Annotated in this window: 60 protein-coding genes and 1 other RNA gene (1 of these 61 only partly in view); 28 read left to right on the plus strand and 33 right to left on the minus strand. The window is 68.4% G+C overall.

Annotated elements, in window-relative coordinates; genetic code table 11:
- The 3 genes in view from IM787_RS01080 to IM787_RS01090 are tightly spaced (at most 46 nt apart) and all read left to right on the plus strand, a layout consistent with a single transcriptional unit that may run on beyond the window.
- Positions 1–1,099 carry the 3' portion of an MBL fold metallo-hydrolase gene (locus IM787_RS01080; RefSeq protein WP_193674782.1) on the plus strand. It extends 536 nt beyond the left edge of the window, so 1,099 of the gene's 1,635 nt are visible here — the last part of the coding sequence; its start codon lies beyond the left edge, outside the window; it ends in the stop codon at positions 1,097–1,099.
- Positions 1,100–1,145: 46 nt separating this feature from the next.
- On the plus strand, positions 1,146–2,336 hold the full coding sequence (locus tag IM787_RS01085) for a YjgN family protein (protein ID WP_193674783.1): 1,191 nt from the start codon (positions 1,146–1,148) through the stop codon (positions 2,334–2,336).
- Positions 2,336–3,424, plus strand: coding sequence for a M48 family metallopeptidase (locus IM787_RS01090; RefSeq protein WP_193674784.1), 1,089 nt, complete (start codon positions 2,336–2,338; stop codon positions 3,422–3,424). The genes IM787_RS01085 and IM787_RS01090 overlap by 1 nt, the downstream gene beginning before the upstream one ends.
- Positions 3,425–3,430: 6 nt before the next feature.
- Here the strand turns inward: IM787_RS01090 and IM787_RS01095 are convergent, their stop codons facing one another.
- From IM787_RS01095 to IM787_RS01155, 13 genes are all read right to left on the minus strand, one after another.
- Positions 3,431–3,637 (minus strand): hypothetical protein, encoded by a 207-nt coding sequence (locus IM787_RS01095; RefSeq protein WP_193674785.1) that lies wholly within the window; start codon positions 3,635–3,637, stop codon positions 3,431–3,433.
- 205 nt (positions 3,638–3,842) lie between these two features.
- Positions 3,843–4,202: RNase P RNA component class A (rnpB, locus tag IM787_RS01100), an RNA gene on the minus strand.
- A gap of 67 nt (positions 4,203–4,269) precedes the next feature.
- Positions 4,270–5,139, minus strand: a complete 870-nt coding sequence (gene htpX, locus IM787_RS01105; protein WP_193674786.1) for a protease HtpX — start codon at positions 5,137–5,139, stop codon at positions 4,270–4,272.
- A 104-nt stretch (positions 5,140–5,243) separates the two neighbouring features.
- Positions 5,244–5,984, minus strand: a complete 741-nt coding sequence (locus IM787_RS01110; protein WP_193675486.1) for a DUF3025 domain-containing protein — start codon at positions 5,982–5,984, stop codon at positions 5,244–5,246.
- A gap of 3 nt (positions 5,985–5,987) precedes the next feature.
- Positions 5,988–6,737, minus strand: a complete 750-nt coding sequence (locus IM787_RS01115) for an NYN domain-containing protein (protein ID WP_193674787.1) — start codon at positions 6,735–6,737, stop codon at positions 5,988–5,990.
- Positions 6,734–7,768, minus strand: coding sequence for a dihydroorotase (pyrC, locus tag IM787_RS01120; RefSeq protein ID WP_193674788.1), 1,035 nt, complete (start codon positions 7,766–7,768; stop codon positions 6,734–6,736). The genes IM787_RS01115 and pyrC overlap by 4 nt, the downstream gene beginning before the upstream one ends.
- A gap of 128 nt (positions 7,769–7,896) precedes the next feature.
- On the minus strand, positions 7,897–8,634 hold the full coding sequence (locus IM787_RS01125; RefSeq protein WP_193675487.1) for an amino acid ABC transporter ATP-binding protein: 738 nt from the start codon (positions 8,632–8,634) through the stop codon (positions 7,897–7,899).
- Between the two features lie 158 nt (positions 8,635–8,792).
- Positions 8,793–9,455: an amino acid ABC transporter permease gene (locus tag IM787_RS01130; RefSeq protein ID WP_193674789.1), complete on the minus strand. Its 663-nt coding sequence runs from the start codon at positions 9,453–9,455 to the stop codon at positions 8,793–8,795.
- A gap of 1 nt (position 9,456) precedes the next feature.
- Positions 9,457–10,221, minus strand: coding sequence for an amino acid ABC transporter permease (locus tag IM787_RS01135; protein ID WP_193674790.1), 765 nt, complete (start codon positions 10,219–10,221; stop codon positions 9,457–9,459).
- Between the two features lie 68 nt (positions 10,222–10,289).
- Positions 10,290–11,177, minus strand: coding sequence for an amino acid ABC transporter substrate-binding protein (locus IM787_RS01140; RefSeq protein WP_193674791.1), 888 nt, complete (start codon positions 11,175–11,177; stop codon positions 10,290–10,292).
- Between the two features lie 167 nt (positions 11,178–11,344).
- Positions 11,345–12,289 carry a LysR substrate-binding domain-containing protein gene (locus IM787_RS01145; RefSeq protein ID WP_193674792.1) on the minus strand — a complete coding sequence of 315 codons (945 nt, stop codon included), beginning with the start codon at positions 12,287–12,289 and terminating at the stop codon, positions 11,345–11,347.
- Positions 12,290–12,313: 24 nt separating this feature from the next.
- Complete coding sequence (locus IM787_RS01150; protein WP_193674793.1) at positions 12,314–12,760, minus strand: metallophosphoesterase family protein; 447 nt, start codon at positions 12,758–12,760, stop codon at positions 12,314–12,316.
- Between the two features lie 7 nt (positions 12,761–12,767).
- Complete coding sequence (locus IM787_RS01155; RefSeq protein ID WP_193674794.1) at positions 12,768–13,055, minus strand: hypothetical protein; 288 nt, start codon at positions 13,053–13,055, stop codon at positions 12,768–12,770.
- Between the two features lie 77 nt (positions 13,056–13,132).
- Here IM787_RS01155 and IM787_RS01160 point away from each other — a divergent pair, with 77 nt between their 5' ends.
- Positions 13,133–14,362, plus strand: a complete 1,230-nt coding sequence (locus IM787_RS01160; protein ID WP_193674795.1) for an MFS transporter — start codon at positions 13,133–13,135, stop codon at positions 14,360–14,362.
- On the opposite strand, the gene IM787_RS01165 is transcribed toward IM787_RS01160, so the two are convergent.
- Entirely contained in the window at positions 14,325–14,669 is a 345-nt protein-coding gene (locus IM787_RS01165; RefSeq protein ID WP_193674796.1) for a hypothetical protein, read from the minus strand. The two genes, IM787_RS01160 and IM787_RS01165, sit on opposite strands and share 38 nt — an antisense overlap.
- The gene (locus IM787_RS01170; RefSeq protein ID WP_193675488.1) at positions 14,669–16,570 is read right to left on the minus strand and encodes an ABCB family ABC transporter ATP-binding protein/permease; all 1,902 of its coding nucleotides are present in this window, start codon (positions 16,568–16,570) and stop codon (positions 14,669–14,671) included. The genes IM787_RS01165 and IM787_RS01170 overlap by 1 nt, the downstream gene beginning before the upstream one ends.
- Before the next feature lie 39 nt (positions 16,571–16,609).
- Here IM787_RS01170 and IM787_RS01175 point away from each other — a divergent pair, with 39 nt between their 5' ends.
- On the plus strand, positions 16,610–17,044 hold the full coding sequence (locus IM787_RS01175; RefSeq protein WP_193674797.1) for an acyl-CoA thioesterase: 435 nt from the start codon (positions 16,610–16,612) through the stop codon (positions 17,042–17,044).
- On the opposite strand, the gene IM787_RS01180 is transcribed toward IM787_RS01175, so the two are convergent.
- Complete coding sequence (locus IM787_RS01180) at positions 17,041–17,844, minus strand: crotonase/enoyl-CoA hydratase family protein (RefSeq protein WP_193674798.1); 804 nt, start codon at positions 17,842–17,844, stop codon at positions 17,041–17,043. The two genes, IM787_RS01175 and IM787_RS01180, sit on opposite strands and share 4 nt — an antisense overlap.
- Positions 17,845–17,965: 121 nt before the next feature.
- Here IM787_RS01180 and IM787_RS01185 point away from each other — a divergent pair, with 121 nt between their 5' ends.
- From IM787_RS01185 to IM787_RS01280, 20 genes are all read left to right on the plus strand, one after another.
- On the plus strand, positions 17,966–18,841 hold the full coding sequence (locus IM787_RS01185; RefSeq protein WP_193674799.1) for a branched-chain amino acid ABC transporter permease: 876 nt from the start codon (positions 17,966–17,968) through the stop codon (positions 18,839–18,841).
- 4 nt (positions 18,842–18,845) lie between these two features.
- Positions 18,846–19,922 carry a branched-chain amino acid ABC transporter permease gene (locus tag IM787_RS01190; RefSeq protein WP_193674800.1) on the plus strand — a complete coding sequence of 359 codons (1,077 nt, stop codon included), beginning with the start codon at positions 18,846–18,848 and terminating at the stop codon, positions 19,920–19,922.
- Positions 19,919–20,758 carry an ABC transporter ATP-binding protein gene (locus tag IM787_RS01195; protein WP_193674801.1) on the plus strand — a complete coding sequence of 280 codons (840 nt, stop codon included), beginning with the start codon at positions 19,919–19,921 and terminating at the stop codon, positions 20,756–20,758. Before IM787_RS01190 ends, IM787_RS01195 begins: the two co-directional genes overlap by 4 nt.
- On the plus strand, positions 20,755–21,552 hold the full coding sequence (locus IM787_RS01200) for an ABC transporter ATP-binding protein (RefSeq protein WP_193674802.1): 798 nt from the start codon (positions 20,755–20,757) through the stop codon (positions 21,550–21,552). Before IM787_RS01195 ends, IM787_RS01200 begins: the two co-directional genes overlap by 4 nt.
- 88 nt (positions 21,553–21,640) lie before the next feature.
- Complete coding sequence (locus tag IM787_RS01205; protein ID WP_193674803.1) at positions 21,641–23,497, plus strand: AMP-dependent synthetase/ligase; 1,857 nt, start codon at positions 21,641–21,643, stop codon at positions 23,495–23,497.
- Positions 23,498–23,523: 26 nt separating this feature from the next.
- Entirely contained in the window at positions 23,524–24,684 is a 1,161-nt protein-coding gene (locus IM787_RS01210; RefSeq protein ID WP_193674804.1) for an ABC transporter substrate-binding protein, read from the plus strand.
- A 140-nt stretch (positions 24,685–24,824) separates the two neighbouring features.
- Complete coding sequence (locus IM787_RS01215) at positions 24,825–25,994, plus strand: ABC transporter substrate-binding protein (protein WP_193674805.1); 1,170 nt, start codon at positions 24,825–24,827, stop codon at positions 25,992–25,994.
- A 66-nt stretch (positions 25,995–26,060) separates the two neighbouring features.
- Complete coding sequence (locus tag IM787_RS01220) at positions 26,061–27,152, plus strand: AI-2E family transporter (protein WP_193674806.1); 1,092 nt, start codon at positions 26,061–26,063, stop codon at positions 27,150–27,152.
- Between the two features lie 52 nt (positions 27,153–27,204).
- Entirely contained in the window at positions 27,205–27,792 is a 588-nt protein-coding gene (locus IM787_RS01225) for an NAD(P)H-dependent oxidoreductase (RefSeq protein WP_193674807.1), read from the plus strand.
- A 10-nt stretch (positions 27,793–27,802) separates the two neighbouring features.
- The gene (locus IM787_RS01230) at positions 27,803–28,660 is read left to right on the plus strand and encodes a creatininase family protein (protein WP_193674808.1); all 858 of its coding nucleotides are present in this window, start codon (positions 27,803–27,805) and stop codon (positions 28,658–28,660) included.
- Between the two features lie 62 nt (positions 28,661–28,722).
- Positions 28,723–29,703, plus strand: coding sequence for an ABC transporter substrate-binding protein (locus IM787_RS01235; protein ID WP_193674809.1), 981 nt, complete (start codon positions 28,723–28,725; stop codon positions 29,701–29,703).
- Positions 29,703–30,521 (plus strand): ABC transporter ATP-binding protein, encoded by an 819-nt coding sequence (locus tag IM787_RS01240; RefSeq protein WP_193674810.1) that lies wholly within the window; start codon positions 29,703–29,705, stop codon positions 30,519–30,521. Before IM787_RS01235 ends, IM787_RS01240 begins: the two co-directional genes overlap by 1 nt.
- Positions 30,521–31,309: an ABC transporter permease gene (locus tag IM787_RS01245; RefSeq protein ID WP_193674811.1), complete on the plus strand. Its 789-nt coding sequence runs from the start codon at positions 30,521–30,523 to the stop codon at positions 31,307–31,309. Before IM787_RS01240 ends, IM787_RS01245 begins: the two co-directional genes overlap by 1 nt.
- Before the next feature lie 23 nt (positions 31,310–31,332).
- Positions 31,333–32,700: an FAD-binding oxidoreductase gene (locus IM787_RS01250; protein ID WP_193674812.1), complete on the plus strand. Its 1,368-nt coding sequence runs from the start codon at positions 31,333–31,335 to the stop codon at positions 32,698–32,700.
- Positions 32,697–33,149, plus strand: coding sequence for a RidA family protein (locus tag IM787_RS01255; RefSeq protein WP_354004335.1), 453 nt, complete (start codon positions 32,697–32,699; stop codon positions 33,147–33,149). The genes IM787_RS01250 and IM787_RS01255 overlap by 4 nt, the downstream gene beginning before the upstream one ends.
- A 154-nt stretch (positions 33,150–33,303) precedes the next feature.
- On the plus strand, positions 33,304–34,266 hold the full coding sequence (locus IM787_RS01260) for an ABC transporter substrate-binding protein (RefSeq protein WP_193674814.1): 963 nt from the start codon (positions 33,304–33,306) through the stop codon (positions 34,264–34,266).
- Positions 34,267–34,287: 21 nt separating this feature from the next.
- A complete protein-coding gene (locus tag IM787_RS01265; protein WP_193674815.1) occupies positions 34,288–35,337 on the plus strand; it encodes an aromatic ring-hydroxylating dioxygenase subunit alpha in 1,050 nt (349 codons plus the stop codon).
- Positions 35,331–36,383 carry an aromatic ring-hydroxylating dioxygenase subunit alpha gene (locus IM787_RS01270; protein ID WP_193674816.1) on the plus strand — a complete coding sequence of 351 codons (1,053 nt, stop codon included), beginning with the start codon at positions 35,331–35,333 and terminating at the stop codon, positions 36,381–36,383. The genes IM787_RS01265 and IM787_RS01270 overlap by 7 nt, the downstream gene beginning before the upstream one ends.
- Positions 36,380–37,804 (plus strand): amidohydrolase family protein, encoded by a 1,425-nt coding sequence (locus IM787_RS01275; protein WP_193674817.1) that lies wholly within the window; start codon positions 36,380–36,382, stop codon positions 37,802–37,804. The genes IM787_RS01270 and IM787_RS01275 overlap by 4 nt, the downstream gene beginning before the upstream one ends.
- Complete coding sequence (locus tag IM787_RS01280; RefSeq protein WP_193674818.1) at positions 37,801–39,216, plus strand: FAD-binding oxidoreductase; 1,416 nt, start codon at positions 37,801–37,803, stop codon at positions 39,214–39,216. The genes IM787_RS01275 and IM787_RS01280 overlap by 4 nt, the downstream gene beginning before the upstream one ends.
- Here IM787_RS01280 and IM787_RS01285 read toward each other — a convergent pair.
- Positions 39,193–40,095, minus strand: coding sequence for a glycine reductase (locus IM787_RS01285; protein WP_193674819.1), 903 nt, complete (start codon positions 40,093–40,095; stop codon positions 39,193–39,195). The genes IM787_RS01280 and IM787_RS01285 overlap by 24 nt on opposite strands.
- Positions 40,096–40,184: 89 nt before the next feature.
- Here IM787_RS01285 and IM787_RS01290 point away from each other — a divergent pair, with 89 nt between their 5' ends.
- The gene (locus tag IM787_RS01290; protein ID WP_193674820.1) at positions 40,185–41,378 is read left to right on the plus strand and encodes a TerC family protein; all 1,194 of its coding nucleotides are present in this window, start codon (positions 40,185–40,187) and stop codon (positions 41,376–41,378) included.
- Positions 41,375–43,399: an ATP-dependent zinc metalloprotease FtsH gene (gene ftsH / locus IM787_RS01295; RefSeq protein WP_354004336.1), complete on the plus strand. Its 2,025-nt coding sequence runs from the start codon at positions 41,375–41,377 to the stop codon at positions 43,397–43,399. Before IM787_RS01290 ends, ftsH begins: the two co-directional genes overlap by 4 nt.
- Here the strand turns inward: ftsH and IM787_RS01300 are convergent.
- Positions 43,396–44,001 carry a class I SAM-dependent methyltransferase gene (locus IM787_RS01300; protein WP_193674821.1) on the minus strand — a complete coding sequence of 202 codons (606 nt, stop codon included), beginning with the start codon at positions 43,999–44,001 and terminating at the stop codon, positions 43,396–43,398. The genes ftsH and IM787_RS01300 overlap by 4 nt on opposite strands.
- A 92-nt stretch (positions 44,002–44,093) precedes the next feature.
- A complete protein-coding gene (locus tag IM787_RS01305; protein ID WP_193674822.1) occupies positions 44,094–44,936 on the minus strand; it encodes an aldo/keto reductase in 843 nt (280 codons plus the stop codon).
- A 95-nt stretch (positions 44,937–45,031) separates the two neighbouring features.
- On the opposite strand from IM787_RS01305, the gene IM787_RS01310 reads away from it, so the two are divergent.
- A complete protein-coding gene (locus IM787_RS01310; protein WP_227494033.1) occupies positions 45,032–46,195 on the plus strand; it encodes an MFS transporter in 1,164 nt (387 codons plus the stop codon).
- Positions 46,196–46,222: 27 nt separating this feature from the next.
- On the opposite strand, the gene IM787_RS01315 is transcribed toward IM787_RS01310, so the two are convergent.
- The 14 genes from IM787_RS01315 to IM787_RS01380 form a co-directional block, all read right to left on the minus strand.
- Positions 46,223–46,414 (minus strand): hypothetical protein, encoded by a 192-nt coding sequence (locus IM787_RS01315; protein WP_193675530.1) that lies wholly within the window; start codon positions 46,412–46,414, stop codon positions 46,223–46,225.
- A gap of 73 nt (positions 46,415–46,487) precedes the next feature.
- Positions 46,488–47,708, minus strand: coding sequence for a serine hydrolase domain-containing protein (locus IM787_RS01320; RefSeq protein WP_193674824.1), 1,221 nt, complete (start codon positions 47,706–47,708; stop codon positions 46,488–46,490).
- Between the two features lie 33 nt (positions 47,709–47,741).
- Positions 47,742–47,960: a DUF7661 family protein gene (locus IM787_RS01325; protein WP_193674825.1), complete on the minus strand. Its 219-nt coding sequence runs from the start codon at positions 47,958–47,960 to the stop codon at positions 47,742–47,744.
- Positions 47,961–47,991: 31 nt separating this feature from the next.
- Positions 47,992–48,408, minus strand: a complete 417-nt coding sequence (locus IM787_RS01330) for a VOC family protein (RefSeq protein ID WP_193674826.1) — start codon at positions 48,406–48,408, stop codon at positions 47,992–47,994.
- 44 nt (positions 48,409–48,452) lie between these two features.
- On the minus strand, positions 48,453–48,848 hold the full coding sequence (locus IM787_RS01335; RefSeq protein ID WP_193674827.1) for a VOC family protein: 396 nt from the start codon (positions 48,846–48,848) through the stop codon (positions 48,453–48,455).
- 450 nt (positions 48,849–49,298) lie between these two features.
- The gene (locus tag IM787_RS01340) at positions 49,299–49,736 is read right to left on the minus strand and encodes a hypothetical protein (RefSeq protein ID WP_193674828.1); all 438 of its coding nucleotides are present in this window, start codon (positions 49,734–49,736) and stop codon (positions 49,299–49,301) included.
- Positions 49,733–50,194: a YybH family protein gene (locus tag IM787_RS01345; RefSeq protein WP_193674829.1), complete on the minus strand. Its 462-nt coding sequence runs from the start codon at positions 50,192–50,194 to the stop codon at positions 49,733–49,735. Before IM787_RS01345 ends, IM787_RS01340 begins: the two co-directional genes overlap by 4 nt.
- A 94-nt stretch (positions 50,195–50,288) precedes the next feature.
- Positions 50,289–50,747 (minus strand): hypothetical protein, encoded by a 459-nt coding sequence (locus tag IM787_RS01350; RefSeq protein WP_193674830.1) that lies wholly within the window; start codon positions 50,745–50,747, stop codon positions 50,289–50,291.
- A 39-nt stretch (positions 50,748–50,786) separates the two neighbouring features.
- Positions 50,787–51,083, minus strand: coding sequence for a hypothetical protein (locus IM787_RS01355; RefSeq protein ID WP_193674831.1), 297 nt, complete (start codon positions 51,081–51,083; stop codon positions 50,787–50,789).
- The gene (locus tag IM787_RS01360) at positions 51,080–51,424 is read right to left on the minus strand and encodes a hypothetical protein (RefSeq protein WP_193674832.1); all 345 of its coding nucleotides are present in this window, start codon (positions 51,422–51,424) and stop codon (positions 51,080–51,082) included. Before IM787_RS01360 ends, IM787_RS01355 begins: the two co-directional genes overlap by 4 nt.
- Before the next feature lie 31 nt (positions 51,425–51,455).
- Positions 51,456–51,755 carry an antibiotic biosynthesis monooxygenase family protein gene (locus IM787_RS01365; protein WP_193674833.1) on the minus strand — a complete coding sequence of 100 codons (300 nt, stop codon included), beginning with the start codon at positions 51,753–51,755 and terminating at the stop codon, positions 51,456–51,458.
- Between the two features lie 25 nt (positions 51,756–51,780).
- Positions 51,781–52,200 (minus strand): GNAT family N-acetyltransferase, encoded by a 420-nt coding sequence (locus tag IM787_RS01370; protein WP_193674834.1) that lies wholly within the window; start codon positions 52,198–52,200, stop codon positions 51,781–51,783.
- Between the two features lie 578 nt (positions 52,201–52,778).
- Complete coding sequence (locus IM787_RS01375) at positions 52,779–53,486, minus strand: hypothetical protein (RefSeq protein WP_193674835.1); 708 nt, start codon at positions 53,484–53,486, stop codon at positions 52,779–52,781.
- An 853-nt stretch (positions 53,487–54,339) separates the two neighbouring features.
- The gene (locus tag IM787_RS01380) at positions 54,340–55,230 is read right to left on the minus strand and encodes a hypothetical protein (protein ID WP_193674836.1); all 891 of its coding nucleotides are present in this window, start codon (positions 55,228–55,230) and stop codon (positions 54,340–54,342) included.
- Positions 55,231–55,283: the final 53 nt, after the last annotated feature.

Genomic DNA, 55,283 nt, shown 5'->3' on the forward strand with positions numbered 1-55,283 from the left:
GTGGGTCCGCCCCGCCGACGCGCTGGCGCGGCACAAGGCCGGCCAGTTCTTCATGATCTTCCCGACCATCCGCACCCTGGAGCGGCTGGAGAAGTTCGCCTCGGTCGACGCCGTGCTGGCCGCCTGCGCCGGCGAGCAGCCGCTCTGGACCAGTTGCCCGCGCGCCGGCTTCGTCCAGGGCGCGGAAGCGCGGTACATGGAGCACGAGATGCCGTTCGGCGAGCTGGCGCTGGTCTGCCCCGACGGCCAGCTGCTGCACCACCTGGACTGGCGCACCGACGCACCGGTGCCGCTGCTGAGGAACGTCGTGCGCGTCACCGCGCCGAACCCCGGCGTCATGACCGGTCCCGGCACCAACGGCTACATCGTCGGCACGCCGGACAGCGGCTACATCGTCATCGACCCCGGCCCGCAGGACGCGGAGCACCAGGAACGCATCTGGCGCGCCACCGGCGGCGACATCCGCATGATCGTCTGCACGCACTCGCACGCGGACCACTCGCCGGGGGCCCAGCCCCTGCAGGCGCTTTGCAGGACGAAGCCGCCGATCCTCGGGCTGGCATCGCTGCCGACCGCGCGGCCCGCGAGCGAGTTCACGCCCGACCGCGCCCTCGCCGACGGCGAGCTGCTGCAGGTCGGGGGTGGCGGCGCCATGCACACGTTGAAGGTGATGCACACCCCGGGGCATGCGGCCAACCACCTGTGCCTCGTGCTGCTCGAGGACGGGCTGCTGTTCTCGGGCGACCACATCCTGAACGGCAGCACCACCGTCGTCGATCCGCCGGACGGCGACATGACGGCGTACCTCGACTCGCTGGACCGCCTGGCCGCCGCCTGCGACGCGCACGGCATCGACTTCATCCTGCCGGCGCACGGCCACGTGCTGGGGTTCGCCAGGCAGGCGATCCAGCTGCTCAAGTCGCACCGGTTGCAGCGCGAGGCGAAGGTCGTGGCGGCCATGCGCGCGAAGCCGCAGGGCTCGCTCGAGGACTGGGTGGAGATCGCCTACGCCGACGTGCCGCCCCGCATGTGGCCGGTGGCCAAGCGCTCCCTGTTGGCGCATGTGCAACGGATCGAGACGCTGAACCTCGCCGCCTGAAGACCCGGCCACTACACTCCCCCCACACCCTGGAGGGGGAACGGAGATGGACCTGGAAACGAGCCCGGCGGCGCCGGTGGTCGCGTCGCACCGCTTGCGCTTCACCGGCGACGGCGGCGTGTACTTCGGCGTCTGGATGGTCAACGTGGTGCTGATGGTGGTGACGCTCGGCCTCTTCACGCCCTTCGCGCGCCGCCGCACCATCCGCTACTTCTACCAGCACACCGACATCGCGGGCAGCCCGCTGGAGTTCACCGGCGGCATCAAGCGCATGGTGTTCGGCTTCCTGCTGTTCTTCGGCCTGTACGCGGCCTACAGCATCGCTTCGCACACGGAGCAGACGTTCGCCGTGGCGGCGCTCGGCACGCTGTGGGTCGTGCTGAGCCCCTGGCTGTGGGCGAGCGCGGTGCGCTTCCGCACGGTGTCCACGCGCTGGCGCGGCATCCGGGGGGAGTTCCATGCGGGCTGGCGCGAAACCTACGCGGCCAGCGCCCCCATCCTCCTGTTCTTCCTGCTCGCGGCGGCCATCGGCTTCGGCGGCAGCGCCATCGCGAAGCTCAAGCCGTCGCCGTGGTGGATCCTGGCGGGGGCCATCGCGGCCGTCGTGGCCACGCTGTGCCTGCTGGTGCGCCAGGAATACAACTATGCGCGGCTGCGCGTGCTGCGCACCAGCTTCGGCGGGCTGCAGGGCCGCTGGGACGTGGAGTTCGGCCAGCTGCTGAAGATCACCGTGCTGGCCTTCGGCCTGTTCGTGGCGGTGATCGCCGCCCTGCTCGCGCTGCTGTTCCTGGCCGTGGTGGCCACCGGCGCAGGCCTGGCCCTCTTCGGGGGCGGCAGGAAGGAAGGAGCGGCGCTGGCCCTGCTGATCACGGTGGCCATCTTCGGCAGCCTGCTGGTCTTCTACCTCGCCTCCGGGCCGGCGCTGGCCTGGCGCGAGGCCCGCAAGTTCGCACTGGTGTGGAACCACACCGCCCTGGGCGACGCGGCGCGGTTCACCAGCGACCTGCAGGCGGGCGCCTTCGTCAGGCTGCGCCTCAAGAACATGGCGCTCTCGGTGCTCACCGGCGGCTTCTGGCGCCCCTTCGCCATCACCAGCGAATACGCGATGAAGCTGCAGTCGGTGACGCTGCACGTCGAAGGCGGGCTGGACCAGCTGGTCGGGCGCCTGGCGCAACGCCAGCCGGGTGGCCTGGGCGATGCGATCGCCGACGGCGTCGGCTTCGACGTGGTGGGTTGATGCCGCTGGAGTCGCCGTGGCTCCGGGCCACCTGGTTCGACGGGCGCAGCAGCCGGGCCCGCCCGGTGCGCGTGCGCCTCGTGCCCGCGGCGGGCGGGCCCGGCCTGCAATGGCAACCGGAGGACGATCCGGATGGGCCGGCGCTGCAGCGCACGCACGCGGAGGTCGCGTGGCCCGAGCGCTTCAGCCTGAAGCGGCCGCCCCGCCAGGTGACCATCGACCTGCACGAGCAGGGCAGCCTGGCCCTGGACGACCCGGCGGCATGGCAGCAGGCCTTCGAGAGCGCGGGGGCCAGGCTCCCGTTCGCCGAGCGCATGCAGACGCGCTGGCCGGTGTTCGCGGGGATGTTCGTCGCCGCATTCGTGCTGGTCGCGATCTTCTACCGCTGGGGCACCCCATGGGCGGCGTCGCGGATCGCCCGCCACGTCCCCCTCGCCTGGGAGCAGCAGCTTTCACGCAAGGCGCTGGAGGACATGGACCGCGCCGTGTTCGAGCCCAGCGCACTGCCGCCCTCTCGCCAGGACGCGCTGCGCGCGCAGTTCGCCTCGCTGGCGGCGCAGCTCGCTCCGGAACTGCGCCGCTACCCCGACTACGCACCCGCGGTGCAGCTGCACTTCCGCAAGGGCCTGGGAGCCAACGCCTTCGCGCTGCCGGGCGGCACGGTGGTCGTCACGGACGGCCTCGTCGAAGCCGCGGACGCGGAGAAGCTCCCCGACGACGCGGTGCTCGGCGTGCTCGCGCACGAGATCGGCCATGTCGTGCACCGCCACACCACGCGCATGGTCGTGGAACAGGGCGTCCTCAACATCGGCCTGGGACTGGCCCTCGGGGACACGTCGTGGGCGTTCTCGAACGCCAGTTCGCTGCTGACGACGCTGGCCTACCAGCGAAGCCACGAGGCGGAAGCGGATTGCTTCGCGAGCCGCCTGATGCGGCGGGCCGGCCGGCCGCTGCAGCCGATGGGACGGCTGCTGCTGCACCTGGACCCGCACACCGACGGGGCCGCCGAATTCATCAGCAGCCACCCGGCGACGCCGGAGCGCGCCCGCCGGCTCGCCGAGGGCGGCAGCGGGTGCGAGGGCGACTAGGCGGTCCTAGCGCGCGCCCGTTCCCGCGCCGGTGCCGGAACCCGAGCCGGCGCCCGGTCCGGGGCTGGTGGCCGCGTTGTTGCCCGACTTGTTGGCGTCGGTGCTGTTCTGGGTGGCGCCCGAATTCGGCGCGGTGTTCGACGGGCCCGGCGACATGGAGGAGCAGGCGCTCAGGACGGCGGCGGTGAAGGCGATGGCAAGAAGCTTGTGCATGATGGGATCCTCGACCGCCACGACTCCGGCGGTTTGGAGGCAGGGGTGCTGCCTCCCCATTAGCCCGCCACCGGATGCTCCCGCTCGTGCGCGAACCCGTCGGCGTAAAGCAGGCGGCCACCGCCATCGCCCGTGCACGGCGTCCTACTTTCCGCAAGGCCGCTGCCGGGGGGCCACCCGCGCGGGATGTCGGGTGGCGGAAGATGTGTGAAGCGCGCCGATACGCCGGATTTTGTGCGCGGGGTCGCCCCCGCGTGACCGTCATTCCTCTGGGCCGGGGGTCGCCCCACCGGCTCGGTGCTACCTACCCGCCAGCGTCTCGCGGGACCACGGTGAAGGGGGCAGGTTGCCCTGCCCCCGTGCTGGCCTATTTGGTATTGCTGCGCGTAGAGATTGCCCGTTTCACCCCTTCATCTCGCTTGCGCTCGAATCCGGACTCGTCTCTGTTGCTCTGATCCTCGCCTCACGGCGGACAGGTGTTACCTGCTACGCTGCCCTCTGCAGTCCGGACGTTCCTCCAGTGCGGCCTTTCGGCGCTTGCACCAGCGACGGCCTGGCGTGCTTCACGGGAGGGATTATCGCCGCCCACGAAAAAGGCCGCCCGGAGGCGGCCTTCGAACGGCAGGTGGCGCTTACTGCGCCGTCTGCAGCGCGGCGATGCGCTCCTCGATCGGCGGATGCGTGGAGAACAGCTTGCCCACGCCCGAAGTGATGCCGGCGGCCTGCAGGCCCTTGGGCAGCTCGCCGGGCACCATGCCGCCCAGGCGGGCCAGCGCGTTGATCATCGGCTGCTTGCGGCCCATCAGTTCGGCGGCGCCGCGGTCGGCGCGGAACTCGCGCTGGCGCGAGAACCAGGCCACGATGATGGCGGCCAGGAAACCGAACAGGATGTCCAGCACGATCGTGCTCACCATGTAGCCGATGCCGGGGCCGGAGCGCTGCTCGCCGCGGCTCAGCCAGCTGTCGATCAGGTAGCCGACCACGCGCGAGAGGAACACCACGAACGTGTTCATCACGCCCTGGATCAGGGTCATGGTGACCATGTCGCCGTTGGCGATGTGCGCGACCTCGTGGCCGATCACGGCCTCGACCTCCTCGCGCGTCATGCCCTGCAGCAGGCCGGTGGAGACGGCCACCAGCGCGTTGTTCTTGTTGGCGCCCGTGGCGAACGCATTGGGCTCGCCTTCGAAGATGCCGACTTCCGGCATGCCGATGCCGGCCTTGTCGGCGAAGCGGCGGACCGTTTCGACGATCCAGGCTTCGTCGGCGTTGCGCGGGGTTTCGATGACCTGGACGCCCGAGCTCCACTTCGCGATGGTCTTGGACATCAGCAGCGAGATGATCGCGCCGCCGAAGCCGATGACGAGGGCGTACCCGAGCAGCAGGCCGAGGTTGAGCCCGTTCGCGGTGAGGTACCGGTTGACGCCCAGCAGGCTGGCGACGATGCCCAGCACCACCACGACGGCCAGGTTGGTCGCGACGAACAGGAAGATGCGTTTCATTGCAGGAAGGCTCCGAAGGGTGGAAGACATGCACCCCCGCGGCGCAGATGAGGTGTCACGGAACGGAATTCAAGTGGCGCGGGGGCCCGCCGGCGCGGTGGTTGTTATGGGTTCTGCGTCCTGCGCGGGCGGAATACGAGGGAGTCATCATAGAAGGAAAAGTTCTCGTTCGCGCCCCACCAGCCGGGCACGCCGAGCACCGGCAGCGGCGTGAACGGCTTGCCGGCCAGGGCCTCCTCGGTGCACCGCCCGGCCAACCAGGCGTCCGCAGTCGCTACGGAATCGAGAGCAGCCTCTTCACGCCAGACGTGGGCGGTGAGCGGTTTTCGCGGGGCGACGGCCAGCTGCTCCAGCAAGGCATGGCCGAACACCACGAGCCGCGCCTGGGCCCAGAGCGGCCGCAGGTCCACGAACAGCCGCCGCCACTGGCGGGCACACAGCGCATCCCAGAGCGGGGGCGGTGCCGACAGCAGGGCACCGTTCTCGTCGAACACGGTGATCGCATCGCGCACCGGGCCCCGCCGCGCCCCGACGCCGCTGCGCGCGATCTCCTGCGCCTGCAGGCGGTTGAGCGCCGCCTTCGCTCGCGGGAACCGCAGCCAGGCCAGGCCGTTGAAGAAGTCATGCAGGCCGGGGCGCACCGGGCACCGGCCCGTGGAGAAGATGAACTGCTCGTAGGCAGTGCCCGCCGGCAGGGCGTCCTGCGGGACGAAGCGGACCGGCGCGGGGCCGGCGCGGTTCAGCGCCTCGTGCAGCGGCTCGCCGGTCGCGACCGCCGCGGCGACCGCCTCACCCGGCGTGCGCCAGGGCGCGTTCCAGGCCGGCGTCCAGTCGATCGCCGGCAGCAATCAGGACTTCCCGCGGCGCACCGGCTTCTCGCGCACGGACACGTGCGACGTTCCTTCGTCGATCAGCTCGAACAGGTCGGTGGCGGCCAGCAGCTTGGTCAGCGTCGCATAGCCGTAGTTGCGCTGGTCGAAGGAAGCCTGGTTGCCGATCTGCTGGCGCACCTCGTTGACCCGGGCCCAGCCCTCGTCGTCCTCGGCGGCCTGCACGGCGTTGCGCAGCAGCGTGACCAGCTTCTTGTCCTGCCGCAGTTCGGCGCCCGTGCGGCGCAGGCGCTGCGCGCGCTCGGGCGCGTCCTGGTCGACGTCGCCGTGCGTCTGCAGTTCGTCGAGGAACAGGAAGCGCGAGCACGCGTTGACGAAGGGCTCCGGCGTCTTGCGGGAGCCGAAACCGTAGACCGCCGCGCCCTTGGCCCGCAGGTGCATCACCAGCGGGGTGAAGTCCGCATCCGAGGACACGATGCCGAAGGCGTCCGGCCGGTCGGTGTAGAGCAGGTCGAGCGCGTCGATGATCATCGCCATGTCGCTGGCGTTCTTGCCCTTGGTGTAGTCGAACTGCTGCATGGGGCGGATCGCGTGCTCGTGCAACTGCTCCTCCCACCCCTTCAGCTCGTTCTTCTTCCAGTTGCCGTAGGCCCGGCGGATGTTGGTCTCGCCGATGGTGGAGAGCTCGTTGAGGATGAGGGCGAGCTTGCTGGCCGGCGAGTTGTCCGCGTCGATCAGGAGCGCGACGCGGGGTTTGCCATTGGTCATGCGACCACCTTCCATTGCAGGGTTTCGCCGCCACGCAGCGGCTTGAGTTCCGCCTCGCCGAACGGCACCTTTTCCGGCAGCGTCCACGTTTCCTTCTTCAGCGTCAGCGTCCCGGCGTTGCGCGGCAGGCCGTAGAAGTCCGCGCCGTGGAAGCTGGCGAAGCCTTCCAGCTTGTCGATCGCGCCGACGCTGTCGAAGGCCTCGGCGTACAGCTCCATCGCCGACAGCGCCGTGTAGCAGCCGGCGCAACCCAGGGCATGCTCCTTCAGGATGGCGGGATGCGGCGCGCTGTCGGTGCCGAGGAAGAATTTCGGGCTGCCGCTGGTGGCCGCCTGCAGCAGCGCCTGGCGGTGCACTTCCCGCTTGAGGACCGGCAGGCAGTAGTAGTGCGGCCGGATGCCGCCGGTGAAGATCGCGTTGCGGTTGTACAGCAGGTGGTGCGCGGTGATGGTGCCGGCGAGGAAGGGATCGGCCTGGCCGACGTACTGCACCGCTTCCTTCGTCGTCATGTGCTCCATCACGACCTTCAGCTCGGGGAAGTCGCGGCGCAGCGGGATGAGCTGCCGGTCGATGAACGCGGCTTCGCGGTCGAAGATGTCGACGGCGGGATCGGTCACCTCGCCGTGCACCAGCAGCAGCACGCCGGCACGCTGCATCGCTTCCAGCGTCTTGTAGGTCTTGCGGAGGTCGGTCACCCCGGCATCGCTGTTGGTCGTGGCGCCGGCGGGATAGAGCTTGACCGCGACAACGCCGGCACGCTTGGCAAGGATGATCTCCTCCGGCGCCAGCTTGTCGGTGAGGTACAGCGACATCAGCGGCCCGAAGTCGATGCCCTGCGGCGTGGCGGCCAGGATGCGCTCGCGGTACGCCGCCGCCAGCGCCGCCGTGGTCACCGGCGGCTTCAGGTTGGGCATGATCAGCGCGCGCGCGAACTGCGCGGCCGAATGCGGCACGACGCTGGCCATGGCCGCGCCGTCGCGCACATGCAGGTGCCAGTCGTCGGGACGGGTGATGGTGAGGGTCTGGGACATGGGGGGATTGTCCCCCACCCCGTCGTCCCCGCGAAGGCGGGGACCCAGGGCTCCCAGGAAGAAAGCGGCCCGAGGGCCGCCATGCTGTCAATGCCCTGGATCCCGCCTGCGCGGGGATGACGGACTGCTCAGTGCGACAGGATCTTGTTCAGGAAGTCCTTGGTCCGCGGCTGGCGGGCCTCGGCGTTGCCGAAGAACTCTTCCTTGCTGCAGTCTTCCAGGATGCGGCCGCCGACGTCGATGAAGATCACGCGGTTGGCGACCTTGCGCGCGAAGCCCATCTCGTGCGTCACGACCATCATGGTCATGCCTTCCTTGGCCAGCCCGACCATCACGTCCAGCACCTCGCCCACCATCTCGGGGTCGAGCGCGGAGGTCGGCTCGTCGAACAGCATCACCACGGGGTCCATCGACAGTGCACGGGCGATGGCCACACGCTGCTGCTGGCCGCCGGAGAGCTGGCCGGGGTACTTGTCCTTGTGCGCCATCAGGCCCACGCGGTCCAGCATCTTCAGGCCGCGGGTCTTGGCCTCGTCCGCGCTGCGCCCGAGCACCTTCACCTGCGCGATGGTCAGGTTCTCGGTGACCGACAGGTGCGGGAAGAGTTCGAAGTGCTGGAACACCATGCCCACGCGGCTGCGCAGCTTGGGCAGGTTGGTTTCCTTGGCGTTGACCTGCACGCCGTCGACGAAGATCTCGCCCTTCTGGATCGGCTCCAGCCCGTTGACGGTCTTGATCAGCGTGGACTTGCCCGAGCCCGAAGGCCCGCACACCACCACCACGTCGCCCTTGTTGATCTGCACGTTGCAGTCCTGCAGCACCTGCACCGGGCCGTACCACTTGGACACGTTGCGGATGTCGATCATCGGTTTGTCGGTCATGGCGGACTCCTTGTCTTTCACTTTCCTGGACCGCGCGGAATAACATGCAGCGCGGTCCCTCTTGTGCGGAGGATCCGGCTTCGCCGGTCCTCCGCACACTGTTCAACCACTTGAAAAAGTCGCGTGCGACTTTTTCAAGTGAACTATCTGATGATCGCGATCTTCTTGTTCAGGCGCTTGACGAGCGCCGAGAGCGAGAAACAGATCACGAAGTAGAAGACGGCGGCCAGGATGTAGGACTCGCGGGTGCGGCTCAGGTTGCTGCCGGCGACGGTGAAGCCGTGCAGCATGTCGTGCGCCGTGATGATGTAGACCAGCGAGGTGTCCTGGAACAGGATGATGGTCTGCGTCAGCAGGATCGGCAGCATGTTGCGGAAGGCCTGCGGCAGGATCACCAGCTTCATGTTCTGGCCGTAGGTCATGCCCATCGCCTGCCCGGCGTACACCTGCCCGCGCGGGATCGACTGGATGCCTGCGCGCATGATCTCCGAGAAGTACGCGGCCTCGAAGGCGATGAAGGTCACCACCGCCGACATCTCGGCGCCGATCGGCCGCCCGATCAGGATGGGCACCAGCAGGAAGAACCACAGCAGCACCATCAGCAGCGGGATGGAGCGCATGCCGTTGACGTAGACCGTGGCCGGCCACGCCAGGAACGGGATGCCGGACAGCCGCATCATCGCGAGGAGGGTGCCGAAGAAGATGCCGCCCAGCGTGGCGACGGCGGTCAGCGCGAAGCTGAAGTACATCCCGTTGAGGACGTAGCCGCGGAACACTTCCCAGGTGAAGAAGGAGAAGTCGAGCATGTCAGTGGCCTCCAGCGCCGACGTTGGCGACGAAGCCCGGAACGCGGACCTTCTTCTCGATGAAGGCCATGATGCGGTTGATGGCGAAGGCCGAGACGATGTAGAGCGCCGTCACGGCCATGTACACCTCGATGCCGCGCGAGGTCTCCTCGCCGACCTGCTGCGCATAGAACGTCAGTTCGGTGATCGAGACCGCGAAGGCCACCGAGGAGTTCTTGAAGATGTTCATGCTCTCGCTGGTGAGCGGCGGGATGATGATGCGGTACGCCATGGGCAGCAGCACGTAGCGGTAGTACTGCGGCGTGGTGAAGCCCAGCGCCATGCCCGCGTAGCGCTGCCCGCGGGGCAGCGCCTGGACGCCCGCCCGCACCTGTTCGGCGATGCGCGCGGACGTGAAGAATCCGAGGCCGAAGACGACCAGCAGCAGCTTGGGCGTGTCGGCGAACACCGGGATGAGCACCGGCATCACGTGGTACCAGAGGAAGATCTGGACCAGCAGGGGAATGTTGCGGAACAGCTCCACCCAGGCATTGGCGAAGCGCGACAGCCAGGGGCTGTCGGGAAGCGTGCGGAAGATGCCGATGATCGAGCCGACCACGAGGGCCACCACCAGCGACAGTCCCGCGACCAGCACCGTCTGGCCCCACGCGGAGATCAGCCAGTCCAGGTAGGTCTGCGTGCCCTGGGCCCCGCCCGTGCCGAAGCAGCCGGCCACCGGGGTCCGGTCGATGATGTCCTGGCAAAAGATCTGCCACTCGAACGCCATGCGCCCTCCTCTGTTGTTGTTCTTGTCGCGGAAGCCGGCCGCGCGGGTGCGCGGCCGGTCCGTTCAACTTACTTGTTGTACTCTTCCGCCGGCGCGTCGGACGGGTTCTTCAGCAGGCCCGTGAGGATGGTGCCCATCTTCAGGTTGACGCTGGTGTTCTTCGGCGGGATCGGCTGCATGAACCACTTGGTGTACAGCAGCTGCAGTTCGCCGGCCTTGATGGCGCCGCGGATGTAGTCGTCCACCGCCTTCTTGAACTTCGGGTCGTCCTTGCGGACCATGATGGCGATCGGCTCGACGTTCAGCGTTTCGCCCACGATCTTGTAGCCCTTGGGGTTCTGCGACGAGGCGATCAGGCCGGCCAGGATGTTGTCGTCCATCACGAAGGCGTCGGCGCGGCCGGACTCCAGCAGCAGGAAGCTGTCGGCGTGGTCCTTGCCGTAGACCTCCTTGAACTGGATGTTGGAGGCGCGCTTGTTCTTGCGCAGCAGGGCGACGGAGGTCGTGCCGGTGGTGGTGGCGACGGTCTTGTTGTTCAGGTCGGCCACCGAGTTGATCTTGGCATCGGCCTTGACCGCGGTGCGCACTTCCGTCACGTACGTCGTCAGCGCGAAGGAGACGTCCTTCTGGCGCGTGGCGTTGTTGGTGGTGGAGCCGCACTCGATGTCCACGGTGCCGTTCTGGACCAGCGGGATGCGGTTGGCGGAGGTGACCGGCACGTACTCGACCGACACGCCGGGCAGCACCGACTTCAGGATGCGCTGGCACAGCTCGACGTGGTAGCCGGTGAACTGGCCGCCACCGGTGGTGTACGACAGCGGGGCGGAGGATTCACGAACGCCCATCACGACCTTGCCGGCGGCCTTGGCCTTGGCCAGCGTGTCGTTCGCCTGCGCGAAGGCGCCGGTGGCGGCGAACGCGGCCACGGCGAAGGCCAGCAAATACTTCTTCTTCATCGAAATCTCCTGTGGTGAAGCGCGTTAAAGCAAACTTGCGAAAAGCGAAATTCTAGGCGGGCTGCGCTCCGGGACGCCGCGCCCATGGCGTGCGGAAGCTTAGGGCCTGGAAATGGGAGAGGTAAGCAGGGTTTATGCCCGGTGGCATGCCACCGCGTCAGGAAGCTTCAGCTTTCCAGCAGTCCGGCCGCGCCCGCGCCGGCCAGGAAGGCCCAGAGCGCCTGCGCCGTGCCCTTGGGCGCATGCCGGGCCGATGGCCGCTCGCGGTAGGCGCGCACCTCCATGGTGATCGTCAGGGTCGGCCCGTCGGCGGCCACCGGCGACACCAGCTTGCCGGCGCGCAGCTCCTTGCGCACGGCGCTGTGCGGCAGGAAGGCGATGCCGTGGCCTTCCATCGCCATGGCCTTCAGCCCTTCCGCCATGTCGGTCTCGTAGACGCGGTCGAGGTGGATGGCGGTGCCGGCCTGCTTGATCAGGAGGTCGGTGACCCGCCCCAGGTAGGCGTCCGGCGCATAACCGAGGTACGGCAGCGGATGGGTCGGGCGCCCGGGCAGCCGGTACAGGGGCTCGCCTGCGGCGTCGGGCTTGCAGTAGGGCGCGAGCGTCTCCTCGCCCAGCGCCACCATCTCGTACCGGTCGGCATCCAGCTGCAGGGGCTGCGCGGCGTGGTGGTAGGCGATCAGCACGTCGCAGCTGCCTTCCACCAGCCGCATGGCGGCGTCGTGCACGTTCAGCGCGATCAGGCGGCTCTTGATCGGGCCGAACTTGTCGCGCAGGCTCGAGACCCACGCCGGGAAGAAGGTGAAGGCCAGCGTGTGCGGCACCGCGAACTCGATCACGTCCTGGCCGGCGGACGCGTGGCCGCGCAGCATCGCCCGGGTGCTTTGCAGCGCCTGCAGCATCTCGAGCGACTGGGCGTAGAGCGTCTCGCCGGCGGGGGTGAGCCGCGTCGGGTAGGAACTGCGGTCCACGAGGTCGGTGCCGGCCCAGGCTTCCAGCGCCTGGATGCGGCGGGAGAAGGCCGGCTGCGTCACGTGGCGCAGTTGCGCGGACCGGCTGAAGCTGCGCGTCTCCGCCAGGCTGACGAAATCTTCCAGCCACTTGGTTTCCATGCGGCGGATTATGGAGCGCCGGGTTCAGAACGCCACGAGATGCGCGCGGGCGCGGCCGCCTTCGATGCGCAGTTCGCCCGCCGAGATCGGCAGCTTGAAGCGACGCGCGCCGGCGCTCCCGGGGTTCACGAAGAGGATGCCGCCGCGCTCCTCCACCAGCGGCTTGTGCGAATGTCCGCTGACCACCACGTGCACCGGCTCCCGGCCGGCGAACTGCTTCAGGTCATGCAGCACGTGCACGCGCACGCCCTCGAACGTGAGCGTCTCCGTTTCGCGCAGCGCCAGGGCCCAGTCGCCACGGTCGTTGTTCCCCCGCACCGCGGTCACCGGCCCGACGCGGGCGAGCCGCTCCAGCACCTCCGGCCCGCAGATGTCGCCGGCGTGCAGGATGTGGTCGCTGCCTGCCAGGAAGGCGAGCACTTCGGGGCGCAGCAATCCGTGGGTGTCGGAAACCAGGCCGATGCGCAGCATCCCGCGCTCAGGCCTGGGGTTCGCCGTCAGGGGCGAAGGGCAAGTCGCTGCGGGGGGCCTGCGGCAGCTGCCGGTCGAGCGACTGCCGGTAGCGGATGCAGCCCTGCATGAACTGCGGCCACGCCGGCACCACCGGTTGCGGGTCGCTACGCTCCGGCAGCAGCCCCCACAGCGCGGGATGGTGCCAGCACAGTTCGTGGCCGGTGCTGTCGCGGTGTTCGCGGATGCCCGCGCGCAGCTTGCGCACTTCGTCCAGCAGCTGGTCGCGGGAGAGGGAAAGCAGGTCTTCGTCCATGGTCCCCGCCTTGTACGCCCACCGCCGGCGCAGGGCAAGCCGGGCCGCAGCCCGGCCGCACGGACTATGCTCGCGCGATGTCCGCCGTTCCGCGCCGCATCCTGCCGGTGATCGTGCTGTCGCAGTTCGCGGGCACCTCCCTGTGGTTCGCCGTCAACGCCGTCATGACCGACCTGCAGCAGGCCTGGGGCCTCCAGGCCTCCGCGGTGGGCACGCTCACCTCCGCGGTGCAACTGGGGTTCGTCGCGGGCACGCTGGTGTTCTCGCTGCTGATGCTGGCCGACCGGTTCGCCCCGTCGCGCGTGTTCCTGGCCTGTTCACTGCTCGGCGCCGCCTGCAACGCGGCAACGCTGCTCGCCGACGGCAGCCTCGGCGTGCTGCTGGCGCTGCGCTTCGCCGTCGGCTTCCTGCTGGCCGGCATCTATCCGGTCGGCATGAAGATCGCGGCCAGCTGGTACCGCGAAGGGCTGGGCGCGGCGATGGGCATCCTGATCGGCGCGCTGGTGCTCGGCACCGCCCTGCCCCATGGGCTGCGCGCGATCGCCGGAGATGGAGCCGGCAGCCTGTTCGCCGTCGGCGGCTTGCAGGCTTGGCAATCGGTGGTGCTCGGGGTGTCGCTGCTCGCCGCCGCGGGCGGCGCCGCCACCGCGCTGCTCGTCCCGACGCACCCGGCGCAGGCGCCCGGCGCCCGCATCACGCCGCGCGCGCTGGGCCTCGTCTGGACGGACCGGCAGCTGCGCGCCTCGGTGTTCGGCTACTTCGGCCACATGTGGGAGCTGTACGCGATGCTGGTGCTGGTGCCCGCGATCCTGGCGACGCGCTTCGCCGGCAGCGCCGTGAGCGCGGCGGCCTTCTGGGTGATCGCGGCGGGCTTCGTCGGATGCGCCGGCGGCGGGCTGCTCGCGCGGCGGCACGGCAGCGCGCGCGTGGCGTGGTGGCAACTGGCCGCCAGCGGCGCCTGCTGCCTGGCCGCGCCGTGGCTGCTGGCGGCGCCGCTGCCGGTCTTCGTGGGGTGGATGCTGCTGTGGGGCATGACGGTCGCCGGCGACTCGCCGCAGTTCTCCACCCTGACGGCGCAGAACGCGCCGGCGCAGGTGGTGGGCAGCGTGCTGACCTTCTCGAACTGCATCGGCTTCGCGATCTCGGTGGCCAGCATCGAGCTGTTCGTGCGCGCGGCGGCGGCCTGGCCGCTGGCGCAGGTGCTGCCCTGGCTGGCGGTCGGCCCGCTGCTCGGGCTGTGGATGCTGCGCCCGCTGCTGCGCGGCGACGTCAGGCCCGCCGCACTTCCATCACGGCCTGGTCGGTGACCTGGTCGTAGACGCGCGCGTCGCGCTGCGCCATCTGCAGCAGGATCTTCGGCGCCTGCCAGGCCACGATGCGGTTCAACGCGACGCCGGCGAAGACCAGTCCCGCGCCCAGCCAGCGCTGCCCCGTCAGCGCGAGCGCGATGCCGACGCCGATCAGCGGCATCAGCACCACCAGCAGCATGAGCCGCTGCGCGACGTAGCGGCGGGCGAGCTTCGGATTGACGACGACGCGGACGCGGCCCGCCGCCAGGCCGGCGCGGAACTCCTCGTGCGAAACGTATGCCGCGAGATCGTCGTCTGCCGCCATCACATCCCCATCACTTCGCCGAACTGCTCGGACTCCGCGCTCTGCTGCAGCGCCCACATGTCGGCATAGCGGCCGCCCAGCGCCAGCAGCTGCTGGTGGGTGCCGCGCTCGATGATGCGGCCGGCCTCCACCACCAGGATCTCGTGCGCGTCCACCACCGTGGACAGGCGGTGGGCGATGACCAGCGTGGTCTTGTTCTGCGCCGCGCTCTTGAGCTCCGACTGGATGGCGCGCTCGTTGGCGCTGTCCAGGGCCGAGGTGGCTTCGTCGAAGATCAGGATCGGCGGGTTCTTCAGCAGGGTGCGGGCGATGGCCACGCGCTGCTTCTCGCCGCCCGACAGCTTGAGGCCGCGCTCGCCCACCATGGTGTCGTAGCCCTTGGGGGTGGAGGCGATGAAGCCGTGGATGCGCGCCGCGCGAGCGGCTTCTTCCACCTGCTCCCGCGTGGCCCCGGGACGGCCGTAGGCGATGTTGTATTCCACCGTGTCGTTGAAGAGCACCGTGTCCTGCGGCACGATGCCGATCACCTGCCGCACGCTGGACTGCGTCACGTCGCGCACGTCCTGTCCCGCGATGGTGATGCGGCCCTGCTGCACGTCGTAGAAGCGGTACAGCAGCCGCGCCAGCGTGGACTTGCCCGAGCCGGATGGGCCGACGACGGCCACCGTCCTGCCGGAGGGGATCTCGAAGCTGACGTCGTGCAGGATGGGACGGCTGGACTCGTAGGCGAAGTGCACGTTCTCGAAGCGCACCGTCCAGTCGTCTCCTGCGGGATCGCCCCCACCCCCGCCCTCCCCCAGAGGGGAAGGGAGCCGGAGAGGCAGCGCGCCCGGCCGGTCGGCGATCTCGCGCTCCTTCTCCATCAGCGTGAACATCTTGTCCAGGTCGGTCAGGCTCTGCTTGATCTCGCGGTACAGCACGCCCAGGAAGTTGAGCGGGATGTACAACTGGATCATGAAGGCGTTGATCATCACCAGGTCGCCCAGCGTCATGCGGCCGTCGACCACGCCCTGCGTGGCGCGCCACAGCATGGCGACCAGGCCGATGGCGATGATCACCTGCTGCCCGGTGTTCAGCAGCGACAGCGTGGTCTGGCTCTTGAGGCGGGCGCGGCGCAGACGTTCCAGGCTCTGGTCGTAGCGGCCGGCCTCGAAGTCCTCGTTGTTGAAGTACTTGACCGTCTCGTAGTTCAGCAGCGAATCGACCGCCTTGGTGTGCGCCGCCGAATCGAATTCGTTGGCCTCGCGCCGGAACTGCGTCCGCCATTCCGTCACCATCACGGTGAAGACGATGTACAGCGCGAGCGCGGCGATGGTGATCCACGCGAACCAGGGGTCGAACTTCACCGCCAGGATGGTGAGCACCAGAGCCACCTCCACCAGCGTGGGCACGATGCTGTAGAGCGAATAGGAGATCAGCGACTCGATGCCGCGCACCCCGCGCTCGATGTCGCGCGTCATGCCGCCGGTCTGCCGCTCCAGGTGGAAGCGCAGCGACAGCGCGTGCAGGTGGCGGAAGGTTTCCAGCGCGATGCTGCGGGCGGCCCCCTGCGTCGCCTTGGCGAACACCAGCTCGCGCAGTTCGGTGAACAGGGTGGTCGACAGCCGCAGCAGGCCGTAGCCCAGGAGCAGCGCCACCGGCACCGCCAGCACCGCCGTGGCGTCGCCGGGCTTGATGTCCATGGCGTCGACCAGTTCCTTGAGCAGGAGCGGCACGCCCACGTTGGCGAACTTCGCCGCCACCATGAAGGCCAGCGCGGCGATGACGCGGAACTTGTATTCCCAGAGGTAGGGGAACAGCCGCTTCAGGGTGCTCCAGTCGCCCCGCGCGGCCGGCGGGGCGCCGGCTGCGGGGGAGGACGGGGGGATGGCAGGGGAGCTGAGTTCGCCGCCGCGGCGCATGAGGGACAATCCGGTCTGGAGTTTCGACAGATTGTGCCCATGTCCGCAAATGCAAGTGCCCCGCAAGGCCGCCCCACGCCGCCGCCCGCAGCACCGCCCTCCGACAAGGAGCTGGTGCTGAAGGTGATCCCCATGCCGGCCGACACCAACGGCAACGGCGACATCTTCGGCGGCTGGGTCATGGCGCAGGTCGACCTGGCCGGCTCCGTGATCCCCGCGCGCATCATCGGCGGCCGCATGGCCACGGTGGCGGTCAACGAGTTCGTCTTCAAGCAGCCGGTGCGCGTGGGCGACATCTGCAGCTTCTTCTCGGCGGTCAAGCGCATCGGCCGCACGTCGATCACGGTCGACGTCGAGGTCTTCACCGAGAGCTTCCGCTCGCAGGGCACCTTCGTGAAAGTGACGGAAGCCTGCCTGACCTACGTGGCGATCGACGAGAACGGCAAGCCGACGCCGATCCAGAGGCAGGACTAGAACTTCCCGTGCCGCCCTTCGCCTGACGCGAAGCGCCCCGCTCCCTGCAGCGCGTCCGGGATGCGCGCCTTGCCGCGCTCCCACTCCGCGTGCAGCGCCTCGGGCAAGGGCTTGCCCCATTGCTCGTACGCGTTCCGGCGGTCCGCCAGCATCGTGGCCTGCGGGAACTTCGCGAGCTGCTGCGCCAGGGCGATCGCCGCCGCGCGCGCCTGCCCGCGCGCCACCACGCGGTTGGCCAGGCCCATCTGCAGCGCCTCCGCCGCCTCGACCTTGCGCCCGGTGAGGATCAGGTCCATGGCATGCCCCAGGCCCACCAGCCGCGGCAGCCGCACCGTGCCGCCATCGATCAGCGGCACGCCGAAGCGGCGGCAGTAGACGCCGAAGTACGCGTCCTCCTCCATCACGCGCAGGTCGCACCACAGCGCCAGCTCCATGCCGCCGGCGACGGCCGCACCGCTGACGGCCGCGACCACGGGCTTGGAGAGCAGGAGTCGCGACGGCCCCATCGGGCCCATGGCGCGCCCGTCACCCGGATCGAAATCGAGGCCCGCCAGCAGCCCTGCGCCACCGGGCTCCTGCGCCATGCGGGCGCCGGACTGCAGGTCCCACCCCGCGCAGAAGTGTCCGTGGTCACCATGGAACACGGCGACGAGCGCGTCCGCGTCGTCCTCGAACGCAAGGAAGGCTTCGTGCAGGCGCCGCGCGGTGTCGCTGTCGACCGCATTGCGCACCTGCGGACGGTCCAGCGTGACGACCGTGATGGCTTCGAGCTTCTCGATCCGTACGGCATTCGTTTCCATCGGCGCATTACACCGCAGGGAATGGACGTCCGGTCGGCGACACTCTACGGGCGAACCCTCTATGGAAGCGGCGGCCCGCCCGCTATAACAGCCGCCACACAAAACAAGAGGGTTCCTGAGCGTGCAATTCCTCCAGCTGGTGATCAGCGGCGTCGCGCAAGGCTGCATCTACGGGCTGATCGCGCTGGGCTTCGTGCTGATCTACAAGGCGACCGAGACGGTGAGCTTCGCGCAGGGCGAGCTGATGATGCTCGGCGCGTTCTTCGGCCTCGCCGCCATGACCATGATGGGCTTCCCGTTCTGGCTGGCGGTCCTCGCCGCCATCGCGGCGATGGCGCTGTTCGGTTTGCTGCTCGAAACCGTGGTGATCCGCCCCATCCTGGGGCAGCCCGCCTTCTCCATCGTCATGCTGACCATCGGCATCGGGTACGTGGCACGCGGGCTGATCACGATGATCCCCGGCATCGGCACCGAAACGCACACGCTGCCGGTCCCGTACAAGGACCAGGTGTGGAACGCCGGCGGCCTGGTGCTCAACGTGGAGCAGATGGTCGTGATCGGCGCGACGGCGCTGCTGTGCGCCCTGCTCTTCGCCATCTTCCGCTACAGCAAGGTCGGCATCGCCATGCAGGCGGCGTCGCAGAACCAGCTGGCGGCGTACTACATGGGCATCCCGGTCAAGCGGCTCAACTCCCTGGTGTGGGGGCTCGCCGCGGCCGTGGCCGCCGTCGCCGGCCTGCTGCTCGCGCCCATCACCTTCGTGCACGCCAACATGGGCTTCATCGGGCTGAAGGCCTTCCCCGCGGCGGTGGTGGGCGGCTTCGGCAGCCTGCCGGGCGCCATCGTCGGCGGCCTGATCATCGGCATCGTGGAGTCGCTCTCGGGCTTCTACCTGCCCGAAGGCTTCAAGGACATCGCGGCGTACATCGTCGTCCTGGTGATGCTGGTCGTCATGCCGAACGGGCTGTTCGGCGAAAAGCTGCGGAAGAAGGTGTAACCCCATGCGTTTCATCTTCAAGACCGACTACAACCAGGACCTCAAGCTCGCCAAGCATGGCGGCCACCTGTTCTGGTACGGGGCGCTGATGGTGCTGCTGCTCGCTGCGCCGCTGCTCATGTCCGAGTACCTGCTGGCCCAGCTGACCTTCGTGCTGATCTACGGCATCGTCGGCCTCGGGCTGATGCTGCTGGCCGGCTTCACGGGCCTGTTCTCCATCGGCCATGCCGCCTTCTTCGGCGTCGGCGCCTACGCCCAGGCCGTGCTGACCGGCATGGGCTGGCCCTTCCCGCTGGCCCTGCTGGTGGGCGCGGGCCTGTCGGCGGCGGTCGGCATCGTCGTCGGGCTGCCGGCGCTGCGCGTCAAGGGCATCTATCTCGGCATCGCGACCCTGTCCTTCGGCTTCATCGTCGAGGAAGTCTTCGCGCGCTGGGAAAGCGTCACCGGCGGCAACGCCGGCAAGACCGTGGGCTCGGTCAAGATGTTCGGCTGGACGGCGGACAGCGGCACGTCGTTCTACTTCGTCTGCCTGGTGATCGCGGTGCTGTGCACGCTGGCCTGCCTGAACCTGCTGCGCTCGCCCACCGGGCGCGCCTTCGTCGCCATCCGTGATTCGGAGATCTCGGCACAGAGCATGGGCATCCACCTGGCGCGCTACAAGACCCTCAGCTTCGCGCTGTCGGCGGCGCTGGCCGGGATCGGCGGCGCGCTCTACGCGCACCAGATCCGATTCCTCTCGCCCGACCAGTTCAACATCATCCAGTCCATCGACCTGCTGCTGATGGTGGTGATCGGCGGGCTCGGGTCGATCCACGGCGCGTTCCTGGGCGCGATCTTCCTGATCGGGCTGCCGCAGGCGATCAGTGCGGTGAAGGACTTCCTGCCCGACGCGATCGGGCAGGCGCCGGGCCTCAAGGCCGTCGTGTACGGCACGGTGCTCATCGCCTTCGTGCTGTTCGAGCCGCTGGGCATCTACGGCCGCTGGCTCAAGGTGCGCACCTACCTGCAGCTGTTCCCGTTCTACCGCAAGGGCCTGTTCAAGCGCCAGAAGTCCTTTCAGAAGTCGGACCGCCTGAAATGAGCGACATCCTCCTCTCCGCGAAGAACCTCTCCGTGCGCTTCGGCGGCGTGCTCGCCGTCAACAACGTCAGCTTCGACGTGAAGCGCGGCGAGGTGTTCACGCTGATCGGCCCCAACGGCGCCGGCAAGACCACCGTCTTCAACCTGATCAGCCGCATCTACAACCCGACGACGGGCACGATCGCGTTCGAAGGCAAGACGCTGACCGACCAGCCGCCGCACCGCATCGCCTCGCTGGGCATCGCGCGCACCTTCCAGAACATCGAGCTGTTCGAGCATGCGTCGGTGCTGCACAACCTGCTGATCGGGCGCCACACGCACCGCAGGACGGGCCTGTTCAGCGACATGTTCTTCACCGGCAAGGTGCGCGCCGCCGAGATCGCCGCGCGCGAGAAGGTCGAACAGGTCATCGACCTGCTGGAACTGCAGCACTACCGGGACACGATGGTCGCCGGCCTCCCCTACGGCGTGCGCAAGGTGGTGGAACTGGCCCGCGCGCTGTGCACGGAACCCAAGCTGCTGCTGCTGGACGAGCCCTCCTCCGGGCTGAACGTGGAAGAGACCGAAGACATGGCCTTCTGGATCCAGGACATCCAGCAGGAGCTGGGCATCACGGTGCTGATGGTGGAACACGACATGACGCTGGTGTCGAAGGTGAGCGACCGCGTGCTGGCCATGAACCAGGGCGAGGTGCTGGCCACCGGCACGCCGCGCGAGGTGCAGTCGCACCCGGGGGTGGTCGAGGCGTACCTCGGCACCGTGGAAGACGTTTCCTCGCTGCGTCGGGGAAGCCCCCCTCCCCACCTTCCCCCAGAGGGGGAGGGAGCAAGAGCATGAGCGCGAACCCTCCCGCCGTCAGCGACGTGCCCGTGCTCAGGCTGCTGAACGTCGAAAGCGCCTACGGGCCGATCAAGGCGATCCGCGGCGTCAGCCTGCAGGTGCGGCGTGGCGAGATCGCCACCGTGCTGGGCTCCAACGGCGCGGGCAAGTCGACGATCCTGAAGACCATCTCCGGCATCATCGACCCCCGCAAGGGCAGCATCGAGTTCAAGGGCGAGAACATCACGGCCCGCGACCCGGCCTTCATCGTGCAGCAGGGCCTGTCCCACGTGCCCGAGGGCCGCGAGGTGTTCCCGCTGCTGTCGGTGCACGACAACCTGCTGATGGGCGCCTACACCCGCAAGGACCGCGACGGCGTCGCCCGTGACATGGAGGCGGTCTACCACTATTTCCCGATCCTCCGGGAGCGCGCCGCGCAGGACGCCGGGCTGCTGTCCGGCGGGCAGCAGCAGATGCTGGCGATCTCGCGCGCCATCATGGCGGCGCCCGACCTGATCCTGCTGGACGAGCCCAGCCTGGGCCTGAGCCCCAAGCTGACCAAGGAGATCTTCGAGATCGTGGTGCGGATCAACCGCGAGCGCGGCACCACCATCCTGCTGGTGGAGCAGAACGCCAACATGGCGCTCAATGCCGCGGACTACGGCTACGTGCTGGAGAACGGCCGCATCGTGATGGAAGACACCTGCGCCCGGCTGCGCGAGAAGGAAGACATCAAGGAGTTCTACCTGGGCATGAAGGAGGCCGGCGTGCGCGGCGAGCGCAGGTGGAAGAAGAAGAAGAACTGGAGATGAGCGCCGTGCAGAACCGCTTCAAACAAGCTCGCGCGCCCTCGGGGGGCAGCGCCGTACACGAAATGACAAGCGTGGGGGTCAACATCTAATGCAGAAGTTGTGGGACCTGTCGCACATCCAGCCCGAGACCAAGGTCGTCCTCGAAGGCGACACCATTCCCGCCATGTTCTGGAACGGCGTCGCCAAGCGCGGGCCGGACGTCTGGATGCGGCAGAAGGAATTCGGCATCTGGCGCAGCTGGACCTGGACGCAGACGGGCGACGCCGTGCGCGAGATCGCCGGCGGCCTGCTGGCCCTCGGCTTCGCGCCGCGCGACACGGCGTCCATCCTGTCCAACACCATCATCGAGTGGGTGCTGGCCGACCTCGCCATCCTCTCCTGCGGCGGCGTGGCCAACGGGATCTATCCGACCGACGCGGCGAGCCAGGTGCAATACCTGTGCGAGGACTCCGGCACCAGCATCCTGTTCGTCGAGGACGACGAACAGCTGGACAAGGCGCTGGAGGTGCGCGGGCAGCTGCCGCGGCTGCAGCGGATCGTCGTCTTCGACATGGACGGCCTGCGCGACCTGCACGACCCCATGGTGATCAGCCTGGATGAACTGCGCCGGCTGGGCCGCGAGCACAACGCGAAGCATCCCGACGCGGTGCCGCAGCGCGTGCGGCAGGTGGAGCCGCAGCACCTGGCGATCCTGGTCTACACCTCCGGCACCACGGGCAAGCCGAAGGGCGCGATGCATTCGCACCACGGGCTGGTCTACACCGTGCGCGGCTACAACACGCTGATCTCGCGCCGGCAGGACGACGAGTGCATGTGCTTCCTGCCCCTGTGCCACATCGCCGAACGCCTGGGCGGCGAGTACTTCTCCCTCTACACCGGCGCCAGGCTCAACTTCGTCGAGAACCCCGAGACGGTGCCGGAGAACGTGCGGGAGATCGCGCCCACGGTCTTCACGGCCGTGCCGCGCGTCTGGGAGAAGTTCTATTCGGGCGTGATGATCGGCCTGAAGGAAGCCAGCGGCATCCAGCAGGCGGCCTACGCCTGGTCGATCGGCGTCGGCACGCAGATCGCCGACAAGGTGCTGGCCGGGCAGCCGGTGGACGGGCTGCTCAAGTTCAAGTTCACGCTGGCCAACTGGATGGCGCTGTCGAACGTGCGCAAGCTGATCGGCATCGACCGCGCGCGTTTCCTCGTCACCGGCGCGGCGCCCATCTCGCCGGAGCTGGTGAAGTGGTACCTGGCGCTGGGCGTGCCGATGCTGGAAGTGTGGGGCATGACCGAGACCTGCGGCGCCTCCACCGGCATCCCGGCGAACCGGATCAAGCCCGGCTCCATCGGCCCGGCGGCCAGCTACAACGAGGTGAAGGTGCACCCCGAGACCGGCGAGATCATGGTGCGCGGGCCGAACGTCTTCATGGGCTACCTGAACCAGCCGGAGAAGACCCGCGAAACCATCGACGCCGAGGGCTGGCTGCACACCGGCGACGTCGGCCTGGTGGACGAGGAAGGCTTCTTCCGCATCACCGACCGGATGAAGGACATCATCATCACGGCCGGCGGCAAGAACGTCACGCCCAGCGAGTTCGAGAACGAGCTGAAGTTCTCGCCCTACGTCACCGATGCGGTCGTCATCGGCGACAAGCGCCCGTACCTCACCGTCATCATCATGATCGACCAGGAGAACGTGGAGAAGTACGCGCAGGACCACGACGTGCCCTTCTCCAACTACGCCAGCCTCACGCGCGCGCCCGAGGTGCAGGCGCTGATCCAGGAAGAGATCGACCGCGTCAACAAGAAGTTCGCCCGCGTCGAACAGGTCAAGAAGTTCTTCCTGCTCGACACGCAGCTGTCGGCCGAGGACGAGGAGCTGACGCCGACGATGAAGCTGAAACGCAAGCTGGTGCAGCAGAAGTACGCGCCCCAGATCGAAGCCATGTACCGCTGATTCCCATCCACCTTAGGAGACATCGAATGAAGTTGAAGTCCACCCTCGCGGCCGCCGCTCTCGCGGCCCTGGGTTGCTCCGGCGTCCTGGCGCAACAGGGCGTGAGCAAGAACGAGATCCTGGTCGGCACCATCCAGGACCTGTCGGGGCCGCTGGCCGGCTACGGCAAGCAGGCGCGCAACGGCATGCTGCTGCGCATCGAGGAGCTGAACGAGCAGGGCAGCATCCACGGCCGCAAGCTGAAACTGGTGGCCGAGGACGACGGCTACGACCCGAAGAAGGCCGTGCTCGCCGCCCAGAAACTGGTCAACCAGGACAAGGTGTTCATCGTCGCCGGCCACCTGGGCACCGCCCAGAACATGGCCTCCATGCCGGTGCAGTTCGAGAAGAACGTCGTCAACTTCTTCCCGATCACCGCCGCGCGCGAGATGTACGAGCCGCACCACCGCCTGAAGTACTCCTTCGCCGCCACCTACTACGACCAGGTCCGGATGGCCGTCCCGAAGCTGGTGAAGGAGAAGAACGTCAAGAAGGTCTGCACGATCTACCAGGACGACGACTTCGGCCTGGAGGTGCTGCGCGGCGCCGAAGCCGGCCTGAAGACGGTCGGCATGGAATTCACCGAGAAGACCACCTACAAGCGCGGCGCCACCGACTTCTCCTCGCAGGTCGCGAAGATGAAGGCCTCGGGCTGCGAGATGGTGGTGCTGGGCACGATCATCCGCGAAACGATCGGCACCATCGGCACGGCGAAGAAGAGCGGCTTCAACCCGATCTTCGTCGGCTCCAGCGCGGCCTACACCGACCTGATCCACAAGCTGGGCGGCCCCGCCATGGACGGCCTGTACACCGCGATGACGGTGCAGCACCCGTACCTGGACGAGGCTTCGCAGCCGATCCGCTTCTGGGCGAACAAGTACAAGACGAAGTTCAACGAGGATCCGACCGTGTTCTCCGTCTACGGCTACATGATCATCGACCACTTCATCAGGGCCGCGACCAAGGCCGGCCCGAACCTGAGCACGGACAGCTTCATCAAGGCCATGGACACCATGACCTTCGAGCCCGACATGTTCGGCTCGGCCCGCTCCACCTACACGGCGACCAAACGCCTGGGCAACGACCAGAGCCGCCTGTCGCAGATCCAGGGCGGCAAGTGGGTGGTGGTGTCGGATTACCTGAAGTAAGCCCCACCGCCGCGAGGACCGGAAAGGCCGCCGCCAGGCGGCCTTTTTCATGGGTAACACCTAATGGTTAGCGCCAGCTTGACGCTGCGGCGGCGCCGGACGAATGCTTCGCACTTCCTTCCGCACCCAAGGAGACCGTGATGAAGTGTCTTTCCGCAGCGGCGCTGGCCATGCTGGCCCTCGCCTCCGGCAGCGCCCTTGCCCAGAACGCCAACCAGGGCGTCAGCAAGAACGAGATCGTGCTCGGCTCCATCCAGGACCTGTCGGGCCCCATCGCCGGCTTCGGCAAGCAGGTGCGGCTGGGCATGATGCTGCGGGTCGACGAGATCAACGAGCAGGGCGGCATCAACGGCCGCAAGATCAGGCTGCTGGTCGAGGACTCCGCCTACGACCCTCGCAAGGCCGTGCTGGCGGCGCAGAAGCTGGTCAACCAGGACAAGATCTTCGCCATGGTCGGCCACATCGGCACGGCGCAGAACATGGCCGCAATGCCCGTGCAGTTCGAGAAGAACGTCATCAACTTCTTCCCGGTCACGGCCGCGCGCGAGATGTACGAGCCGCTCCATCGGCTGAAGTACTCCTTCGCCGCCACCTACTTCGACCAGATGCGCACCGTCGTGCCCAAGCTGGCCAAGGAGAAGGGCGCCAAGAAGGTCTGCACGATGTACCAGGACGACGAGTTCGGCCTCGAGGTCATGCGCGGCGCCGAAGCCGGTCTCAAGGCGGCGGGGATGGACCTCGCGGAGAAGACCACGTACAAGCGCGGGGCGACCGACTTCTCCTCGCAGGTCGCCCGGCTGAAGGCCGCGGGCTGCGACATGGTCGTGCTGGGCACCATCATCCGCGAGACCATCGGCGCCATCGGCGAAGCCCGCAGGACCGGCTACAACCCCACCTTCATCGGCTCCAGCGCCGCCTACACCGACCTGATCCACAAGCTGGGCGGCAAGGCCATGGACGGGCTCTACGCCACCCACACCTCGCAGCACCCCTACCTCGACGAAGCCGCCCAGCAGATCCGCTTCTGGGCCAACAAGTACAAGACCAGGTTCAACGAGGACCCCACCGTCTTCTCCGTCTACGGCTACATCGTGGTCGACGCCTTCGCCCGCGCCGCCTCGCAGGCCGGCGCCAGCCTCACCACCGACAGCTTCATCAAGGCCATGGACAGCATGACCTTCCCCGCTGACATCTTCGGCGGGCCGCAGATGACCTTCACCGCGAAGAAGCGCCTGGGCAACGAACTGTCGCGCATGTCGCAGATCCAGGACGGCCGCTGGAAAGTCGTGTCCGATTACGTGAAGCCCTGAGGCCTCCGCCGCCCCGCAAGCCGAAAGGCCGCCCACCCGGGCGGCCTTTTTGTTACCCTCCCGCGGATGAGTTCGCCCAACCCGCTCAAGACCCCCGAGCTCGAGTTCAAGTCGCTGCTGTTCCTGGTCGGGATCGCCAGCATCCTGTTCTTCATGATCCTGTGGCCGTTCTTCGGGGCGGTCTGCTGGGCGGTCTTCATCGCCATCGTGTTCTGGCCGCTGCACCAGCGCTTCCTGCACGGCAGCCGCGGGCGCCCCAACACGGCGGCGCTCGCATCCCTGACGCTGATCCTGCTGATCGTGATCCTGCCGATGGCGCTGCTGATCGCCTCCATCACGCAGGAGGCCTCCATCTTCGTCGCCAAGCTGCGGTCCGGCGAGATCCAGATCTCCGCGCTGCTGCAGCGGTTCATCGACGTGCTGCCGGAGTGGGCCCGCGCCCAGCTCCAGCGCTTCGGCATGACGGACCTGAGCTCCGTGCAGGAGAAGATCCTGAGCACCGTCACGTCCAGCGGCCAGGTGCTCACCTCGCGCGTCCTCGGCATCGGGCAGGTCACGCTCGACTTCGTCGTGGCCTTCTTCGTGATGCTGTACATCGTGTTCTTCCTGTTCCGCGACGGCGACCGGCTGTCGCAGTCGATCGCGCGGTCCATCCCCCTGAATCCGCACCACACGCGGCGCCTGCTCACGCAGTTCGCCACCGTGGTCCGCGCCACGGTCAAGGGCAACATCGTGGTGGCCATGGTGCAGGGCACGCTGGGCGCGATCGCCTTCGCGTTCCTGGGCCTGCCGGGCGCCGTGCTGTGGGGCACGGTGATGGCGCTGCTGTCGCTGCTGCCGGCCGTGGGCGCCGTGCTGGTGTGGGCGCCGGTGGCCGCGTACTACTTCTTCTCCGGCGAGATGGTGAAGGGCGTCGGCCTCACCATCTGGGGCGCCGTCGTGATCGGGCTGGTGGACAACGTCCTGCGACCGATCCTGGTGGGCAAGGACACGCGCATGCCCGACTACCTGGTGCTGGTCGCCACGCTGGGCGGCATCGTGATCTTCGGCCTCAACGGCTTCGTCATCGGCCCGGTGATCGCCGCGGTGTTCCTGGTCAGCTGGGACATGCTGGCCAGCGCGCGGCAGCAGCCCACCCTGCCCCCGCCGCCCCGCTGATCCGCGGCGGCACGCGCCGCCTGGCTTGGCATGTCCCTTGCTGGACGGGGGCATGCACGTGCTGGTCGTCTACTGCCATCCCGTCGAGACGAGCTTCGCCTCGGCGCTGCACCAGGAAGTCCTGAAGAACCTGCGGGCGGCGGGACACACCGTCGACGACTGCGACCTGTACGCCGAAGGTTTCGACCCGGTGATGTCGCGCGAGGAGCGCCTGGGCTACCACGACGTGCCGCGCAACCAGCAGGCACTGGCCGGCTACGTGGAGCGCCTGCGGCGCGCCGAGGCCATCGTCTTCTGCTTCCCCACCTGGTGCTTCGGGCTGCCGGCGATGCTCAAGGGCTTCTTCGACCGCCTGCTGATGCCTGGCGTGGCCTTCGACATCAGCGACCCCGCCAACGTCAAGCCGATGCTGACGCACGTGCGGCGCATCTCCGCCGTCGTCACCTACGGCCGCCCGCGCTGGATGGCCTGGTACATGGGCGACCCGCCGCGCAAGATGGTCACGCGCTACATGCGCCGGCTCACCGCCAACCAGGCGCGCGCGGACTACCACGCCTATTACCACATGAACGTGGCGACGCCGCCGCGGCTGGCGCGCTTCCTGCAAAAGGTGGGGCAGGCGATGGCCCGCTTCGCCTGAAGGACTTCCCATGATGCACGGCTACATCCCCCCGCACCGCTTCCTGCCCTACCTGAGCTGGACGGACATCAACGCGCTGCCGGACCGCGAGAACACGGTGATCGTGCTGCCGGTCGGCGCGATCGAGCAGCACGGCCCGCACCTGCCCTGTTCGGTCGACAGCGTGATCTCTGCCGGCGTGCTGGGCCGCGCGCTCGCCAAGCTGCCCGCCGAGGTGCGCGCGTTCGGGCTGGCGCCCATCACCTACGGCAAGTCCGACGAGCACCTGCACTTCCCCGGCACCATGACGCTGACCGGTCCCACGCTGCTGAACGTGGTGACCGAGATCGGCGAATCGGTCTACCGCTCGGGCTTCCGCAAGCTGCTGCTGGCCAACGGCCACGGCGGGCAGCCGCAGGTGCTGGAGATGGCCGCGCGCGAGCTGCGCCTGCGCCACGGCGACTTCGTGATCGTGCCCTTCCACGTGTCGCGCCTGCCCAATGCCTCCGGCAAGTTCATCAGCGAGCAGGAGAAGAAGCAGGCGATGCACGCCGGCCATTCGGAAACCGCGCTGATGCTGGCGCTGGCGCCCGACACCGTGCACATGGACCGCGCCGCACCCAACTTCCCGCCAGTGTTCCCGTCCAGGCTGCTGTCGCCCGACGGCCGTCCGGCTTGCGCCTGGACGGCGCGCGACTTCGGCCCCAGCGGCGTGATCGGCGACCCGCGCGGTGCCACGCCCGAACAGGGGGCGGAGATCCTGGAGACACTGTCCGACAGCTGGGTGCAGGCCATCACCGACCTGTACAGCATGCAATGGGTGGTGCGCGACGTGCCGTCCTGGGGCCACGTGCACCAGCGTGGACACATCGAGGCGGGCGCGCACTGAAGCGCCGCGCGGCCCGCATCTTGCAAAGCCCCTCCATCCCTTCCCACTGCCGCGAGGTCCCGATGCAATCCACCTTCACCCGCACCCTGCTCGCCGCCGCCCTGCTCGCGTCCGGCGCCGGCGCCCAGGCGCAGGACAAGTTCACCTACATGACCAACTGGTACGCGCAGGCCGAGCACGGCGGCTTCTACCAGGCGGTCGCCACGGGCCTGTACAAGAAGTACGGCCTCGACGTGACGATCAAGATGGGCGGGCCGCAGGTCAACATCCTGCAGCTGATGGCCGCCGGCCAGACCGACTGCATCATGGGCTCCAGCGACATGCAGATGATGGTGGCGCGCGCGGGCGGCCTGCCGGTCGTCACGCTCGCCGCCGTGTTCCAGAAGGACCCGCAGGTCTTCATCGCCCACGAAGGCGTGAAGGGCTTCGAGGACATGAAGGACAAGACGATCCTGATCGCGCCCGCGGCGCAGCGCGGCTACTGGCTGTGGCTCAAGGGCAAGTACGGCCTGCAGGATTCGCAGACGCGCCCGTACACCTTCAACATCCAGCCCTTCGTCGCGGACAAGAACACCGTGCAGCAGGGTTACCTGACCTCCGAGCCGTTCGCCGTGCAGAAGGCGGGCGTGAAGGCCACCACCTTCCTGTTCGCCGACCACGGCTGGACGTCGTACGCCACCACGATCTCCTGCCTGGAAGACACGGTGAAGAACCGCGGCAAGGCGGTCGACAGCTTCGTCAAGGCCACCATGGAAGGCTGGAAGAGCTTCCTGGCCGACCCGGCGCCGGGCGCCGCGCTGATCAAGAAGGACAACCCCAACATGACCGACGAGCAGATCGCATACTCGGTCGGCAAGCTCAAGGAGATGGGCATCATCACCGCCGGCGACGCGAAGGTGAGCGGCATCGGCACCATGAGCGAGGCGCGCCTGAAACAGAACTACGCCTTCCTGGTGGACCACAAGCTGGTCGACCCGGCCAAGCTGAAGATGGAGGACGCCTTCCGGCTCGACGCCATCAAGGCGACCAAGGTCCTGCCGTGATGCGCGAACCGCCCGCGGTGCTGGCCGAGGCGCCGCCCGCCGTCGAGGTGCTGTCGGCGCACAAGACCTATCCGAACGGCACCGTCGCCCTGCAGCCCGTCGACCTGAAGATCCCCGAGGGCGAGTTCGTCACGCTGCTCGGGCCTTCCGGTTGCGGCAAGAGCACGCTGCTGAAGATGGTCGCGGGGCTGCTGGAGCCCACCGACGGCCGCATCCAGCTGTGGCGCAAGCCGGTGGCGCAGCTGGATGCGGCCGGCAGGAAGCTCGCCTTCGTGTTCCAGGCGCCGACGCTGATGCCGTGGGCCAGCGTGGAGAGCAACGTGCGCCTGCCGCTCGACCTGGCGGGCGGCGTGCCGCGCGAGGAAGCGCAGGCGCGTGTCGCCGACGCCCTGGCGCTGGTGGGCCTCTCGAAGTTCGCCAAGGCCTTGCCGCGCAACCTCTCGGGCGGCATGCAGATGCGCGTGTCCATCGCCCGCAGCCTGGTGGTGCAGCCCAACCTGCTGCTGATGGACGAGCCCTTCGGCGCGCTCGACGAGATCACGCGCCACAAGCTGGACAGCGACCTCCTGCACCTGTGGCAGGAGAAGAAGCTGACCGTGGTGTTCGTCACCCACTCGATCCACGAGGCGGTGTTCCTGTCCAACCGCGTGGTCATGATGGCCGCGCGCCCCGGCCGTGTGACCGAGGAAGTGGTGATCGACGAGCCCTACCCGCGCAAGCCGGGCTTCATGGTGACGCCGCGCTTCGCCGGCTACGCCAAGCACCTGCAGGACAGCCTGTTGCGCGCGAGCCAGGAGAACGACGAGGGAGACGCGTGATGAAGGTGAAGACGAACTACGCCAAGGTCCTCTATCCCAGCCTGGTGGCGCTGCTGCTGCTCACCGCCTGGCAGGGCGTGGTCACCGGCTTGAAGCTGCCGCCCTACCTGGTGCCCTCGCCGATCCTGATGCTGCAGACGCTGGTGACCGACTGGCAGGTGCTGGGCGGCTCGCTGCTGTTCACGCTCAAGATCACGCTGCTGTCCTTCGCGGTGGCCGTGGTGCTGGGCGTGCTGATCTCGTTCCTGTTCGTGCAGAGCCGCAAGATCGAGACAGCGCTGTTTCCCTACGCCGTGCTGCTGCAGGTCACGCCGATCGTCGCCGTCGCCCCGCTGATCATCATCTGGGTGAAGAACCCGACCGCGTCGCTGATCATCTGCGCGGCGCTGGTGGCGCTGTTCCCGATCATCTCCAACACCACGCTGGGCCTGCGCAGCATCGACCCCGACCTGCAAAGCTATTTCGCGATGAACCGGGCCAGCCGCATGCAGACGCTGCTGCGCCTGCGCATCCCGAGCGCGCTGCCCTACTTCTTCGGGGGGCTGCGCATCTCCAGCGGCCTGGCACTGATCGGCGCGGTGGTCGCCGAGTTCGTGGCCGGCACCGGCGGCAGCAGCACCGGCCTGGCCTACCAGATCCTGTTCGCCGGCTACCAGCTGAACATCCCGCGCATGTTCGCCGCACTGCTGCTGATCTCGCTGGCTGGCGTCGGGCTGTTCGTGCTGATGGCTTGGCTGTCCAGGCTGGCCCTGGGCTCCTGGCACGCCAGCGAACTCTCCCGCGATTGACCTCCCCGGCCGCGCAGTACCCCATGAACGCTCCCATCCACCCCATCGAGCAGCTCCACGTGGCCCTGCCGGACCTCGACTGGGTCACCGACGGCAACCGCATCGCCCGGCTCTCGCAGGACTTCTCGTGGTTCAGCCCGGTCCTCAAGCGCCAGCTGGCGGGCAAGGTGGCCGACGCCGTGGCGCGCCCGCGCAACGAGGACGAGGTCAAGCGCCTGGTCGGCCTGTGCGCGAAGCTGCGCATCCCCCTCACCATCCGCGGCAGCGGCACCGGCAACTACGGGCAGGCCGTGCCGCTGCGCGGCGGCGTGGTGCTGGACATGAGCGGCTACAACCAGTTCATCGGCGCGCGTCACGGCACCGCGCGGGCGCAGGCCGGCATGCGCCTGGTCGACTTCGAGAAGGAAACCCGCGCCGCCTGCGGCATGGAACTGCGCTGCATGCCGTCCACCTACCGCAGCGCCACCCTGGGCGGCCTGTTCGGCGGCGGCTTCGGCGGCATCGGCTCCATCAACCACGGCCCGCTGGCCGCGCGCGGCAACGTCATCGCGATCAAGGCGCTGACGATCGAGGAAGAACCGCAGGTCGTCGAACTGCGGGGCCCCGACGCGCTGCTGCTGCACCACCTGTGGGGCACCAACGGCCTGGTGCTGGAGATCGAGCTGGCGCTGGCGCCGGCGCAGGACTGGCAGGAGCACTTCGTCGTCTTCCGCTCGTTCGATGACGCCCTCGAGTTCGGCAACGCGGTGGCCCACGCCCCCGGCATCGCCAAGCGCGAGATCGGCTTGCTGGCCGACCCCATCCCCGGCTACCTGAAGCAGCATGCCGACGAACTGCCGGCCGGGTGCCACGCGATGATCCTGGCGATCGCCCCGAGCAGCGAGGGCGCGATGCGCGAGCTGGCGCAGCTCTGGCGCGGCGAGGTGACGTACACCGCCACGGCCGAAGACATCGCGCGCACCCGCCACACGCTGCTGGAATACACCTGGAACCACACCACCCTCGCGGCCTTCAAGGTGGACAAGGGCATCACCTACCTGCAAAGCGCCTTCACCCCCGGCCAGCACCTGGAACAGGTGCGGCGCATGGAGAAGCTGCTCAGCCCCGAGGTGCAGATGCACGCCGAGTTCATCCGCAACCTCGACGGGCAGGTCACCTGCACGGCGCTGCAGGTGGTGAAGTTCACCACCGAGGAGCGGCTGCAGGAGATCATGGCCCTGCACCGCGAGAACGGCGTGCGCATCAACGACCCGCACGTCTTCATCGTGGAGGACGGCAAGGCGGGCGGTGCGCTCTCGCAGGGCGTCCTGGACATGAAGAAGCGCTTCGACCCGCTCGGCCTGCTGAACCCCGGCAAGGTGCGGGCGTGGATGGAAGAGGGTCCGCAGTGAGCATGGGCACGCCCATGGCGAACTACGCCGCCGCGCGGCGCGCCGGCGGCTTCCTGTTCGTCAGCGGCGTGGTGGCCGTGAACCCGGCGCGCAAGGCGGTTGTGCAGGCCTACGAGGACCTGCCGCCGCAGGCGCGCGAGCAGCTGCGCGGCATCGGCTACGACACCGGCCAGATGACGGTGGACCTGTACGAGGCCCCTGCCGTCGCCCAGAGCTGGTTCGTGCTGGACCGCATCCGCCAATTGGCGCACGAACATGGTGCGCAGATGCAGGACGCCGTCAAGCTGGTGCAGTACTTCCGCGACCTGCGCCACTACCCGTTCTACAACCGCGTGCGCACCCTCTTCTACGGCGACCAGCCGCCCGCCAGCACGGTGGTGGAAGTGGCACGGTTCATGCCTTCCGACCTGGCGTTGATCGAGGTGGAAGCGACGATCCACCTGGGTTGACCCACAACGTCATTCCCCCGCAGGCGGGAATCCAGGGCGCCCTGGGTTCCCGCCTGCGCGGGAATGACGGAGATGCAGAGTAGAAGCAGGCAGCGGCGGTGCCGCGGGTCATTGCTCTGGTTTTTTCCACACGTAGTACGACCGGAGAAACTCCATGAAATCTGCCCTCACCGCCTTCGCCTTCGCGGCCGCCGCCACCTTCGCGCACGCGCAGGACAAGGTCACCTTCCTCACCTCCTGGTACGCCCAGGCCGAACATGGCGGCTACTACCAGGCCGTCGCCAACGGCATCTACAAGAAGCACGGCCTCGACGTCACCGTCAAGATGGGCGGGCCGCAGGTCAACGCCGTGCAGCTGCTGGCCGCCGGCCAGGCCGACTTCATGATGGGCAAGGACTTCCAGGTGCTCAACGGCATCCAGTCCGGCGTGCCCATGGTCACCGTCGCGGCCGTCTTCCAGATGGAGCCGCAGGGCATGGTCACGCACCCGGACGTGAACAAGCTGTCCGACCTGAAGGGCAAGACCATCTACCTGGCCACCAGCGGCCGCACCTCCTGGTTCCCGTGGCTGAAGGCGAAGTACGGCTTCACCGACGAACAGTCGCGCCCCTACACCTTCAACATGCAGCCCTTCTTCGCCGACAGGAACGCGGCGCAGCAGGGCTACCCGGGCTCGGAGCCCTACATCGCCGAACAGGCCGGCCAGAAGGTGAAGTTCTTCCTGTTCGCCGACGAGGGCTATCCCCCGTACGGCAACACGATCGTCACGATGCAGAAGATGGCCAAGGAGAAGCCGGACGTCGTGCAGCGCTTCGTGCGCGCCACCATCGAAGGCTGGAAGAGCTACCTGCAGGACCCGGCGCCGGGCAACGCGCTGATCAAGAAGGACAACCCGAAGATGGACGACGGCACGCTCGCCTACGGCCACAAGGTGATGAAGCAGATGAAGTTCTTCGACGGCGGCGATGCGGCGAAGATGGGCGCCGGCATCATGACCGACGCGCGCTGGCAGAAGACCTACGACCTGATGGTCACCAGCGAACTGCTCAAGCCGATGCCGAACTGGAAGGACGCATACACGCTCCAGTTCGTGAAGGACCTGAAGGTCATGCCGTAACGCGGGCTGGGGAGACACCTCATGCTCGTGACCCGTCAACCGGTGTTGCGGCGGTTCTGGTACGCCGTGATGCCGATGGAGAAGCTCGCCCGCAGCCCGCAGCCCTTCACGCTGCTGGGCGAGGACATCGTGCTGTGGCGCCGCGCCGATGGCACGCCCGCCGCGGTGCGCGACCGCTGCTGCCACCGCACCGCCAGGCTGTCCAAGGGCTTCCTCGAGGGCGACCACATCGTCTGCGGCTACCACGGCTGGACGTACGACGGCAGCGGCGCCTGCGTGAAGATCCCGCAGGCGCCCGACCTGCAGATCCCGGCCGGCGCCAAGGTTCCGGCCTACCACTGCCAGGAACGCTTCGGCTACGCCTGGGTCGCGCTGGACGATCCGCTGGTGCCGCTGCTGCAGCCCGAGGAGGAAGCGCTCGGCCACCGCCGCATCCACCAGTTCGACGAAGCCTGGGACACCGGCGCGCTGCGGATGATGGAGAACTCCTTCGACACCGCCCACTTCGCCTTCGTGCACAAGGGCACCTTCGGCCAGGGCGACCAGCCGAAGCCGGTGCACTTCGCGCTGGACGAGACGGACTACGGCTTCGAGGCGCGGGTGGTGCTGGAGATCAACAACCCTCCCGTCTCGCACCGGATCACCGGGACGACCGCGCCGACCACGACGCGGACGTTCTCGAACCAGTGGCACCTGCCCTTCCTGCGCAAGCTGGGGCTGGCCTACCCGAGCGGCATCCGCCACACGATCTACACCTGCGCGACGCCGATCGACGACACGCGCATCCAGCTGATCCAGTGGCTGTACCGGAACGACACCGAGGAAGACTGCCCCGCCGCGCTGCTGAACGACTGGGACACGCGCGTCGTGCTGGAAGACAAGGTGATCCTGGAGTCGGTGGATGCCGACGCCCCCGTGGACGTCGGCCGTCGCGACGAGCAGAGCATGGCCAGCGACCGCCCCGGGATGATCATGCGCAAGCGCCTGTTGGCGCTGCTGCGCGAGCACGGTGAACAGGAAGTGCACGGCTGGACCCGCATCCGGCCGGTGAAGGAGGCCGCCCCATGCTGACCACGAGACAGAAGGTGCTGCGGCGCTTCTGGTACGCGCTGCTGCCGATGTCCGCCCTGGACGATGGGCCGAAGCCCTTCCGCCTGATGGGCGAGGACCTGGTGCTGTGGAAGCAGGCCGACGGCACGCCCGCCGCGGTGCGCGACCGCTGCTGCCACCGCACGGCGAAGCTGTCCAGGGGCTTCGTGCAGGACGGCAACATCGTCTGCGGCTACCACGGCTGGACCTACGACTGCACCGGCACCTGCGTGAAGATCCCGCAGGCCCCGGACATGGCGATCCCCGCCAACGCCAAGGTGCCCGCTTACCGCGCGCAGGAGAAGTACGGCTACGTGTGGGTGGCGCTGGACGACCCCTTGCGGCCCATCCCGCACTTCCCGGAAGACGGCCAGCCCGGCATGCGCCGCATCTTCCAGTTCCACGAGGAATGGCGGACCAGCCCGCTGCGCATGATGGAGAACTCGTTCGACAACTCGCACTTCTCCTACGTGCACAAGGCCAACTTCGGCATCCTCGAGAACCCGAAGCCGGCGCCCTACACCTTCACCGAGACCGACTACGGCTTCGAGGCGGAGACGCTGGTCCCGATCCGCAACCCGGCGCAAAGCCACCGCGTGACCGGGACCACCGAGGAGATCACGCACCGCCACCTGGTGAACCGCTACTACCTGCCCTTCGCCCGCCGCTTCGGCTGCACCTATCCGGCCAGCGGCATCGCGCACATCATCTACAACTGTGCGACGCCGATCGACGACGACCGCATGCTGCTGGTGCAATGGCTGTACCGCAACGACAGCGAAGCGCAGTGCAGCACGCAGGAACTGATCGACTGGGACGCGCAGATCACGGCCGAGGACCGCGAAATCCTGGAGGCGACCGATCCGGACGCGTGCGTGGACACCACCCGCAAGGTGGAGTTCCACATGCCCTCCGACAAGCCGGGACTCGTCATCCGCAAGCAGCTGCTGGACCTGCTGCGGGCGCACGGGGAAGAGGAAGTTCACCGTGGCAACGTCGTGATCCCGCTGCGCGAGGTGGCGGCATGAGCAGCTTCCTGATCCGCCATGCCACCGCTGTGCTCACCGGCCTGCCGGGCGATGCCGCGCGCGCGAAGGGCACGGACCTGCGGGTGCGCGACGGCCGCATCGCGGCGATCGGCGACCTGGCACCGGAACCCGGCGAGCGGCAGGTCGACGCCGGCGGCTGCGTGATCTACCCGGCCTGGGTGAACACGCACCACCACCTGTTCCAGTCGATGCTCAAGGGCGACCCCGTCGGCCTGAACGCGACGCTGACGCCCTGGCTCACCGCCACCCCGATGCGGCTGCGCCCGCGCATGACGGAGCAGGACTTCCGCCTCGCCGCCCGCATCGGCCTGCTGGAACTGGCGCTCTCCGGCTGCGGCACGGTGGCGGACCACAACTACCACTACTACCCGGACATGCCCTACGACAGCTCCGCCATCCTGTTCGAGGAAGCGGCGAAGCTGGGCCTGCGCTTCGTGCTGTGCCGCGGCGGCGGCACGCTGTCGCGCGCGACACCGGGCGTGGAGCTGCCGCCGGCGTCGCGACCGGAGACGCTCGACGGCTTCCTCGCCGACATGCGGCGGCTGGCGCGCGAGTTCCACGACCCCGCGCCCGATGCCATGCAGCGGGTGGTGATGGCGCCCACCACGCCGCCGCACTCGATGCGGCCGGAGGAGATGCGCGAAACGGCGCGCATGGCCCGCGCGCTGGGCCTGCGGCTGCACTCGCACCTGTCGGAGACCGTGCACTACCAGGACAGCGTGCAGGAGAAGCACCGGATGACGCCGGTGGCTTTCTGCGAAAGCATCGACTGGCTCGGCCCCGACGTCTGGTACGCCCACCTGGTCAAGCTGGACCCCGAGGAGATCGCCCTGCTGGGACGCACCCGCACGGGCATCGCGCACTGCCCGCAGAGCAATGGGCGGCTGGGCAGCGGCATCGCGCCGGTGCGTGCGCTGGAAGCCGCCGGCGCGCAGATCTCGATCGGGGTCGACGGTGCGGCTTCGAACGAGGCCGCGGACATGATCTCGGAAACGCACGCCGCCTGGCTGATGGCCCGCGCCCGGGCGGGGCAGGAAGCCACGGCGTACTACCGCGGCGGCCAGGGCGAGGCCGAAGCCGCATCGACGACCGTCGAGGACGTGGTGCGCTGGGGCACGGCCGGCGGTGCGCAGGTGCTGGGCCTGGATGCGGTCGGCACGCTGGCACCCGGCCAGGCCGCCGACTTCGCCATCTATGGCCTGGACCGCGACCCGCGCTACTTCGGACTGCACGATCCCGCCATCGGGCCCGTGGCCAGCGGCGGCACGGCGGACCTGCGCCATCTCTTCGTCGCCGGCCGGGAGGTCGTGCGCGACGGCCGCGTGCCGAACCTCGACGTGATCGAGCTGGGACGCCAGAGCCGCGCCGCGGTGAAGGCACTGCTGGAGCGGACCGCATGATGCGCGACCTCACGCCCTTCCTGGCGGCCCTGGGCGACGTGCCGGTGGAAACCGACCCCGTGGTGCTCAGGCGCCGCAGCCGCGACATGACGGCGCAGTTCAGCCCGGTGATGAAGCAGGACGCGCTGGAGCACGTGGCCGACGTGATCGTGCTGCCGCGCGACAAGGCCGACGTGCTGAGGGTGGCGTCCGCGGCCGCGCGCACGCGCATGCCGCTGATGATGCGCGGCGCCGGCACCTGCAACTTCGGCCAGGGCATCCCGCTGCACGGCGGCGCGTTGGTGGACATGACGGCGCTGAACCGCGTGCTTTGGACGCGCGGCGGCGTCGTGCGCGCCGAGGCCGGCGCCCGGCTCCAGGCCATCGACGAGGCCACGCGGCCCGGCGGCTGGGAGCTGCGCATGCATTCCTCCACCAAGCGGCAGGCGACGATCGCCGGTTACGTCGGCGGCGGGCACGCCGGCGTCGGCAGCTGCACCTGGGGCATCCTGCGCGACCGCGGCAACATCCTGGGACTGGAAGTCGTCAGCGTCGAGGAGACGCCGCGCACCGTGCAGCTCGGGGGCGACGACGTCAACCTGGTGCACCACGCCTACGGCAGCAACGGCATCATCACCGAGGTGGAGATGCCGCTGGCGCCGGCCTGGGCCTGGCGCGAGCACATCGTCGTGTTCCCTGAATTCATGACGGCGCTGCGCTTCTCGCACGCGCTCGCCACCGCGGACGGCATCCCCAAGAAGCTGGTGTCCGTGCTGAGCGGCCGCACCTGGTCGCTGCTGAAGGCGCTGCAGCCGCACGGCGACCCGGCGTGCGACGGGATCATCCTGGCCATGGTGGCGCAACCGTTCTCCGCCGCGTTCTCGGCGCTGGTGCAGGCCTTCGGCGGGCGCATCACGGTGGATGCCGCCGAAGCGCAGGGGCCCTACCACGCGCCCCTGTACGAGTACTCCTGGGGCCATGCGCGGCTGCATGCCAACCGCAGCGCGCCGGACGTCGTGACCACGGTGGGCCTGTACCTCGACCCGGGCGCGATGGAAGCGATGGCCCGCACCTTCCAGCGCCTGCGCCACGTGGCGGGCATGCACTTCGAGGTCAAGCGCTTCGACGGCCAGCTCGGCTACCAGGGCATGCCGCTCTTCACCTACCGCGGGGAGCAGCACCTGGCGGACGTGATGCGCGCGATGGCGCTCGACGGCGCGCAGGTGGCGAACAACCACACCTTCCTCGTCAAGGAAGGCGGCATGAAGCCGCTCGGCGGCACCGACGCGGCGTTCAAGCGCGCGATGGACCCGCACGACCTGATGAACCGGGGCAAGCTGCGCTTCGGGCCGCAGGCGGAGGACGGGCCGGCGATCGCCACCACCGGCTGGCGCTTCCGCCCGGAGGGGTCATCGCAGGTCGGCGGCGCGTAGCGCCCTGGCGGTGAGGCGCGCGGCCTCGGCTTCCTCGCGCAGCCGCGCCAGCTCGCCCGGCGCCACGCGGTGGGCGTTGCAGTAGTCCAGCTTCCAATCGTCGGAACCGCTCCAGCGCTGCGGCGATCGCACGGTGGTGCGCGGCTGGCCGGCGCTCTCCAGCAGGCCGAGCGCCAGTTCCAGCGTCGCCCGCTGCGATGCCGCGTCGTGCGGCTTGCCGGCGGCGTTGCCGAGGGGAAAGTCGGAGAACAGGAAGCGCGGTACGCCGGCGTGTTCGACGATGTCCAGGGCGCAGCCCATGAGCACGGTGGCGATGCCCGCGGCTTCCAGGGCGCGCGCGGCCAGCGACAGGGTCTGGTGGCACACCGGGCAGTTGGGCACCAGCACCGCCGCATCGACACCATCTTCGCGGCAACGCTGCAGCAGCACCGGGATGTCGACGTCCTGCGTGTGGCGCTGGCTGCGGTTCGTGGGCATGCCGTGGAAGCGCGGCGCCAGGCGGAAGCGGCCCTGCGCCGCGAGCCCGCGCATCAGCGGCAAGGGGAACCAGCTGCGGCTGTCCTCCATGGACGTGTGCTTGCGGTCGATCGCCACGTGCGCGATGCGCAGGTCGTGGTCGGCGGCGGTGTCCCCGCTGTACGGCGCGTAGAACTTCGCGGCTGCGTTGTAGGGTGCGCCGGGCCCTTGCGGCCCCTTGTCCGGCTGGAACGGGGCGGCCGTGGTGACGAGCGTCACCACGCTCTCGGCCAGCGGCCGGTGCAGCCGCTGGAACGGCGCGCCGTCGTGGTGCGCATAGCGGTACGGGTTGCCGTAGCCCAGCGCGAGGTACCAGTCGCGCGTGCGCTGCATGTAGGGAATCGGCGCGTCGTCAGGGTCCATGCTGCTCGGCCGTGGTTTGTGGCACCACGAACCGCCGAGCCGACTATAGACTGGCAGGCCGTCCTTCACCCGCGAGAGGAACGCGCAAGATGCCGCACGGCGCCCTGGTGTGGGAGCTGACGATCGCCCTGATCGTCGGGCTCCTGCTGTTCGACTACTTCTTCCACATCCGCGTCGCCCACGTCCCCACGCTGCGCGAAGCCGCGAAGTGGTCGGCACTGTACGTCGGGATCGCGCTGCTGTTCGGCGGCGCGGTCTGGTACCTCGGCGGCACCGAGATGGGCGTCCAGTACTACGCCGGCTACCTGACGGAGAAGGCGCTCTCGGTCGACAACGTCTTCGTGTTCCTGGTCATCATGTCGGCCTTCCGCGTGCCGCCGGAGGACCAGCAGAAGGCCCTGCTGATCGGCATCGTGATCGCGCTGCTGGCGCGGTCGCTCTTCATCTGGATCGGCGCCGCCCTGATCGAACGCTTCGCCTGGGTGTTCTACATCTTCGGCCTCATCCTGCTGGTGACCGCAGGCCATATGCTCGTGCCCGAGGACGAGCGCCACCAGGAAGGCGAGAGCTTCATCCTGCGCCTGACGCGCAAGCTGATCCGCACCACGCCGCACTACGACGGCGACAAGCTCTTCACCGTGCACGAAGGCCGGCGGCGGATGACGCCGATGGTGCTGGTGATCGTGGCGCTGGGCCTGACCGACATCCTGTTCGCGCTCGACTCGATCCCGGCCATCTTCGGCATCACCACGGACACCTTCATCGTCTTCACCGCCACCGCGTTCTCGCTGCTCGGGCTGCGCCAGCTGTTCTTCCTGGTCGAGGGGCTGCTGGAGCGCCTGCTGTACCTGTCGTACGGGCTGGCGGCCATCCTGGGCTTCATCGGCATCAAGCTGGTGCTGCATGCGCTGCACGAGAACAACGTGCCCTTCATCAACGACGGCGCGCCGGTGAAGGTGGTGGAGATCAGCACGCTGGTGTCGCTGGCCGTCATCATCGCGATCCTGGTGGTGACCGTCACCCTGTCGCTGCACAGCCCGAAGGGCCGCGCCAAGCTGGCCGTGGGCCGCCTGCGCCGCAGGCTGGCCGCTTACATGTCGCTGGAACCTTCGGCGTCGCCCGAGGAGCGGCAGGCATCGTTCGCGCGCCTGCTGGAGGCGGAGGTCGCGGTGCGCGCCCTGCCCGAGCAGTGGCGCGCGCGGATCGAGGAGCGCCAGACGCTGCGCGAGATGCTGGCCGATGCGCACGAGCGGCAGATCGCCGCGGAAAGGCCCGAACTGTGAACGGCCGTCCCCACCCGCCGCAGCCCCCGGCCACGCCCGGCAAGCCCGGCGGCTTCGCCTCGATGCCGCCGCGCAAGTACTGGCTGGTGTTCGCCGGCGTGCTGCTGCTGAACTACGTCATCACCACGGTGTTCTTCCCGCCGTCGGATGCCCCGCTCACGGTGCCCTACACCGTGTTCCGCGAACAGGCCGGCAACGGCAACGTGTCGGCCATCTACAGCCGCGGCACCACCATCCAGGGCCGCTTCAAGTCCGCCGTGACCTGGCCGCCGCCGCTGAACCCGCAGCAGCCCAGCGCCGCCGGCCAGCCGCCGCCACGCCCGGGACGCGACCCCGCGCGGCCAAACCCGCGCACCGGCGACACCTTCACCACCGAGCTGCCGGCCTTCTTCGACCGCGACCTGGAGGCCTTCCTGATCCGCAACGCAGTGGAGATCAGCGCGGTGCCCATCCAGCAGGGCAGCGCCTGGAGCACCTTGCTCTTCGGCTTCGGCCCGGCCATCCTGATCATCGCGTTCTACGTCTGGCTGTACCGGCGCGCCAACCGCCAGAACGGCGGCATGGGCCTGGGCGGCGGCATCTTCGGCATCGGCAAGAGCAAGGCCAAGCGCTACGACGCCGACCCGACGAACCGCGTGACCTTCAACGACGTCGCCGGCATCGACGAAGCCGAGGCGGAGCTGGTGGAGATCGTCGACTTCCTGAAGTCGCCGGAGAAGTACACGCGGCTGGGCGGCACCGCGCCCAAGGGCGTGTTGCTGATCGGATCGCCCGGCACCGGCAAGACGCTGCTCGCCAAGGCGGTCGCCGGCGAGGCCGGGGTGCCCTTCTTCTCCATGAGCGCGGCGGAGTTCGTGGAGATGATCGTCGGCGTGGGAGCGGCCCGCGTGCGCGACCTGTTCAAGCAGGCCCGCGAGAGCGCGCCGGCCATCATCTTCATCGACGAGATCGACGCGATCGGCCGCGCCCGCGGCGGCATGACCCTGAGCGGCGGCTCCAGCGAGCAGGAGCACACGCTGCAGCAGATCCTGACCGAGATGGACGGCTTCAGCGGCCGCGAAGGGATCATCGTGCTGGCCGCGACCAACCAGCCCGACGTGCTGGACCGCGCGCTGCTGCGGCCCGGCCGCTTCGACCGCCGCGTGGTCGTGAACCTGCCGGACAAGGTCGGCCGCAAGGCGATCCTCGGAGTGCACGTGCGCAAGGTGCCGCTCGCACCCGACGCGAGCCTGGAGGAGCTGGCGCAGTCCACGCCGGGCTTTTCCGGCGCCGACCTGAAGAACCTGGTGAACGAGGCCGCGCTGCTGGCGGCGCGCCGCAACGAGTCGGCGGTGCACCACAAGGACTTCCTGGATGCGCTGGAGAAGATCGTGCTGGGGCCGGAGCGCCCGCTGCTGCTGGGACCCGACGACCGAGAGCGCATCGCGTACCACGAGAGCGGCCACGCGGTGCTGGGCCTCGTCGTGCCCGGCGCCGACCCGGTGCACCGCGTGAGCATCGTGCCGCGCGGGCAGGCGCTGGGCGTCACCTACCAGCGCCCGCAGACCGACCGCTACAACTACCCCGAGGACTACCTGCGGGCCCGCATCATCGGCATGCTGGGCGGCCGCGCGGCGGAGGAGATCGTCTACGGCACCAAGACGACCGGCGCAGAGAACGACATCGAGCAGGCCACCAACATGGCGCGCGCGATGGTCACGCGCTGGGGCATGAGCGACGCGGTCGGCATGGTGCAGCTGGCACCGCCGCAGAACGCGTACCTGGGCGGAGCGTCGGCCTTCATGGGCGAGAAGCCCTTCAGCGACCAGACCGCGGCCCTGATCGACGCCGAAGTGCAGAAGATCATCCACGGCTGCCACGAGGACGCCAAGCGGCTGCTGGCGCAGCACCGCGCCGCGCTCGACGGCCTGGTGCGCGCCCTGCTGGAGCGCGAGACGCTGTCGGAGCAGGAGATCCTGCAGGCCACCGGCCTGCCGCCGGCGCCGGAGCTGCAGAGCCGGCCGCTGACGGTGGCGCCCTAGCCGGGGCCCTGGCGCTTCACCCAGGTGAACACCCGCACCGGCGGGACGTTCACCACCTCCCATTGCTTCTCGGGCGGCCCGAGGTGGGGCGCCAGGAAGCCGGCGACATGGGCGCGCACCTGGTAGGCCACGAAGCGGCCACCCGGACGCAACACCTTCGCGATGCACGCGGCGATCCGTCGCGAGACCGGCGCCGGCATCGTCGAAAAGGGGATGCCGGAGACGATCGCGTCGGGCGCCGGCAGGCCGTGCTCCTCCAGCAGGTCGCCCAGCTTTTCCGCGCTGCCCTGCTCGAGCAGGAGCCGCTCGTCGCCGACCGCATGCTGCAGGCCGGCGAAGAAGTCCGGGTCCAGCTCGATGGCCAGCAGCACCGCCCCGGGCGGCATCGCGGCCAGCAGGGCCCGCGTGGTGCCGCCGGTGCCGGGACCGAGTTCCACCACCGTGCGCGCTTCGCGCACGCGCGCGCATTGCACCAGCCGCTGTTCGAGCTGCGGCGAACTCGGGATCACCGAGCCGACCTGCGCAGGGTTGCGCAGGAAGCCGCGCAGGAAAGCGAAGGGCTCGGTGCCGCGCGGGCGGTCGAAGCGGGGCGAGGGCTGCATGGTGCGGGGCTGGAAAGTGCCATTCTGCGGAGGGGAGCGCCGCGCCGTGTCGGACGCCGTCGATGCCCGCTGCGGGCCGCCCCGCCGCGCCTTCAGAACCGCGCGCGCATCGGGTCCGGGCCGATGCGACCGCCCGGGTCGTCCAGCGCGGCCATCGCGGCGAGGTCCTCGGCGTCCAGCGTGAAGCCGAAGACGTCGAGGTTCTCGCGGATGCGGGAGGGCGTGACGGACTTCGGGATGACGATGAGACCGCTTTCGACGTGCCAGCGGATGATCACCTGCGCCGGCGTGCGTCGGTGTATCGCGGCGACGCGGACGATCGCCGGGTCGGACAGCAGCTGCCCCTGCCCCAACGGGCTCCACGATTCGGTCCGGATGCCGCGCTCGGCGTGCGCTTCGCGCAGCCGCCGCTGCTGGAATCGGGGATGCAGCTCGACCTGGTTCAGGACCGGCAGCACGCCGGTCTCGCCCACGATGCGGTCGAGATGCTCGACCTCGAAGTTGGACACGCCGATCGAACGCACGCGGCCCTCTTCGCGGGCCCGCACCAGCGCCTTCCAGGTGTCGACGAACAGGCCGCGGTGGGGCGCCGGCCAGTGGATCAGGCACAGGTCCACGGCGTCGAGCTGCAGGCGCTGCAGGCTGGCGTCGATGGCGCGCAGGGCCCGGTCGAAGCCCTGGTCCTCGCTCCAGACCTTGGTGGTGACGAACACTTCGGCGCGCGGCAGGCCGGCGGCGCGCAGGCCGGCCCCGACGCCTTCCTCGTTGCCGTACACGGCCGCCGTGTCGACGTGGCGGTAGCCGTGCTGCAAGGCCGTGCGCACGACGTCCACCGCGGCGTCGTTCGGCGTCTGCCAGACGCCCAGGCCCACCTGGGGGATCTGCTGGCCATCGGCGAGGGCGATGCGGGGTTGCGGGCTGGCACCAGCGGGCATGGGCTTTCTCCTGTCTTGTCCGACACCATCGTGCCACGGCCGCTCCGACAATGGGCGGCGTCCAGCTTTCTCCCGACCGTCCCGGCTTCCACTTCTTGAGCTCCACGCCCCCCGACCTCTCGCGCGTCCTGCAGCGGGCCACCCATGCGCTGCGCGCCCAGTTCTTCGTGGCCGGCGCCCTGTTCGCGACCTGGGGCGTCCACGTCCCCAGCATCAAGGCGCACTACGCGCTCGGCGAGCAGGCGCTCGCGATCGCCATGCTGGCCAGCGGCGCGGGCGCCGTCGTCGCGCTGCTGCAGGCCGGCCGCGTGCTGGCGCGGCACGCGCCGCGCCGCGTGGTGCCGCTCATGGGCCTGGCCTGCGTCGCCGCCGTCGGCAGCCTGCTGCTGCCATCGCAATACGCCTTGCTGCTGGCACTGATGCTGGCCTACGGCATGGCGGCGGCGCTGTTCGACGTGGCCATCAACGACGAGGCCACCAGCATCGAGCAGGCGTGCGGCCGCCCGCTCATGAGCGGCTTCCACGGCATGTTCAGCCTGGGCGGCATGGCGGGCGCGGCGGCATGGAGCGCGCTGGCGCCGCTGGGCGTCTCGCCCACCGGCCACCTCGCGGGCGCCGCCATCGTGCTGGGCGCCGTGGCGGCGGTCGCCAGCCGCTTCATGCTGCGCCAGCAGCGCGAAGCGCAGGCGGGCGGCACGCCGCTGAGCCTGCCGCACGGCCCGCTGGTGCTGCTGGGGCTGATGGCCGGCCTGGGACTGGTCGGCGAAGGCGCCATGTACGACTGGAGCGTGCTCTACCTGCGCCAGGAGCTCACCGCGGCACCCGCGGTCGCCAGCCTCGGCTACGCCAGCTTCAGCGCGGCGATGGCCGCCGGGCGCTTCGGCGGCGACTGGGTGCGCGCGCGCATGCGTCCCGAAACGCTCTTGCGTGCAAGCGGCATGCTGGGCGCCGTCGGCATGGCTCTCGCCCTTGCCGTGCCGCATCCCGCCGGTGCGCTCGTCGGGTTCGCGCTGGTGGGACTGGGCTTCGCGAACGTCGTGCCCGTGCTGTTCAGCGCGGCGGGGCAGCAACCCGGCATCGCGCCCGCGCACGGCATCGCCGCGGTGTCGTCGGTCGGCTACTTCGGGCTGATGGCCGGGCCGCCGCTGATCGGGTTCATCGCCGAAGCGCGATCGCTCACCGCCGGCCTGACGGTGGTCATCTTCTTCGCCATGGTGGTGGCGGCGTTCGCGCGGCGGGCGCTGGTGGGCGCGCGTTGACGCCGGGACCGCCGGTCCCGTGCCCACTCACTCCGGCGTGCTCGGATCGCCGTCGCCACCCGGCGCTTCCAGCGCCTGGCGCGCGAGTTCCTCCTCGCTGAGTTCGGGTGCGTTTTCCAGCGCCTGCATCTCCTCGAGGAATTCCTCGGTGGGCTCCTCGCCTTCGAGGACCTCCTGGAGCGTCTGCGGCGTGTCTTTCGGGTTGCTGGACGTGTTCATGCGCGTCTCCTGGCCGTTCCTTGCCGTGCCACCTTACCGCTTTTCCAGGCGCCGCGGTGCGGCCGGCCTGGCCTCACCGGGCCGCGGCGGCGGGCCCGGCCGCCGCTTCGTCGTCGATCGCCTTCTGCACCGCCTGGAAGAACGCGTCCCGCGCGGACACTGCGGCTTCGTCCCGCGCGCCAGCGGCCCAGTTGGCATTCGTCACGATCACCAGCTTGCGCTGCGGGTCGAGGAAGATGCCCTGGCCGAAGATGCCACGGGCATCGAAGGTGCCGCCCGGACGCGTCCACCACTGGTAGCCGTAGCCGCGACCCGGCCGCCCGATGCCCACCCGCTCGGTCGTCGCCTCGGCCAGCCATCCGTCCGGCACGGTGGGCTGGCCGTTCACGCGCGCGCCGTCGAGGACGAACAGCCCGATGCGGGCATAGTCGCGCGGGGTCGCCTGCAGGCAGCAGCCGCTGATCTCGCGGCCCGTGCGGCTGAGGATCCACGTGGCTTCCTGCTCCATCCCCGCCGGCACCCAGATCTTTTCCGAGAGGTACGTCGCCAGGGGCTTCCTGGTCGCTTCGGCCACCAGGATGCCGACCAGGTTGGTCTCGCCCGTGCTGTAGTTCCACCGCGTGCCGGGCGGCGCGGCGCGCGGCAGCTTGCGCAAATAGCTCACGAGCGCGTCGACGCCCTCTTCCGGCTTGTGCTTGTTGAAGCGGGCCACGTCGGAGTCCGGGTCCGCGTAGTCCTCGTTCCACTGCACGCCGGACGTCATGGTCAGGAGCTGCCGGATGCTGACGTCGTCGTACGCCGAGCCTTTCATCTGCGGGATGTACGTGCTGACCTTGTCGTCCATGCTGCGGATGTGGCCGTCGCGGATGGCCGCGCCGACGAGGGTGGAGGTCACCGACTTGGCGACGGAGAAGCTGGTCCAGCGGCCGTTGCCGTCGAAGCCGAGGCCGTAGCGCTCCAGCCGCAGCTTGCCGTCGTGCACGACGAGAAGCGCCGCGCTGCGCTGGCCGGCCATGAACGCATCCACGTCGACCGGCAACCGCAGCGGGGGCCCCGGCGGCAACGGGCGGGGCGTCCCACCCGCGGGCACCACGCGCACCTTGGCCACCAGGGGCAACCGGTCCAGCGCGCGGAAGGCGGCATCGCGCTGGTCCTGGTTCCAGAACAGCAGGTCGGTGTTGGTCGGCATCGTGGCCAGCACCGCGCGCGTGCCCTTGTCCAGGGAGAACCAGCCGGCCGTGGCGGCGACGATGACCGTGCCGAGCAGGCCGAGGGCGAGGGTCTTGAGCTTCATGGCCGCATTGTCACGCAGTGACCGCGGCACCGGTCACGGCAGGCGGTGGACGTCGCCGTTTCCGGGCGTGGCGCTCTCGTGGAACAGGTCGTAGAGGAACTGCTCCAGTTCCGCGGCGTCGACGAAGTCGGGCACCACGAACCCGGCGGGAGATCGCTTGCCGTCGGCGCCCAACGCATAGGCTTGCCACAGCGCACCTTCGCGTCGAACGAGGACGATGCGGCCGAAGACGTTGAAGCGGTGTTCGTTCATGGCCTGCGCGGAAGCGGCGCCTCTTCGCCGCCTACCATGCCCAGCTCCGGTTCGCCGCGTTCGGCTGGATCAGGTCCCACAGGTTGCCGTAGAGGTCGCTGAACACGGCCACCGTGCCATGCGGCTGGATCTCGGGCTCCCTGGCGAACTTCACGCCCCGCGCCTTGAGCCGGTCCACGTCGGCAAGGCAATCGTCGGTGTAGAGGAACAGGAAGACACGCCCTCCTGCCTGCTGGCCGACGCAGCGGAGTTGTTCGGGGGAAAAGGCCCTGGCCAGCAGGATGCGCGCACCGGACGCTCCGGGACTGACGACGACCCATCGCTTGCCCTGCGAGGGCACGGGTGTGTCTTCCACCAGGTCGAAGCCGAGCACGCCCACGTAGAAGGACAGGGCTTCGTCGTAGTCGCGCACCAGCACGGAAACGAGTCCGAGGGCGCGCCTGGCCATGGGGGCGCCTGCTGGCGTGGTGGCCATGATCCCCCGTGCGCGGACTACGCCGCCGCCGAATGACACGCGACGCAGAGCTTGTTGCCGTCCGGGTCGCGGAAGTAGGCGCCGTAGTAGTTCTCGTGGTATTCGGGCCGCAAGCCTGGCGCCCCTTCCGACGTGCCGCCGTTGGCCAGGGCGACCGCATGGGCCTTGTCCACCGCAGCACGCGTCGGCGCCAGCAGTGCGACCATCTGGCCGTTGCCCGGCGCGTGCGGCTGCTGGTCGAAGGGCCTGCCGATCAGGAAGAGCGGCCGCGGGCCCGGTTCCGATTGCCACCCCGCCCAGGGGCGGGCGGCGTCGCAGAACCTCGCCTGGATGCCGAGCGTGGCCATCAAGGGGTTGTAGAAGGCCAGCGCCCGGGGGAAATCGCTGACGCCGACGAAGATGTGTGAGAACACGAGCGAGCCTCCTGCGTGCCATGCGCTGCATGCAGCGCCATCGTCCATCGAGCATACCGTCGGACGTGCGGCCTCCCGCTTTGCAGGCCTGCACGGCAAGCCGCCAGGGTCGCATCCGGATCCAGGTGCAGTGCCAGCTTGACCTGGTCCTTGAACTGCTCCGAGAAATGGCCGGTGGCCAGTCGTCGTAGGATGCACTCGACCAGGGCGGACCTGTGGGCGCGCCCCAGCCCGCAGTGCTTCAGGCGGCGGCACATCTTGGCCCGCGCCCGTCCGTGCCACAGGCCCTTCGTCTCGGCGAGCACGAAGTCGACGCAGCGCTGCACGGCGACCGGTTCGCATGCGGCGACGTCGTCGATCATCGCGTCGAGTTGGGGCCGGGTCAGGGTCGCGAATTCCGCATGGGGCGCCGGAATGGATGCCGCCGGAACGCGCGCGGCAAGCGCCTTGTCAGCCCGCACCGGCGAAGACCTTCCGCACGGCTGCAGCCACCGTCGAAGCGGCCGCGCTGGCGGGCAGGATGGTCCCGGCCTGCACGGGGACGTGACCGGAGCCATCCAGCCGGTTCTCCTGCACCAGGATCTGCGCCGGCGAATAGTGGACCTGAACCAGGGTCGGAGAGCTCCTGGCAAGGGCCGACCAACCCGCCACGCCCGCGACGGACGCGAGGGGGAACGCGACGCGATCGCCCCCCTCGCGTGGCAGGAGGTTCTGGCGCGAGCAGGAGCGAACCACGTCCAGCAGTTCACCGAGAACGGCGTCATCGGCTTCACACGAGACCGCCATACCCGGCGGGTGCGCCACCCAGAATCCACCCTCGCCTTCCTGCGAACTCGGGCAGAGCAGGAAGGCGCCCTTGCGCCGGTACACGGAGACCAGTTGCTTCACCCGCCTTCACCCGGCTGCAGGACCCCGCGCAAGTACCTGACGACGATCGTGTCGTCGCCCGGATGGTTCTCCGGTGCGACCGGGGTGAGCTGGGCCAGCACGCAGAGCCAGCCATCGGGCGTGCGGACGTAGGTGTCGGTATAGCAGGTCATGCCTACCGCTTCCACTCCATCGCGCATGCGCGTCCACTTGTTGGTGGCGCCGACCAGCGCGATGTCACCCACCAGCGTGATGCGCTGGTCGCGCATGTCCCAGTACGTGATGACGGCGGGGTCGAACCCCGTTTTCCAGGTCTTCAGGTAGGACGCGCGGTCGATGTGCAGGCCGCCCGGGTACAGGGCGCGAAAGGACGGATGGAGGATCGCATCGTGCGACGCCACGTCGTTGGTGACGAAGTTGTGGATGAAGCGCTTGTTCAGGCGGGCCAGCGCCTGGAGGTCGGACTCGGTGGTTGTCAATGCATCTCCTTCCGGCGAGCCCCGGAGTTTTCCAGCATTGCGAGGGCGGCGCAACGCCCCTGGGCCGGTTCACGCCCGGACCGTGGAAAGCTGCCTAGGCCACGCCTCTCGCCGCTTCGGCGCGGCGAAGGAGCTCCTGCGCCAGGGGATGCTCCCCGAGCGGATTGAGTCTCTCACCCGCGGGGATGAAGGTCACCAGGCGCCCAAGCTTGCCGGGCCGGGCCAGGTGCAGCGTCATCAACGGCGGGCTGAGATGCAGGGATGCGTCCACCTTCACGATGTCGCGCAGCTCGATGCGGTCCTTCGTCCTGCCACGGCGCACCAGCAGGTAGCTTCCGCAGTCCAAGACCTCGTCTGCCGTGTCCTGAACGAGCAGCTTCTGGAAAAGGTAGAAGACGGCGACGACGAGGGCGAGTCCGAGCGCGCTGGCCGGATGCGCCAGAAGCTCTCCGTCCAGCAAGCCCCCAATGGCGGCCACCCCCATGAACCCGTAGAAGACCAGGGGGAAGACTCTCTTGGAGAGAACACCGGAGAAGGAAGTGAGGTGGCGCACGGTACAGGATGGGGCCGATGCTCCTCGAAGGATATCGCGTCAGTCTGGAACGTCAGGAGCGGAGCGCGCCGGCTTCAGCAGGACCAGCGCGCAGAACACCAACGTCAGCAGCCCCGGCGCGAGCGCCATGAGGATTTCGCCGCGCACGAAGAAGTGCTGCATCACGAGGACCGGTACCACGCCCAGGCCCGCGCCCGCAAGCAACAGCCACGCCGCCACGACCTGTCCTCGCCGGTCACGCGACGCTTCGCCGCGACCGCGTGCCAGGAACCACAGCGTCAACGCCATCAAGGCGATGAGCCCCTGCCAGAGGAGGAGTCCGAGAAAGTCTTTCAAGGTGGGCCGTCCCCAGCATCAGTTGCCCGCAAGATCGCTTTCACATCGGCCAGGTCTTCCTCCGCGAACACCCTTTCCCACGAAGGAACGGGGCCGGAGCGTTCGGACACCCTCAGGTAGAGGAGCTGGTTGCGGTACACCCAGTCGACCAGGAGGCCCTTGCAGACGAAGAGTGTCACTCGGCCCTCGACGTCCTGCAGCGGGACGTCCGTGGCTTCCAGGATCTGCGCCGGGGAGAACTCCACCAGACGGACACCGCGGAGGGGCGAGGGGCACGAGGCAACGAACTGGCGCAGCGACACCAGCTTCGCGTCGAGGTCCGATCGGGATGCGTGCATCATGGGAGGAGGGGTGGAAGCGCGTGCAGCAGCCTCAAGAAACCACCTCGTAGTGCCGCACGACCCGATCGTAGTCGACCATCATCTCCTGCACCTTCTCGGGCACCACGGCGACGTCCACCGCATCGCCGGCAAAGGCGCGGATGGCTTCGAGGGACGCCCACTGGGTCACCACCAGGAACTCGACGCCTTCCGGCAGGGCGCGCCGGAGGATGGAGGCGCCCTGGAATCCCGGCAAGGCACGAATGGCCGGGAAGGTCTCGGCATGCAGGTGTTCGACGTAGGCGTCGGCGCGAGAGCTCTTCGCAAGACCACGCCACTGGCGAGAGATCATCAACAGGCTCCTTGGGTTGCGCCGTTCACAGGCGCTTGCGCATGATCGCGAGGTAGTACTCGCCCACGTAATTGTCCATGCGGGCCGCTTCCTCGTAGCCGTGCCGCGCATAGAAGCGCGGGGCCTGCCACTCGAAGGTCTCGAGGGCCGCATTCCTGGCCCCGAGTTCGCGCGCGATCCGCTCTGCTTCCATGAGCAAGCGGGATCCGATGCCGTTGCGCCGGGCATCCTCGCGGACCCAGAGGACCTCGACGCGCAACCAGTGCAGCGCCACCACCGCCCGCAGGCCGCCGACGACCTGCCCCTCCGCGTCGCGGGCGTTCAGGCGGATGGACTGGACCTCCGGGTACTCGCCCACGTGCCGGTAGTTGAACTCCCGCAGCTGGCGCCCGACATAGCCGGAGCGGACCTCCTCCTCGGTGGCGGGCGAGATGGTGATGTTCATGGATCTCCGCTCGTGCGTGTTCGCGTCGACCGACCTGTTAGGGCATCACTCCTCCGAAGCCAGAGGACACCTCCAGCTCCGACCAGTGCAACACAGATCGCGATGGGCAGATTGAAGATGGAGAGCGCCAAGAACCCAAGCAGAAGGCCGACGCCCGGGTACAGGTTCTCATCCTCTGCCCGTACCGCGCGAAGGGAAAACGCAACGGCTGCTCCAGCCAACAACCAGGAGAGCACTTGAATCAGCTGAATTGCGCCGCCATCGGTGAGCAGAAGAATACTAGGCGATTTCAATTCCAAGAACGCATAAGGCTTCGGTGTCCGGACCAAGCCATGCTCAGTCAGCCAGTTCAGAATGTGCGCGCTTCCCGGAACGAGGACGCGCTCGGCATGCCAGCCTGCCACCCCGAACAGCAGCGCGAAACCTCCGGCGACAAGCGATATCGGACCGCACCGCATGTGATGCCTAACGTGAAGGTGACCGGCGCGTTGCGGCAAGGGGCCGCACGGCGCATGCTTTCCAACGGCACTGTGCGGCCCCTTGCCGCAACGTGTCCGGGTCGACCGACCTGCTAGATTTCACCGTGCCCGGACTTCCCACTCTGAAGTGAAGTCCTCCACCAATCTTAGCGCGCGTTCTTCGATTCGTCGCCAGCATGCAATGTTCTCGGAGCTGAATGAAATCCTGGTCCAGACGTCGGCGCGGAGTCGCCGGATTTCCGAGCAGCGACCGCGACCTCGGTCATTCACATACCCATAGCAGAAGATCTGCGATTCATCCGCTGCCGATCCTTTTGGGACAAGTCGAATCACCCGCGAGCCGCTGGGACTTGCCTTCTGAAACGCAACAAGGGCAATGGAATCAGCGGCACGCGCTAGACGCGCTTCAGCTGGCAAAAACTCGCCGAAGGTCTCGGCATCCTTCGGCCTGCTAGATCCGTCTTCACTCCAGAAGAGTTCGATCTCAGTCAGGTAAGCGTCCCCGCGATTCTCACGGCGACGTGCTGAACTGTCCGCGAGAAAACTCGGGATCATTTCTGGCGCGAGCGCATGTATCTGAAGCCACGTACGCGCGACTGACATAGGCTTCTGCTGGCCGTGTACGATTTCCATGTCACCGCGCTTGTGAATCCGATACGCATCAATCTGCAGGAAGTTGGCCGGATATCTCAGCAGGTATGGCCCGATGGGCAGTGTCTGAGTGGTTGATCGGGAATCTGTGCCCTTGTACTCGCCGTCAGGGCAAACGCGCTGCGTGAGGTGATCCTCGATCGAACGGGCCTGCAATTGTTCATGTTCAATCTTCCGCGAATCGCACGCCGCTAGGCACAAGCAAGCGGCCACAGCTAAGACGACGCATCGGCGGACAGGCAGCCAAGTCACTGGGTGAGCTCTAACGTCGAAGTTGACCGGCGGCCAGTGGGCGGGCGAAGCCCGCCAACAGGACGTCCGCGTCGAACGACCTGTTGGAGCTCACGCAACTCCGTCGGTCCGATGTGCTCATGATGACCGCCTTGAGGCCGGCTGCGCCTTGAGAGCGCGGTATCCCGATCGATTCTGAGTCGACCGGATAGACGCCAGCTATGAGGTTCCGATTCAGCACGGCGATGACGATGGCCTCCGTCGCGAAGACCGCCGCTAGCAGAGTGCTGATGCGCAAAATGCGGTTCACGTGAGCTCTAGCGTCGAAGTGACCGCCACGCTGCTGCGAGAGGCCGCGCGGCGCGCAATTTCCACGTGCGCTGCGTGGCCCCTTGCAGCAGCATGTCCGAGTCGACTGCCAAGTTAGGCATCATCGCTCCCCTCCCTGTAGTGATGCATCACCTCCTGAGCCTGCTCGGGAGGCAAGCTCCAAGTGCTTTCGCACCTGCACCCCTCAACTGGGCATTCAATCCAGCCTCCCAAGGCTGGCTTGCCGCGGCTGCACAGCAGATGCTCCTGAAAGGGATGTCCGCAGCGCTCGCAAAGGCGGGGATTCGGGTCCAGATCGCCGAAGCGTGCACGTACAACAGCGTTCATTCGATGCGGTCTAACGTCGGAAGCGGCATTGCGCCGCGAGGCTCACGCTCACCACCACGCCCTGCGGCGCATTGCCGGTGCGTTTCCGCGTCGAACGACCTGTTAGACCTTGGCGCGACGCTCACAGTTTCAGGCTCCGAGCCGCCAGCTGAATGAACACACTTCGCTGAATGAATTGGCCCATGTTGGCCGTCAGCCTCTCAGACACTAAGCAACTCTCGTCGAAAGCGTCGCGCATCGCATCGGGGCTGTATTGGGCAGCCTGGTGAACTTTCGTCATGGCCCAGATCTGCGCGCTACGTTCGACCTGTCGCTTCGTTCGCGCGCGGAGAAACGCGGAAAGCGAGGTGAACCCTTGAGCAGTGCACGGCAGCTCGCGCGGATCCGTTGAGTACTCAAGAACTTCGATGCGCTCCGGCCAGACCACCACGTCAACGTCGTCGCTTCGCCCATTGGGTGAATCATACGAAGTCGAATCAAAGAAGCGCAACCGGCTATTTTCGCTTTGCGAGTAAGGAATGCCAAGCCGATGCATGCAGCGCCAAAGGGCGAACTTCACTATGGTGCAACGCTTGAACATGGGTCTAACGTAGAGGTGACCGGCACGTTGCGGCAAGGCGCCGCGGCGAAGCAAATACCAGCAAGACAGCGCCGACAGCACAAGTTCGGGAAAGTGCCTTGTCCAGGCGACTCCGGAGGCCAGGCTGCCCAGATACAAGGCTACAACAGTCCCGGAAAAGAGCAACCAGGCGTTGCTGGACCAAGAAGCTTTGCGCGCAAAGCCGAAGCAGGCAACCAGATACAGCGCACACAGCACGGCAATCGCGATGAGGATGGTCAAGAAGAGCCCATAGTTCTCGCGAGCCCACCGGACGTAAGCATCGTTTGCAGGGGCAGGCGGCTCCAAGATCAAGCGGAGATGGTAAAAGCCATAGGCCGCAATGCCCCCATGGAAGGCCAACGACAAACCGAGGACTCCCACAAGTGCGTAGAACACGTGCCGTTCGTTCATGCGGGATAACGTGGGAGTTGACAGGCACGCAACGGCATTACGCCGCGAGGTGC

Origin of the sequence: Ramlibacter pallidus (assembly GCF_015070875.1) — a bacterium.
In the GTDB taxonomy this organism is placed as follows: Bacteria; Pseudomonadota; Gammaproteobacteria; order Burkholderiales; family Burkholderiaceae_C; genus Ramlibacter; species Ramlibacter pallidus.

Coding starts and splice junctions, on each gene's coding strand:
- IM787_RS01380 (WP_193674836.1), bottom strand. CDS start 55,230: ATGAACGAACGGCACGTGTTCTACGCACTTGTGGGAGTCCTCGGTTTG.
- pyrC (WP_193674788.1), bottom strand. CDS start 7,768: ATGTCCCAGACCCTCACCATCACCCGTCCCGACGACTGGCACCTGCAT.
- IM787_RS01085 (WP_193674783.1), top strand. CDS start 1,146: ATGGACCTGGAAACGAGCCCGGCGGCGCCGGTGGTCGCGTCGCACCGC.
- IM787_RS01365 (WP_193674833.1), bottom strand. CDS start 51,755: ATGATCTCTCGCCAGTGGCGTGGTCTTGCGAAGAGCTCTCGCGCCGAC.
- IM787_RS01360 (WP_193674832.1), bottom strand. CDS start 51,424: ATGATGCACGCATCCCGATCGGACCTCGACGCGAAGCTGGTGTCGCTG.
- IM787_RS01200 (WP_193674802.1), top strand. CDS start 20,755: ATGAGCGCGAACCCTCCCGCCGTCAGCGACGTGCCCGTGCTCAGGCTG.
- IM787_RS01195 (WP_193674801.1), top strand. CDS start 19,919: ATGAGCGACATCCTCCTCTCCGCGAAGAACCTCTCCGTGCGCTTCGGC.
- IM787_RS01300 (WP_193674821.1), bottom strand. CDS start 44,001: ATGCAGCCCTCGCCCCGCTTCGACCGCCCGCGCGGCACCGAGCCCTTC.
- IM787_RS01240 (WP_193674810.1), top strand. CDS start 29,703: ATGCGCGAACCGCCCGCGGTGCTGGCCGAGGCGCCGCCCGCCGTCGAG.
- IM787_RS01305 (WP_193674822.1), bottom strand. CDS start 44,936: ATGCCCGCTGGTGCCAGCCCGCAACCCCGCATCGCCCTCGCCGATGGC.
- IM787_RS01285 (WP_193674819.1), bottom strand. CDS start 40,095: ATGGACCCTGACGACGCGCCGATTCCCTACATGCAGCGCACGCGCGAC.
- IM787_RS01115 (WP_193674787.1), bottom strand. CDS start 6,737: ATGACCAATGGCAAACCCCGCGTCGCGCTCCTGATCGACGCGGACAAC.
- IM787_RS01145 (WP_193674792.1), bottom strand. CDS start 12,289: ATGGAAACCAAGTGGCTGGAAGATTTCGTCAGCCTGGCGGAGACGCGC.
- IM787_RS01235 (WP_193674809.1), top strand. CDS start 28,723: ATGCAATCCACCTTCACCCGCACCCTGCTCGCCGCCGCCCTGCTCGCG.
- IM787_RS01160 (WP_193674795.1), top strand. CDS start 13,133: ATGTCCGCCGTTCCGCGCCGCATCCTGCCGGTGATCGTGCTGTCGCAG.
- IM787_RS01095 (WP_193674785.1), bottom strand. CDS start 3,637: ATGCACAAGCTTCTTGCCATCGCCTTCACCGCCGCCGTCCTGAGCGCC.
- IM787_RS01090 (WP_193674784.1), top strand. CDS start 2,336: ATGCCGCTGGAGTCGCCGTGGCTCCGGGCCACCTGGTTCGACGGGCGC.
- IM787_RS01135 (WP_193674790.1), bottom strand. CDS start 10,221: ATGGCGTTCGAGTGGCAGATCTTTTGCCAGGACATCATCGACCGGACC.
- IM787_RS01140 (WP_193674791.1), bottom strand. CDS start 11,177: ATGAAGAAGAAGTATTTGCTGGCCTTCGCCGTGGCCGCGTTCGCCGCC.
- IM787_RS01155 (WP_193674794.1), bottom strand. CDS start 13,055: ATGGACGAAGACCTGCTTTCCCTCTCCCGCGACCAGCTGCTGGACGAA.
- IM787_RS01265 (WP_193674815.1), top strand. CDS start 34,288: ATGCTCGTGACCCGTCAACCGGTGTTGCGGCGGTTCTGGTACGCCGTG.
- IM787_RS01130 (WP_193674789.1), bottom strand. CDS start 9,455: ATGCTCGACTTCTCCTTCTTCACCTGGGAAGTGTTCCGCGGCTACGTC.
- IM787_RS01320 (WP_193674824.1), bottom strand. CDS start 47,708: ATGAAGCTCAAGACCCTCGCCCTCGGCCTGCTCGGCACGGTCATCGTC.
- IM787_RS01370 (WP_193674834.1), bottom strand. CDS start 52,200: ATGAACATCACCATCTCGCCCGCCACCGAGGAGGAGGTCCGCTCCGGC.
- IM787_RS01275 (WP_193674817.1), top strand. CDS start 36,380: ATGAGCAGCTTCCTGATCCGCCATGCCACCGCTGTGCTCACCGGCCTG.
- IM787_RS01280 (WP_193674818.1), top strand. CDS start 37,801: ATGATGCGCGACCTCACGCCCTTCCTGGCGGCCCTGGGCGACGTGCCG.
- htpX (WP_193674786.1), bottom strand. CDS start 5,139: ATGAAACGCATCTTCCTGTTCGTCGCGACCAACCTGGCCGTCGTGGTG.
- IM787_RS01190 (WP_193674800.1), top strand. CDS start 18,846: ATGCGTTTCATCTTCAAGACCGACTACAACCAGGACCTCAAGCTCGCC.
- IM787_RS01125 (WP_193675487.1), bottom strand. CDS start 8,634: ATGATCGACATCCGCAACGTGTCCAAGTGGTACGGCCCGGTGCAGGTG.
- IM787_RS01215 (WP_193674805.1), top strand. CDS start 24,825: ATGAAGTGTCTTTCCGCAGCGGCGCTGGCCATGCTGGCCCTCGCCTCC.
- IM787_RS01250 (WP_193674812.1), top strand. CDS start 31,333: ATGAACGCTCCCATCCACCCCATCGAGCAGCTCCACGTGGCCCTGCCG.
- IM787_RS01230 (WP_193674808.1), top strand. CDS start 27,803: ATGATGCACGGCTACATCCCCCCGCACCGCTTCCTGCCCTACCTGAGC.
- IM787_RS01180 (WP_193674798.1), bottom strand. CDS start 17,844: ATGGAAACGAATGCCGTACGGATCGAGAAGCTCGAAGCCATCACGGTC.
- IM787_RS01170 (WP_193675488.1), bottom strand. CDS start 16,570: ATGCGCCGCGGCGGCGAACTCAGCTCCCCTGCCATCCCCCCGTCCTCC.
- IM787_RS01290 (WP_193674820.1), top strand. CDS start 40,185: ATGCCGCACGGCGCCCTGGTGTGGGAGCTGACGATCGCCCTGATCGTC.
- IM787_RS01270 (WP_193674816.1), top strand. CDS start 35,331: ATGCTGACCACGAGACAGAAGGTGCTGCGGCGCTTCTGGTACGCGCTG.
- IM787_RS01165 (WP_193674796.1), bottom strand. CDS start 14,669: ATGGCGGCAGACGACGATCTCGCGGCATACGTTTCGCACGAGGAGTTC.
- IM787_RS01325 (WP_193674825.1), bottom strand. CDS start 47,960: ATGAACGAACACCGCTTCAACGTCTTCGGCCGCATCGTCCTCGTTCGA.
- IM787_RS01260 (WP_193674814.1), top strand. CDS start 33,304: ATGAAATCTGCCCTCACCGCCTTCGCCTTCGCGGCCGCCGCCACCTTC.
- IM787_RS01175 (WP_193674797.1), top strand. CDS start 16,610: ATGTCCGCAAATGCAAGTGCCCCGCAAGGCCGCCCCACGCCGCCGCCC.
- IM787_RS01210 (WP_193674804.1), top strand. CDS start 23,524: ATGAAGTTGAAGTCCACCCTCGCGGCCGCCGCTCTCGCGGCCCTGGGT.
- IM787_RS01150 (WP_193674793.1), bottom strand. CDS start 12,760: ATGCTGCGCATCGGCCTGGTTTCCGACACCCACGGATTGCTGCGCCCC.
- IM787_RS01245 (WP_193674811.1), top strand. CDS start 30,521: ATGAAGGTGAAGACGAACTACGCCAAGGTCCTCTATCCCAGCCTGGTG.
- IM787_RS01220 (WP_193674806.1), top strand. CDS start 26,061: ATGAGTTCGCCCAACCCGCTCAAGACCCCCGAGCTCGAGTTCAAGTCG.
- IM787_RS01330 (WP_193674826.1), bottom strand. CDS start 48,408: ATGGCCAGGCGCGCCCTCGGACTCGTTTCCGTGCTGGTGCGCGACTAC.
- IM787_RS01315 (WP_193675530.1), bottom strand. CDS start 46,414: ATGAACACGTCCAGCAACCCGAAAGACACGCCGCAGACGCTCCAGGAG.
- IM787_RS01225 (WP_193674807.1), top strand. CDS start 27,205: ATGCACGTGCTGGTCGTCTACTGCCATCCCGTCGAGACGAGCTTCGCC.
- IM787_RS01205 (WP_193674803.1), top strand. CDS start 21,641: ATGCAGAAGTTGTGGGACCTGTCGCACATCCAGCCCGAGACCAAGGTC.